Here is a 47,743-nt window from a genome sequence, read left to right on the forward strand (position 1 = left end):
AACTTTTTCAAATTCTGATTTCATCGAAAAAGTGGCCGGAATAAATCGGAATGGGTGGCCACTTTCAATCAGAATCAGTGGCCGGTTTGAATCGGAATCGATGGCCACTTTGGATCGGAATATACATAAGGATTTTGGTACAGAGTATCTCCTTACCTTCTCCTGCAAAACAAGGAGTTTTTCTCCCTCTTTCGATGCCAAACGCCTGGAAGAAATATTTATTATTTTTATAATTTTTCTTTCTTTTTTTATTTATTCTCTTTTGAAATTCATTTTTTACCATGATATAAATTCTGAGGGTGTTAAAAAGTGAAATTCAGACAAAAAATGCAGAAAATCGATGCAACCCAAAAAAGGAAATTCCTATCCCTCTTTGTGTGGATGGTCACATTCAGTCTTATCTAAAATATAACCCTTGCCGGCACCGGGTTTACATAAGCTTTCTCCGCCTTCCAAGGTGCCTTTTAGAAGCTTTCCAATTACTTCATCAATTTTTCCGCTTACTCCAACAATTGTTTGGATGTCGTATTCCTCAAAAAATGCCATTGCTCGCTGTCCCATGCCACCACAAACAATGCAATTGGCGCCTTTTTGATGTAAAAACTGGGGGATAGCACCTGGCTGATGCCCCGGGTTTGCGACCTCTGTCCTCTTGGTTACCTTGCCGTTTTCAATATCAACCAAAGTGAAAGTTGGACACCTGCCAAAATGTGCTGATACAAAATCTCCGTCTGTAGATATAGCTATACGCATAATTACTCCTTTTTAAACAATGAGCAAAGATGGGGAATAGATAAACAAACCTACTCCCCATCATTTCAGGTTACTCATTTTTCTCTTCATGAGTTTGGAGTTTTTCTAAGGCCTCTACTCGACTCTGGATATCTTCAAGCTCTTTCTTTAAAATCTCAGCCTGATTTCTTAAGATATCTGCTTCCTGCTTGGGAGTAATCTCAGCTCCGTAAGGATACAAAGCTGGGTTTAGCCAACCACCAAAAGCAGGATACCACATAGCTGCTCTCGCCCAACCAGGAAGACCAGTGGCATAATACCAATGTCTGAAGCCTCTGCCACCACCACGGCCGACAAATCCTCTTCCTCTGCCAAAATAACCTCTGCCGGGGATCGGATTCATATAGCCGGGCACAGAATAACCTGCGCAGTAACCTGCTGCTCTTCCGGTCATCGGGCCTAAGCCCATCGGACCAGTTCCGCCTCCTCTTGGCATACCAAACACCTCCTTCCCTTTGCTTACTTTATTTTTAATGTCTTTAGAATCCAATTTAATTACGCAATACCCCATACCATGACCCGTCATCGGCCCTAATCCACAAGGTCCTGTCCCATCAAAACCTGGCAAAGTCATCCCTCCTTATCGTTATTGAAAACCATTTCCACTAATTGCGAAAAAAATATAGCGGTTATTTCTTCCCGATACATCTTTCACATAAGCCGTAAAACTGGATTAAGTGATTTGTGATTTTAAAGCTGTATTTCTTTGATAAACCCCTCTCTGTCTGATTAAGAAGTTCAATTTCATCATCTATAAAATCTGTATAATCTATAACCCTGTTACAGCCAGTGCAAACCAAATGGTGGTGATGATGCGCCCCCTTAGGCCCTTCAGCAAATTCATAGCGCGCTCTTCCATCTCCAAAATCAAGCTTGTAAACCATGCCCAGGCTGGATAAAACATCTAATGTCCTATAAATAGTGGTTAAGCCGATATTGGGATGACGAGGGTGAATCTTCATATAAATATCTTCCGCGCTCAAGTGTTTTTCTGATTTTGCTAAAACTCCAAGAATTGCTTCTCGGCCTAAAGTAAGCCTATAGCCACATCCTCTAAATTTTCCGTGCCACCACGGTGGCTCAATATAATCTCTTTTCGGCATATCTAATATCTCCTAAATGGCAATGATTTCCATTAACAAATATACATCTTGCGTTTTGATGTGTCAAGATATTTTTTTCAACTCAAAACCTTCCCAAGCGCCACTTTACAGATCCAGATATCTTCCTACCCATCTTTTCTGTTAATAATCTGACTTATTACAGGTATTTTAGAGAAATTGAATATTGATATAAATAGAAAATAATCATGCACCTTGACGATAAACAGAAAAAAATAATATTAGATAAATTCAAGAAATTTGATTCAGCAAGGAATGATTAAAATGCCATCAATTGAGAAACATATTGAACTAAGCTTAAAAAGAACAGGTAAGGAATATAAAGAAATTCACGAGTGGATGGATGGAAAAAATATTAGCTATAAGGAAAGAGTTGCAAGACATAGGGTAAGTAATGTTCCAATATTTCTGCCTGTGGTTGAGAAAGAATTTGGGAAGGATGGCGTCAAGGAGTACCTAAAGCACATAGAAGATGATTACGAGAATAACCTTGTATTAAGAGTTTGGACGGCGTTAAGGAGCCTGATAAGGTGATAAGAACAAAGAGGATCTATGACAGGCCTGATAAAGGTGATGGGTTCAGGATCCTGGTGGACAGGCTATGGCCTAGAGGCCTGTCCAAGGATAAAGCTAAGGTTGATTTGTGGCTGAAAGATATAGCTCCCAGCAATGAATTAAGGAGATGGTTTTCACATGATATTAATAAGTGGACAGAGTTTCAAAAGAGATACGAACAGGAGCTAGAAAGTAAAGAAGAACTGATAAATAAAATTAGAAAGATTGAAAAAGAGAATAAAACCGTGACGTTGTTGTATTCTGCAAAAGACACTTCGTATAATAATGCTGTTGTCTTGAGAGATTATTTGAAAAGCTAATGTTTCTGCCCAAAAAGAGATATTGGCAGTAAAAGGTTTTGAACAGAAACCATTGAAAATAATTGAAATCTGCTCTGGAAAATACGCTAATCAATTCTTGAATAAAAATAGACTAATCTCTCTTTGTATGCCCTGTAAGATCAATGTGTTGGAAGAAGATGGGAAAGTCAAGATTGCTGGAATGAAACCGACTATGATTTCACAATTCTTCCCAGAAGTGACAAAAAAAGAAGCTGAAGAAGTAGAGAAAGATATTAAAGAAATTGTTGATAATGCCAAGTGATAAAATGAAATTGTTAATGCTTCATGCCAAACAATTTTGGTATAAACCACACATAGGTCTAGCAGATGCCAAGAGTGGTGATATAAGTAATGCTATTATTGCATTTATTCATGTTGAAGAAAACGATATGGACAAAGATGAGGTCATAGATAAGGCTGTTGGAAATTTGCGGTGGTTAGCTAAGAAGAATGAAATAGATAAAATAGTTCTTCATTCTTTTGCTCACTTGTCAAACAGCAAATCTGACCCAGAAACTGCAAATAGTATAATTCAAAAAATAGGAGAAGAATTAAAGAAGAATTTCACAGTCCACATTGTGCCATTTGGTCAGTTTTATGAGTTTTCAATTCATGTGCTTGGTCCATCTTTGGCAAAAGTGTTCAAAGACATATAGGGGTTTCAAATGACAATACAAAACCTAATTAACGAATTTGTAAGCGGTTATGTACAAAGCAAATATGATGAGAAATACTTAAAAGAGAAAATAACTGAGATTTTGAAATTTGTACTTCCTAATATCGCGGTCATAGTTAAAAATAAGAAAGAGAAGGATGTCGCTAGGTTATGGAACACTGTGAAAGAAGGTGAGAAAATCAAGAATTTGTTTAGGAAAACTCTTGAAACAATAGATAGACCAATTGTAATTTATGTTGCTAGCAAATTTGAAAATAATCAATATTTTGGTACAAGGATAGTTGAGGAGGCTTTAAAATGGAAATAAAAGTGTTAGATTTCACAGGAAAGTGGTGTTCGACTTGTATTGTTTTGGATAGATTATTAGAATCTGAAATAATTCCAAAATATAAAGATAAAGTGAAATTTATTAAAATTTATATCGAGGAAAATGAAAAATTGACAAACCAATATGAAATTCTTTCTGTACCTACTTTAATTCTTCTGAAAAATGACAATGAAATCTGGAGAAAAAGCGGTTCGATAACTAAAGATGAGGTAATCAAAGAACTGAATAGTGTGGTAAAATGAACGATGAATTGGAGACTATAAGAAAAAAGAAGATTGCCAAAATGTTTGAAAAAATGAATAAACCAAAAGTCAAAATTTACACTACAAACTCTTGTCCATATTGCCAGTTAGCCAAAGATTTTCTAAGAGAGAGGGGTATAAAATTCGATGAGATAAATGTTGAATTTGATCAAAAGGCTGCTAGTGAAATGATAGAAAAATCAGGACAAATGGGAGTTCCTGTTATTGACATAAACGGGACAATTATTATTGGTTTTGATAGGGAGGCAATTTTGAGGGCATTGAAATGAAAGATTATGTTATCTGTAATTCACTTCATGAGAAGATAGGAAATGTAGACAGGGTACTTGATGTAGGTTGTGGCGATGGATATCTCGTTAATTGTTTGGCCAAAAAACTTAATAGAAAGGTTACTGGCTTTGATATTTCAGATGAAGGATTTACTAAGTCGCATGAAAAATGTAAGCAATTCAATACGTGCAGTTTGATAGAATGTGTAAAAGGAAATGCACACAAAATCACAAAATTTTTTGTAAACGAAGAGTTTGATGTTGTTACATTAATATACACTCTTCATCACATAAAAAAGCCAGCCATTGCACTGAAACAAATAAGAAAAATACTAAAAAATGGTGGGAAGATTGTGATAGGTGATTATTGGTTTACTGAGAGGAAAAAGAAAAGAAATTGCTTTAGGTTTACACTAAAAGATATTCATAATTTGCTTAAAGAACAAGGATTTAGATATCTCGGTGAGGACAGGATTGGAAAAGACTTTGTTATGGTTATTGGAGAGAAATGAGATGAGAAGATGGTTATAAATGAAGGTATAAAAATCAAAGAAATTCTGCAAAAGTCTAAAACGATAGCAATAGTCGGATGTTCCAGAGACCCAGAGAAAGATGCTCATAAAGTCCCAAAATATCTGAAAGAACATGGTTATAAAATTATTCCCATAAATCCATCTGCAGATGAAATTCTAGGTGAAAGAGTTTACAAAACTCTATCCGAGATTAAAGAACCTATTGACATCGTGGATATTTTCAGGCCAAGTGAAGAGTGCTTGGGTGTTGTAAAAGAAGCCATCAAGATAAAGCCTAAAGTTATATGGATGCAATTAGGTATCAAAAACGAAGAGGCTGCTAAATTAGCAGAAAAGAAAGGAATAGAAATTGTCATGGACAAATGCATCATGATTGAACATAAACATCTGATAAAATAATTGTTATGCAAACAATCGTAGAAAAATTCGTGAGATTCTGTGAAAGTGATTTTGGGCAGAATATTCTAGAAAAAGAAGCCGAGTATATCTATAGAGAACTAAAGGGTTGCCAGAAAATTCTTGATGTTGGTTGTGGCATTGGTGCATTTGAAGAGAGAATGCCTGACTTTGATATTGCAGGTGTAGATAATGATGAAGAAATGCTTAATGTAGCAAGGAAAAGAGCCCCCATGTTGGTTTTTACAGAACCAGCGCTTCACAACTTCCCTTTCCAAATAGTTCTTATGATGCTACATTTTTTGTTACAAGTCTTGAATTTATGGAAGATTATAGGCCTGCAATTGACGAAGCAATCAGAATTTTAAAACCAAATGGAAAATTAGTTGCTATGGTTCTCAATCCAGAATCCCTGTATTTCCAAAACCATTACGCAAAAGAAGGCTCATATTTCAGAAGAATTAAACCTCAAAATCCATCAGAAATATCAGATTATGTTAGAAGATATTTTGATGTTTCAATACATTACTTCTTAGGTATTGATGGTGAGAGAATTTTTGATACATCTGATAAAAAATACGCAAGTTTGTATATTATTCTTGGAACCAAGAAAAGAGATTAATATTCTCACGAAGTGAGACAAATTGTCCGAAGGACTTAGGAAATCCCCCATAAAATTCTTTTTCGTAGAAAAAGGCTATATGTCCGTTAGGACTAAGGCGGAAACCCCCTTCTAATAAATCTACACGACGATTGAGTTTAACATATGGCATTTTACGAAGTTTCCTGAAGGCAAATTTGGGTGAGGCTCTGCAAGAGCCGAACCGTAAAACCCGTGTTAAATGCCCTGAGCACCGAAGGTGCGAAAGTGCAACGTGGTTCGACAAACGAAGTGAGGAGAAAGTCGCGGAGGGGCAAATTTTTACAAATCTTCCATCATAGGTTTATCTTTTATAAATTCAGAAGGCAACCCAAGTTTCTTAAAATATTCACACATTGCTATACAAGCAAACTTTTCTGTTGAATAATGAGTTCCACCAAGAAGATTGATGTTATTTTGTTTTGCAAATTCATGGGCCTTTTTTGAATAGTCGTTTTTTATTGTAACGCCAGTTATCAAAACATTTACTTTTTCTTTGACAATTTCTTTAAGCATTTCAATATCATTCCCTCCCCCTGCGATGAGTGCAACAATTCCACTTTTTATATCATCGTCTCCATATTTGTATAAACTTGTTTTGTGTCCTATGGCAGATTCAAATTTTTCTTTCAATTTAGATACTGTTTTAAGTTCGGTTTTTCCAAATACTCCACACAAAACACCAAAATATGGAGCAAATAGTTTTCATCTTCATTTTCTCACTACTGAGGGAGGGCGAGATAAAGATGGCAGGTTTCATAAAGTTTCACACTTTGATGATGCCATATTAGCTCAGTTCTTTTCCCGAGAGGTCTTCTTACTGCTCCTTAAAGAAGGCTTTATCAACCTGGAGCTGGTGCGAGAGATTCTTCTCTGGCGACACAGTGGTTTCAATGTTCACTCAAAAGTTCGAGCAAGAACAAAGAAAGAAGAAGAAGAAGAAGAAGAAGAAGAAGAAGAAGAAGAAGAAGAAGAAGAAGAAGAAGAGAGAGTTGGCAAGTACATGATAAGACCTTTGTTATCTTTAGAAAGATTAAGCTTTGAAGAGAAAGAAGGCAAGGTGAGCTACCAACATGGGAAAAAGAGTGCAGAGCAAGAGAAGATGGATTATCTGGTAGTGTATAAATTTGGGGGAAAAGTCAGGTAATTTAAATTAAAATGACAATCATTTCTCTTCGCTTTTCTTTGTATAATCCTCTTCACTCATCCCATGAATAGAGCTGAGTTTCTTTTTCGAAAGTTGAGAATTAAGAGAAAGAAGCTCTTTTTCAGTAATCGATTTAAATTTGATTTCTGCTTTTTTGATTTCCTCTTCAAGTACGGAAAGATATGTGAGTTGGGATTCAGTAGGTCTACCTCCGTATCCGCTTACAGAACCATAAAGATCAATTACTCTTTCCCTGAGCTTTGGTTCACCGAAAATACCCCCACTCTGAACAAGATTTCGATGAAGGCTCTCTAATTTTTTTGAAAACTCTTTGAGTTGAGAAATCAATCCTTTATCTTTGCCTTTCATTTTTTCTAATTCCTTTACTCTTTTATCAGACTGCTCTTTAATATCAGCAATAGTATCAGCTATATAGGCAAGCCTCTCCTGCATTCTATATAATTTCATGACTGTTTCATATTGAAGCTTCCGATCCTCAGGGCTGTGTTCTGTTAATGGGTCAGGAATGAGTTTAATCTCATTTGTGTAAATCTTCTCTTCTTTAGTTAACTTTACTTTGTATGTACCCTCAGGAACCATTGGACCTGTGAGAATGCGAGGAGCCAGGGCTGGTGCTGCTGCAACCTTCGGCGCTTTAAGCCGCATATTCCAATAAACTCGATTAATTCCACGACGTTTCCCTGTTGGCAGGGACTTTATCAGTTTTCCTTCAGCATCATAGATTTCAAGCTTCAAATCTCCAAAAATATGTCTTTTTTTGAGGTAATAAGTAATTACAGCTCCTCCAGGCGGATTTGAACCGAAAAATCCATCATCTCCTGGAAATTCCTGAAGATAGGCAGGAATTGAAACTATAGAAGGCCGCGATTGAAGAATCGCTACATCGCTATTGAGAATCTCCCTGGTAAGGTTTCTCAACGGTGTTATATCATCAATTATCCATATACCCAACCCATGGGTGGCAAGAATAACATCATGGTCACGGGGATGGATAGCAATGTCACGAATCGCAACTTTAGGAAATTGTTCCTTGAAATGAGCCCACTGCTTACCGCCGTCAACTGAAATAAAAAGACCGAGTTCAGTTCCTAAAAATAAAAGCTCTGGGTTAACAAGGTCTTCCCTAATAACATGACAATAACCCTCAATTTCATCAGTAACCATTGAAACCCAGGTTTTTCCAAAATCTGAAGTTTTATAAACATATGGTTTCATGTCACCAGTCTGATGGCCATCAAAAGCAACATAGGCAGTGCCAGGATTATGGGGTCCTGCTTCAACATGAGAACACCATGTGTTTGGGGGAAGATTAAGGATATTTCCAACTACATTTGTCCAGGTTTTTCCACCATCACGGGTAAGCTGGAGATTGCCATCGTCAGTCCCCACCCAAATGACGTTAGAATCAAAGGGCGATTCAGAGATTGTAAAAATAGTACAATGATTTTCAGCAGTTGTGTTATCAATAGTTAAGCCACCTGACTCAGCCTGTCTCTGTTTTTCTGGATCATTTGTGGTGAGGTCTGGAGAAATCCTCTCCCAGCTATCTCCCCTATCTCGGGATTTAAATAGAAATTGAGCACCTATGTAAATAACTTTCGGGTCATTTGGGCTTATAGTAACTGGAGTGTTCCAGTTGAAGCGATATTTAGGTTCACCTTTTTTTGGAAGGGGGCGGATATCTTTCATTTCACCAGTCTTTTTATTGTATCTCTGAAGTCTACCTCCCTGCCATTCGTTATAGACAATCTCAGGGTTGGATGGGTCTGAAAACGCATGGAATCCATCTCCTCCACCGACATTCTGCCAATCTTTATTCTGTATGCCGAATGGACTAAAATTTCGAGATGGACCACACCAGGAACCATTATCCTGAAGACCCCCATAAACATTGTATGGAATTTTCATGTCGAAACTCACATGATAGAACTGGGAAACCGGAAGGTTGCTCAGAAGTTTAAAATTTTTCGCTCGATCATAGGAAACATAAACTCCTCCATCAGTTCCTAAAAGGATGTGCTCGGGGTTATTTGGATTAATCCATAAAGCCTGATGATCAGGGTGAACGCTAAAGGATATCCCCCTCAATCCTGAGATAATGGGATTGCTAAAAGTTTTACCTCCATCTTCACTCATGAAAAGAATCATACTCATATTGTATGCCCTATTATGATCTTTGGGATCTACTTTTATCTCAGCCAAGTAGAAAGGACGGACTTTAACACCAAAACTCGAATTAATTTTAACCCAGCTCTCACCCATATCATCTGAACGATAAAGAGCTGTTTCTTTAGCTTCGAAAATTCCATATAAAGTGCCTGGCCGTGAGGGAGCTACATCAAAGGCAATTCGTCCAAGGTCACCATCAGGAAGTCCTTTCTTTATTCTCTTCCAAGTTTTTCCTCCATCAGTAGATTTATAAAATCCACTGCCTGGGCCTCCTGAGGCAAAAAAGTAGGGCTTTCTCCTAACCTGCCACATAGCTGCATAAATTACATCGGGCTCCTGAGGGTCGATTGCCAGATCACCGCAGCCAGTATTTTCATCCACATACAGAATTCTTTTCCATGTTTTCCCTCCGTCAGTTGTTTTATAAACTCCTCTTTCCTCATTTGAATTCCATAGATGCCCAAGAACGCCCACATAAACAATTTTAGAATCTTTAGGATGGACAATTACTTCACTGATTCTTTCAGAATCTTTAAATCCAACAAATTCCCAATTTTTTCCTCCATCTAATGTTTTATAAAGACCAGTGCCGACAGACACAGTGTTCCTTACGTTAATTTCTCCTGTTCCTGCCCATACTGTATCCGAGTTAGACTGGTCAATGGTAATGCATCCTATGGACATTGTGTATTTCTCGAATAAAGGTGTAAAAGTAGTTCCTCCATTTAAAGATTTCCATATGCCTCCTCCTGCAGTTCCTACATAAATTATTCTCGGGTCGCCTTGAACACAATCAATGTCAGTGATACGGCCACTCATCGCAGCAGGTCCAATACATCGAGCTTTGATGTCACCAAAAGTTGAAGAATCGATTTTTATTTTCTCTTTAGGATATAAAAACACAGCAAATATCAACATGAGAAAAAATATTATTTTTCTTTTAAGAAAGCTTGAAATATTAACCATTTCATCCTCCTGATAATTCATGTTATTCATAATACATATGATGAAAACTATATTAGCTTATTCCTGATCACAGTTCAATATTTCAATTGGAAAACAATTAAAATTTTATTTTTGGGTGTTTTTAGCTACCTTTCTTGATAAAATAATGACATGAAGATTAATATAAAAAAAGATAAAGATAAGAAAATAGATGTGCTTGGTATCGGATTGAATGCGGTGGATTTTCTTTGTGTAATTCCTTCTTTTCCTGAGTATGAAACTAAATTGAAGATGATTGATTATTCAATTCAAGGAGGAGGTCAGGTAGCCACAGCTCTTGTAGCTCTGAGCAAATGGGGGCTAAAGACTAAATACCTTGGAAAATTTGGGTCTGATTATTTCGGAAATTTTTCAAAAAAATCCCTTGAAAAAGAGGATGTTGATGTAGAGGATTCCCTGATTATAGAAGGAGCTCGAAATCAAATTGCATTTATTATGGTCGATAGAGGAACTGGCGAGAGAACAATAGTATGGTATAGAGATGAAAAATTAAATTTTTTTCCAGATGATTTTGATGTAAATTTGATTTTAAAGAGTAAAGTTTTGCTCGTAGATGGTCACAATGAAGAAGCGGCAATTTATTATTCTTCTTTTGCAAAAGAAAATAATGTTCCAGTTGTAGCTGATGTAGAAAGAGTAAAAGAAAATACAGAAAAATTAATAGAAAATGTTGACTTTTTGGTCACATCTTCAAACTTTCCCCAAGAATTTTCAGGAAAAAAGGATTTAGAAAAATCGTTAAAAGAGCTTAAAAAGTTTGGCCCTGTTCTGGTTGCAATAACCCTTGGGAAAGATGGTTCTATTGCTCACTATAAAGATGAAATTATCAGAACCCCTGGATATAAAATTGATGCAGTTGACACCACTGGAGCAGGCGATGTCTTTCATGCAGGCTTTATATATGGTCTTTTGAATGGATTTGAACTGAGAGAATTATTAAAATTTTCTAATGCAGTGGCAGCTTTAAAATGCAGAGAAATTGGTGGTCGAAAAGGAATTCCTTCCGTTCCCGAAGCTCTCTCTTTTATGAATAAAAATTAGTGAATAAACTGATTTACAAAATATTTTGGTGTTAGAGGTTCTCCAGTAATCTTTTTGATTAAATCATCCCATCTGTATTTTGCTCCAGGGAGAAAGAGTTTTTCTCTTAAGTATTTACCAGCATCTATTCTTCCCACATAAGAGACATTTCTGTCTGAATCAATTTTAAATACATTATTTACAATGTAATAATGAAGCTGTGAGGCAAAAAGTTCTCCAAGCATGTAATTATGATAATATACAGGATAAGAGCATATATGAATTTTAGTAGCCCAATCAGCCGATTTCTCCCTGTTTTCCGGTGGCTGGACAAATTGATATGCCTCGACCGTTTCCCACCATAATTCGTTAAGATTCTGGTCAGGGTTGTTGTATAATTCTCTTTCAAACCTGAACATTACCTGAGCCCATCTTGCAAATACCAGCTGGGTTAACCTCAGAATCTTCTTCACTGTGGAAGCTATCTTTTCCTTTTCTTCATCAGTAATTATTCCCATATCTTTCATCCAGTTCGGGTTCCTTGCCAGTCGTCCGAAAAACATAGCTGTTGCTTCAGTAGTGAAAGTATGAGCAGATGTTCTCAGGATGAAGGGAAGGTCTCTATCGATATATTTACTGTAAACACTATGGCCAAGCTCATGAAGGAGAGTTTCCATCCAGTTTACATCATTTTTTAAATTAACCATTATTCGAACGTCCCCTTTTCTATCTATATCATTGCTATAAGCATGGGGATATTTTTTTTCTCTTTCGAATAGATCGCTTCTTGCAAGAATGTCCTCCACAGGGAGTTCAAGGCCTCCATAGAACCTCTTGGCAAGTTCAGGAATGTTTTGTTTTGAATAATATTTGTCAAGATCAACTTTGTATATGTTGGGGGGATCCTGGAAAAAAGGGTCCTGATAATGCCATGGCATTACCCTTTCGATTTTTATTTCATATCTTTTCGATAACACTCCATCTATTTCATTCTTTAGTTCTCTAAATGGCTCATCTGTTAGGTGCTTTAATTCGTCAAAGATTTTCAACAAATCCTCTTCATTCTGTTCAGCCAGAGTCAGAGACATTATGTAATAGTTTTTGAACCCTAAATCTTTTGCAGCTTTATCTCTGAGTTTTACAAGATATTTGAGATCTGATTCAACTACTGATCCAACCTGTTTTGAAGCTTCCCATGCTTTTTTTCTTATCTCTGAATTCAGTTCTGTTTTGAGTATGTCTTTAATTTGGTTCATTGTGAGCTCTTTTCCATCCATTTTACCTCTGAAAACATTGAATTGATTTTCAACTTTGGTGGACAACTCAACTATTTGTTTTAGAAGAGCTGGTTCAATTTGATTTTCTAAATATGAGTTGTAAAGGATTTCCAGCTGGCGCAGAAGTATAGGGTCTTTGATATTATTTGAGGCTTTAAGTTCTTTAAGTATGGAAAATTCTTCTCGATCGCTGTAAATCTGTCTTAATTTTAACTGGAGCTCTCCATATCTGTCGTAGTCCTCTTTTTTACCAAAGGCACTCGCATCCCAGTAAGCTAAGTTTATATCTTTATACAAGGGTTCAATCTTAGCTGTATGATTTTTAATAAATTCAGAAAAACTTTTTTCATCTGGTTTCATATTTTCTCCTGATATCAAAAATAGAATTATAATTGCAATTATAACAATTAAAAAGCTTATTTTTTTCATCTCTTTACTCCTCTCACAGTTTTTTAGACAAATCTCGATATTAATTCTGTTGTGTCTGTTGTTTTTGCGATGGAGGTCGATGAGGAACTATAAGCCATGCAATAATATAAACAATTAATCCACCAATGATCCCTGTAAGAAAAGTGATAAGTATGTAGATTAATCTTATTAAACTTGAGTCAATGTTAAAGTAATCGGCTAAGCCTCCACAAAATCCAGCTATTTGTCTATCTGTTCTTGATAAATAAAGTTTTTTCCTCTCTTCCATTTACCCTCCTGTTAAACATTAAATATTTAATAGATGCTATATTTTACAGAAAAAATTTATAATTGGAAAATATTTTCCAAATCTATTTTTTTTCGGGCATCTTAAAAAATTCATCCTCAATTTCTGGGTTCAGTTCAATAGATTCTATTGTGATTTGACTTTGGGGATTGTTATTTACCCGTGCTTCAATCGAATGGGGAATCAATATCCCATTAACCTCCTTGTAATCCCCAAAAAATCTCTCAACATGTAAGGGAGTTCCCTGATAATCTACTGTTTCTGATTGCTTCAATTCGATGCAGGATTCTGTATCAAGAAAGAAGAATTTTTCTTTGCCATCCTTATATGTAATTCTTAACTTGTAAACTTCTGTTCCAGCCATATCTTCCTTGCCTAAGAGTTCAACTTTATGTCCCTTTTCTCTATAGTTCACCAGTGGACCATCAAAGTCAGCTTGCTCTTTTATTGAATCAGCCTGCATCCCTGTCATTTCCTGAGGGTCTTCAGAGCCGAGGAATGGCATAATCCACCAAGCTTTTTCTCCATCAAAGGCCTGGACAATTTTCTTGTCTTGAAATGTGCTTTCAATCCGCAACATGTTCGGTCTCTTTGCCCACATAACCATAGGCATTTCCACTGCCTGGGAAATAACTTTTCCTGTCATTTTTATACTCTGGATTGCCTTAAGCTTTTCAATACCACCTTTTTTCTCCAGATTTTTAGCGATAATTTCATCAGCTGTCTGAGAAAAAGCAAATGAAACAGCTAAAATTCCTGAAACCAGAAAAACAAGAATAGAAGTTTTTTTCATAATCTCCTCCTCAAAATTAATTCTGAGATTTTGATAAAACTCATTTTATTATTTATACGATAGTATATACAAAAAGTTTTTGATTATCATTTAAAGTCATTATAATATATCATTTTTTCCAAAGAACAAAATGACCTTTTCTAAAATTACAATATTTTATTTATTTCCCTAATAATGGAAATGAGTGTCTAAAAGATGAATTTGAAATCAAAATCCCTTCCCTTACAATTTCAATTTCTTCATCAAACTCTCCTTCTAACATTTTTTTTATCTCAATCAATTTCTTCATAATATTTCCAGATTTAGCAGGCGAATATTTTTCAGTTATGAATAATTTTGAAAATTGTGTATCAGGAACAATAAAAATTTCATCACTGCGAAGCTTGTATATCTCTCTAAAAACAACTTCAGATGCCGTTGGACGAAAATTAACTGAATAGATAATTCCTGAAATTTCTTTCGAAAGCTTCCCTTTCTCATCCATCATTTGATAGAGTTCATTAAATTCTATTCCTTCGGGAAAATTTCCTTTAACTGCTTCTTTAAATTCTTCAGAAGTAATCAGATATGATGATTTAAATTCTAAAACCTCATTTCTACATTCGATGCCGAGGGGAGGGGGTGGTGGAAATGAGAAAAGCATATGAGGATGATGGCCTTTTGAAAAAACAATTGAGATCCTTGATTTTCTGAATCCTCTTTCAAAAATTCTTATCAAGTCTAAATGGGATAGATATTTAGCCTTATCTTTTTTTGAGTAGGTGGCCAGATACCTTATCTCCTTCTCTGTTTTTTCCCCTACATAGTTTAGATTTAATTCTGGCTGCTCCAATGTCTTCTCTTTATAATATTTTTTCATTATTCTCCATAAATCACATTCGAAACATTCATTGCATCTTCTATCAAGACAATTGAAGGTCGCTTCTTCATTAAAAGCTTTCTTGAGTTCAGACTGAAGAGTTTCTTTCTTTATTCCTGTATCTATGTGATCCCAGGGAAGAGGAGAATCAAGAGGAACTGGTGATAAATATTTAGCTTTTTCCACATGGGAGTCATGTATCGCATTCTCCCATATGTCAGGTCTGAAAAAATCGCTCCATGCATCCAGTTTCGCACCGTATTGCCAGGCTCTTTCAATAAGATTTCCAATATATCTGTCACCTCTTGAAATCAATGCTTCTATTACACTCATCTTCACAGAATGGTTCTTAAAATTTACACTCTTATACTTTTTCAAACTATCTTTAATAAAGTGCAATTTCTGAATCAGGGCTTTTTCTTCCTCCATTCCAAGCCATTGAAAGGGAGTATGAGGTTTTGGAATAAAAGAGGAGACACTCAAATTTATTTTTACATCTTTTCCGGTTATCCTTCTTCCTATCCTCAATATATTCTTAACAATATCAGTAATCCCTTTAAGGTCTTCTTCTCTTTCTGTAGGAAGACCCACCATAAAATAAAGCTTCAACAATCTCCACCCGAATTTGAAACAGTTCTCCGCTGCTCTTACTATCTCATCATCATTTAATTCTTTATTGATGACTTTTCTCAATCTATCTGTTCCTGCCTCAGGAACTATCGTAAAACCTGTTTTTCTGACCTTGACAATTTCTTTTGAAACCTCTTCTTTTAGCCCTGAAGGTCTTAAAGATGAGACAGAAATTGAAATTCTTTCTTCAGAGAATATCTTCATCAATATCTTTAATAATTCGCTTAGATATGGATAGTCAGCTGTGTTCAAAGAACTAAGGGAAACCTCTTCATATCCTGTTGATTCCGTTAATCTCAGTAATCCTTCAACAATACTTTGAGGTTTTCTAATTCGATAGGGGCTGTAAATGGAAGTAGCCTGACAGAATCTGCAGCGCTGAGCACACCCTCTTGAAATTTCATATGAAATTCTATCAAATACAATCTTTCCTGATGGAACGACAATTTTTTCAGGGAAAGGATAATCATCCAGGTTTTTCAACACCCTTTTTCTTATTCTATTGTTATTCTCTGACATTGGAATTATAAAACCTGTTTTTTTATCGGATATCTCCTTCCATTGAGAAGGAACGTATACGCCATCAATCTTTGCCAGTTCTTTCAGAATTTGAGATTTATCATTCTTCAATGTTTTTTTTAATTCAAAGAAATTATCAATTATTTCAAATACTCCTTCCTCTCCATCACCTATGAGAAATAGATCAATGAAAGGGGAAATAGGCTCCGGATTAAAACAAGAAGGTCCTCCTGCGATTATCAAAGGCATATCCATATCTCTATCTTTTGACCGCAATGGAATTTTTGCGAGGTTCAGAATATTGAGCATATTTGCAAAATTAAGCTCATAAAGGAGAGAAACCCCGATTATGTCAAAATCTCTCAACGGAATCTTATTTTCAAGGGAGAACAATGGAGTTTCTCTACTCCTCAATTCTCTTTCGAAATCAACCCCAGGAGAAAAAACTCTTTCAGCAAGAATGTCTTCCCTCCCGTTCAGAAGGAAATAAAGGATTTTTATTCCAAGAGAAGACATGCCAATTTCGTAAAGGTCAGGAAATGAAAGGGCAATCTTTATCCTTGCTTTAGCAGGATTCTTCTTGATAGAGTTTAATTCATTGCCAAGATATCTGTGGGGCTTTTCTACATCATTCAATATATCTTCGATTCTAAAGGACATTTATTATAAATCAGAAAATCTGATATTTCCTCATTCTTATATTTATGATTAAAGCGATTATTATGAAAGTCGAAAGAAGAGATGACCCTCCATAACTCAGAAGAGGAAGGGGGATTCCAACAATAGGAAATAATCCTATCAGCATTGAACAATTTATAAAAAATTGAAAAATAATTATCGATGAAAGGGAAAAAGATAATAAAATTCCAGCTTTAGCCTTTGGTTCAAGGGATATCTTAAGAAACCTTAAAATAAACCAAAGATAAAGAGAAAATATAATTAATATTCCAAAAAATCCGAATTCTTCTGCAAGGACTGAAAGAATAAAATCTGTATGTTGAGCTGGAAGAAATTTAGATTGAGTCTGTGTTCCTTTTAAATACCCTTTCCCAAAAAATCCACTGGAGCCAATGGCTATTTTGGATTGGAGCAGATGATATCCCTCAGCCTTTGGATTGCTCTGGGGATAAATAAATGTTTTTATTCTTGCTTTTTGATAATCTTTTAAAACAAATTCCCACATAAACACTCCCGAAAGAAGAATGATTATTATTAACAAAAACACAAGTTTTGCCTTTATTCCTTTAAGAAAAAATAAAGATATGAATCCTGGAAAAAATGTGAGAGCTGTTCCAAAATCTGGCTGCAACACTACAAATGAAACTGGTACTCCAATGATAATCCCAGCATAAAATAACTCTTTCAACCCAATCTTTTCTCCTACCTTATCCACAAAATATTTTGTCAATAAAATCACCGCAGCAATTTTTGCAAATTCTGCTGGTTGAACCTGAAATTGACCAAAATCGATCCAGCTTTTTGCTCCTGCAATTTTTTTCCCTTTTATTAATAGATACATCAGAGGGATAATTGAAAATACATAAACAGGAAATGACCATTCAATTATCTTTTTGTAGTTTATCATGATTAAGACCAAAAAAATCACTAAACCCCCTAAAAACCATAGCATCTGCTTTATCAAGAATATTCTGGAAGTCTGATATGTACAGCTATAAATCATAGCCATACCTATCAGGCTTAAAACAATGGCAATGGAAAGTGTGAAATAATCAATATTCTTTATTAATTCTTTGGTGTGCTGTCCCATAAATATCTCCATAAATAATCGTTTTCTTTAGTGTGCATTTCTTTTTGCCCCATTAAAATAAAAATTCAGAATCTTTCCTGCAATCGGAGCTGCATTTTCTCCTCCCTTCCCAGCATGCTCTATTATTATTGCAATTGCAACTTCAGGATTATCTTTCGAAGCAAATCCTGTAAACCAGGAATGGGGAGTAATTCCTGTAGTAAATTCATTTTTATCCTTGATTATTTTTGAAACCACCTGGGTTGTTCCTGTCTTTCCACAAACATCAAATCCAGAAAGCCTTGCTCTTGCTCCTGTACCAGAATCGTTTACTGAACCCCACATCCCATCTATTATGTATTCAAAATATTCTTTATCTATATCTATCTCCTTTGGGTTCTGTTCAAAATAAAACTTTTGAAATTTATTATTCTCATAATATCCTCTTGCAACATGAGGAACTATTTTTTTCCCCCTGTTCGCTATTGCTGATACAAAATTTACTATTTGGATCGGCGTCGTAAGAATATATCCCTGACCGATGGAAATAGAAATTGTCTCTCCTGAATACCAGGGTTCTTCAAGATACTTCATTTTCCAGGAAGGGTCTGGAACCAATCCTGCCCTTTCGCCGGAAATATCAATTCCTGTGTATTCTCCAAGTCCAAATTTTTTTGCATATTTCTTGATTTTCTCAATACCCAATCTTTTTCCAGTTTTATAAAAATAAACATTACAGGAATGCTTTATTGCTTCATAGAGATTTAAACTCCCATGTCCCAATTCCTTCCAGCAGCGAAAAACTTTGTTTCCAGATTGATAAGAGCCAGAACAGGATATCCTCTCATCAGGATTTATTACTTTTTCTTGAAGTCCTGCCAGAGCTATAAGCAACTTAAAGATTGAACCAGGAGAATATTGTCCCTGAATTACTCTATTATAAAAAGGATAGTTCTCATCGGAGATGAAATTTCTCCAATCGGCCTCTGAAAATTCTGAAACAAATAAATTAGGATTAAAACCAGGAGAAGAAGCCATTGCAAGGATTTCCCCATTTTTAGGATTAATTAAAACTATCCCGCCCTTTCTATTCTCTAAATACTTTTCCACTTCATTCTGTAGGTCTATGTCAATCGTAAGAACCAGATCATTCCCTTTTTCAGGCTCCTTTCTTTCCAGTTCTTCAATAATTTTTCCTTTTATATCAACAGCATAATCAACCCATCCATCTTTACCTCTTAAAATCTTATCATACTGTTTTTCTAACCCCATTTTTCCTGTAAATGAGCCTGCTTTAATGTCTTTTGTTTTTGATATTTCCTCCGGGAATGCCTCTCCAATATATCCAAAGATATGAAAAGCAAGGGAGTTAAAAGGATAATTTCGAACCGGTTCTATTTGAAATTCTAATGGAAAAAATTCATCTTTTCTTGCTTCCAAAAAGCTCACCTTTTCAATTGGAATGTCTTTCTTTAAAACAAGCGGTAAATAATAAGGAGTCTTTCTTGAATTTAATATTCTATCAATAAAACTTTTTTTCCTGACTTCAAGAATGTTGGAAAGATTATCAATGTAATTGAATAATTCTGACATTCTATCTCTATCGATTGTTAAATTAAAAGAGGGTCTATTATCCACGATAACTCTTCCATTCCTATCATAAATAAAGCCTCTTGAAGCCAGGATATCCACCCTTCTTATTCTATTTATCTCCGCCAATTTCAGATAATTTTTATGGTCTACAATCTGAATCTTCCAGTAAAATATCAAAACAAACAATAAGGCAATGGAAACTATGTATTTTACAATGTTTATTCTCTTGAGCAAAGATGTCAAGTCTTCAGAATAATTTATTTTTTCCATTTCCCGATCAAATAAAAAACGAATCCCCCCAGAACTGCTGTTATAAAGGGTTGAAGCAACAATATCTTTCTTTCGGTCACACTGATTTTCAAATTTATCAAATGCAAAACGGACAGATAAATAAGAAGTTCTGTTAAGACTCCAGTTAAAATTATTAAAAAATAGCTTAAATAATTCCTTGTAATTATCCTGGATGAAATTTTAGAGATTAGATAACCCATAACTCCTTTTGAAAGCCCACTTACTCCTATTATTCCCGTTGAAAAGGAATCCTGAACTAATCCAGCTATTGTGCCAAGAGAAGTGCTTAGTATAGAATTTATATTCATTGACCAGTGAACAACAAAAATAGAGAGGAAATTGACCAGAAAAAACAGGTTATAATTTAGTTTAGAGACAGAAGTTTGAAACACAGATGCCAAAAGTAATGTTAAACCTATATATATTATCCGTTTCATTTAAAAATCACTAAAACTTCTTCGAGTTCTTCATAAACGAAATATGGCTTTACAGAAATTTTTTTAAACAATGAATTAGTGTTCTCAACCTTCACGACTCTTCCGATTTTTATTCCTTTTGGAAATATCATGTCATATCCAGAGGTTTCCACTTCTTCATTTTTTCCCATGGAATGGATATTCCTGATATAATTAAGAGAGCATTCATACGAACCAGTTCCTCCAAGAATTCCGATTATGTTTTTATCTTTTATCTTTGCTCCTACCGCTGAATTTTTGCTCGTGGCAAGCTGAACCTTTGAATAATTCTTTCCAATAGGCTCAATTGTTTTTCCAACCAGGTTTCCATTATAATCAATAACACATTGATTTTTTTTTATTTTATCGTTTAAGCCTTTATTTATATAGATATTCTCAAAAGGATTTGAAGGATCTATCCCTATTGTCCTTGCTCTAACATATCCAGAGAAAATATTCTCTCCAGATAGATTGACGGCCTTTTCTGTCTTTATCTGTCTTATTTTTTCCTCAAGATCAAGATTTCTAAATTTTAATTTTAAATTTTCCTCCCTTAATCTCTTGTTTTCTTCATGAATTTTCTTTAACAGGAGATATTCATTCACAATTCCTCGGGTTTCAGAAATAAGCTCGTGAAATAGATTATTAACTGGAGTAAAAATGGCAAAAATACTCTTCTCAAAAAAAGAAGCTCCGTTTCCTTTAGGAACCTGAATCGATATTAAAACTATATTTATCAATACAATCAGTAAAAGAAAATAGCCATCTTTTACTCTTTTTTTAAAAAAAAGTTTCATTTTTAACTAATCAGGGATTGGTGTGCTGTCCATAAATATCTTGGTAAATAAAGAATTTCTCCTAAAGCACACTGAAGGGGTATGGGGAAGAGGCTTCCCCATGTCTGGGGGGTGCTCAGCGAAGCGTCTAAGGAGATCTTTCTCCCATAGGGAAAGTGTCATGTCACAATAATATAACGAAAGGTATTTAAGTGACATGACACTAGTGTGCTGTCCCATAAATATCTTCGTAAATAGAGAATTTTTCTTACAGCACACTGAATTAATCTAGTGCTATTCTCTTTAAAAATTCAATGTTCTCAAGCATTTTACCGCTTCCGATAACAACAGAAGCTAAAGGGTTATCTGCTATGAAAACTGGAAGGTGGGTCTCTTCCATTAATCTCTTATCAAGTCCTTTTAGAAGGGAGCCTCCTCCTGTGAGTATTATACCTCTATCTACAATATCAGCTGATAATTCAGGAGGTGTTTTTTCCAGTGCTATCTTAACAGCTTCAATTATTGCTTCCAGTGTGTCTTCCAGAGCCTCCCTAACCTCTTTATCATTAATTACAACTGTCTTTGGAATTCCATCCCTGAGATCTCTTCCCTTTATTTCCATACTCATTTCTTCTTCTAATGGGTAGGCAGAGCCGATTTTAATCTTTATCTGCTCAGCTGTCTTTTCTCCTATTAATAAATTGTATTTCTTTTTAACAAACTGAACTATTGCTTCATCCATTTCGTTGCCGGCAATTCTTATGGCTTTTGAAAATACAATTCCCCCTAAAGATATTACTGCTATATCAGTGGTGCCTCCTCCAATATCAACAATCATGCTTCCTACTGGTTCTGTTATTGGAAGGTCTGAGCCAATTGCAGCAGCCATAGCCTGATCAACGAGATATACTTCTGAGGCCTTTGCCTTAATAGCCGCATCCTTAACTGCTCTTCTTTCGACTTGAGTTATTTCCGAAGGTATTCCAATAACTATTCTCGGTCTTATCCATTGATTTTTATTTCTTGCTTTCCTGATAAAATAATCCAGCATCCTTTCTGTAATCTCAAAATCAGCTATAACCCCATCTTTTAAAGGCTTTATAGCTAAAATATTTGCAGGGGTTTTCCCCACCATCTCCTTTGCTTCATTTCCGACTGCCTCGATTTTTCCGTTATTTTTATTAATCGCTACAATCGATGGTTCATTGACGACGATGCCTTTTCCTTTTAAATATATGAGAGTATTGGCGGTTCCAAGATCAACAGCTAAATCACATGTTAATTTACTTATTAACCACTCAATGATTCCCATTCATTTTCTCTTATAATAAAAATATAACTTTTTATTTCTAATCATAAAAGATACAAAATGAATATACATAAAAAAAAATTAATTTTCAAATTTTTTAGAAATTAAACAGGAAGAGAGGAAGAAAATTGATTTATTTTAAACAAGAGGTCAATTATCTCCTGAGCGAAGGAGATGGCTAACCCTTACTAAGAAATTATTATGTTTAAAAGGTCTTCTTCGATAGTTTTTTCTGGAGTTTCAATTATTCTACCTTTTTCTTTTCCATCGATGTAAACAATGAAAGTTGGAACTTTTAAGATGTTTTTATCTTTTATTAAATACTCTGGTTCTGTTTTTCCTCTTGATATTCCAAAATATTTAACTTTAATCTTTTTATTGCTAACAAGATCAATTACTTTTATAAAGGAACATACATGTGTTTCACTATCAGGGCACCATGTGCCTAAAATGACCTCAATAAGTATTTCTTTTTTTACATCCTTAAGTTGATTTACTATCTCTTGTTTTGGAACATATATCTCTGAAATTTCTTTCCAGAGTGGAAATAGATCAAAAATTTCTTCTTTTGAAGTTTCTCCGATTATATCTTCCTGCGGAATTAAAAGGGAGAATAATATTAAAAAAATACCTATTTTAAAAAGGCAATATCTCATTCCTGAAAAATTTCAGGAACAATTCCAAGTACTTCTATTCCAGCACCTTTTGCTATGTCTATTATCTTTATCACTTCTTTGTATGGAAGCCTTGAATCAGCTCTTATAAATATGGTTTTATCAGCTCTTGTGGCATATAACTCTTTCAAATACTGAGCTAAAGCTGCTCTTTGAATAGGTCTCTGGTTTACATCAATATTCAGATCCTTTTTTAAGGTAAGAACAATCGTTGATGCTGGAACTGCTGTATCAGAACCTCCTGTTTCTGGAAGTTTAACATCGATTCCTTTCTGGACAAGAGGAGTTATAACCATAAAAATAATCAGAAGTACTAAGAGAATATCACAGAGAGGAACAACATTGGGTTCAGATTTAACTTTACTTGTAGAACCTACCTCCATTGCCATAAATAATTCCTCCTTTCAAATTGTCATTTTTTCAAAGTCTATCTATTTTGTCAATTATTTTTTCTAATCTTTTCCAGATGAGAAATTGCCTCTGATGCAGACTGAAACCTATCTTCTTTCCTTTTCTCCAAACATTTAAGAATGAAAAAATCAATTTCCTCCGGTACATCACTCCTTATCGAACTCGGTTTATCAGGCGGGTCAAAAATGTGTTTGTATAAAACATTATCTCCTGAAAACAATGGTTTTCCTGTGATCAGATGAAATAAAGTGGCACCTGATGAATAAATGTCCACTCTCCTATCAATTCCCTCTCCTCTTATCTGTTCTGGAGCCATGTAAAGAGGAGTTCCTGTTATCATCCCTGTCTCGCCTTTTTTATATTCTGATAGAATTATTGCAAGACCAAAATCCATTACTTTGACCTGATTTTCTTTGGAAACCATAATATTCTGAGGTTTTATATCTCTATGGATTACATTTTTATTGTGAGCATAATTAAGGGCATGGAATAAATTCAAAGATACGAAGAAAAACTCATCGAATGAGATGAAATTTTTTTCTTTCAATAATTCCTGCATGGTTTTCCCTTCAATATATTCCATCGAGATAAAGTAATTTTCTTTAAACTTTCCTACATCGAATATTGTGACAATGTTTGGATGATTCAAAGCCGCCGCAGCTCTTGCCTCCAAATAAAATCTCTCGATTGATCTTGAATCCTCAAGATTTTCTCTCTTGAGAATCTTGAGAGCTACAACTCTTTTCAACAGTAAATCCTCAGCCTTATATACTGTTCCCATCCCACCTTTTCCTATCCTTTGGATTATTCTATATCTTTCCTCTGTCTCTGGAGTCTCTATCAGTTCTTTAACTTCTATTGTTAAATTCATAAGATTTTCTAATCTCTCCCTTACATCTTTAAAATTATAATCTTTATTAAGAATTTTCCGGTATAGCTCAATTGCAGTGTTATACTCTGACAATTTTTCACTGCAGATACCAAAGTGGTAAAAACTCTCTAAATTTTTTTCTGAAATTTCACTATTCTCTAAAATTTGTGTAAACCTTTCAAATGCTAATTTATATTCTTCTCTTTTAAAGAATATCTCAGCAATTAATCTCTGAGCTTCATCATAATTTTCATCGGTTGATTTAACCCGCTGAAAAAATTCAAGAGCTTTTTCTTCATCTCCTGTATTTAACGTTAACTTTCCTGCCTCGAAATAATTTCCAGCTTTTCCATACATCTCTTCAGCCTTTGCAAAATCTCTTAGCTCAGCATAAATTTTACCAGCGCTCTCAAATTCCTCGGCAAGTTCAAACATCTTGGCTGCCTTATGTTTTTCCCCGGCCTTAAAAAAATTCTCAGCTGCTTTTACATAATTTCCCAACAACTTATACAATTCTCCTGATTTATGAAAATCGTTTGTAACTTCATAATCTTCAGCAGCCCTTACAAGATCTCCAGCCTCTTCAAAATGTTTAGCTGATTCTGAATAATTACCTTCCTCATAAAAATGCCTTGCTCTCATTAAATGGGACCTTTTTAATTCATCGGCTTTTTCATAACACTCAGCAGCTTTCAAAAACTTCTCTTTCTTTTCCCATAGTTCAGCTGCTTCCTTCCACATGTTTTTCCTTTCCAAAAGCTCTGCAAGCTCCTCATTTAATCTCTCTTTTTCTAAAAGAGAAATCGCTTTCTTTACATTTCCAAGTTTTTCCCACGTTTTCGCTGCTTTTATCAGATGGACTTTCTCTGATTCATCCAAAATCTCTCCTAATTTTTGATTTTTTATATGATAAAAATTTCTCTCATAATTCTCAGCGGCTTTTTCAAGCATCTGAGCTTTTTCATAATAAATTGCAGCATCTTCATAATTTTTAAGACTCTCAAATATCTCTGCCACCTTTCTGAAATTCTTAATTTTAAGGAGCAAATCTAATGCCTCTTTATAAAACCTTCCTCTAATGTAAATCTCAGCTGATTCTTCAAAATCAAGGGAAGTTTTTTCAGGTTTCAAAAGAACCATTGAAGCTGCCTTTGAATAATTCTCTGCCTTTAAATACATCTTTTTTGCTTCATAGTATTTTCCGAGTTTTTCATGCATCTTGGCACATGCATTAAAATTTTTTGCCTTTAAATAACATTCTGAGGCTTTCTCGTATCTTCCGATTTCCTCATATATCATCCCTGCTCCATAGAAATTTCCCAATTTTTCTAATCTTTTAGCTTCAGTTATTTTAGATGATGTATCAGTAGAAAAAATTCTAAAAAATATTCTCAAGAAAAGGGAAATAAATCTGATTAAAATTATAAGGAGAATGGCATAAATTGCATATTTTATGTAAATATTTTGTGAAATAAAATTAAATAACTTAGAAATATACTCCATTTTTGATTTTCATTTATGATCTCTAAGAAATTATCACTCTCTATCTTCTTCGTTTGGCTTCTTTAAAAATGCAAAAAACAGTGCCTGACCCCATTTTTTGCCATTTTTTTGCATCTTCGGTTTAATTATCATCATTCTTTTTTTCTTTTTTCCACCAATCAGGTGGATAGCACCACCAGAAATGTCTCCTTCTAAACAAAATCGAAAGACCGAGAGCGATTAAAATAAGAGGCCATATTATCTTCCATGCACTTCCTGAAATATAACCTAAATTTTGTAACAAAAATACAGCTCCAATAATTACTAAAAATATACCGGCCAGCATTTTCTCTCCTTCCTCGATAATTTTAATGCAAAATTCGGAAATATACAAAAAAATACTAAATTCATAAAAAAAATTTTTCACTCTAATACAAACGAATTAAATAAATTGACATGTAGGGCATGGCTTTAGCCTTGCATTAAGCAACCCCCGAATCAACCCATGAAACAAGTTCAGGGCAAGGTTTGGGGCAGGCTCTGAAGGGTTGCCCCAAATTATTTATTGCATTTGTATTAATTAATACATCAACCTATATTTAATTAATTTTAATTTTAGAAAAAAATTAATAAAGGAAATTTATAATTATCAAATTTATTCAATTTTCTACCTTTATTACCAGCTTTTTTAAAGCACGTAGATTTTTTAAATTTGACACTAAAAAAATTTATATGATATTTGCAAATTCACGATGAGAGAATATCTAAAGTTAAGCATGAATAATCTGATTACTGCTCTTTCAAATGCTCTGGATCTTTACAAGTCAGAACTTCTTATATCAAGCCATCATAAAAGAGTCACAATAATTGCTCTCAAAATAGCGGAGTATTTTAGATTGAGCGATGGTCAAAGGAATGATTTATTCTTTTCAGCAATCCTCCATGATTTAGGAATTTCAACTCATAAGGAAAAAATTTCAATGTATCAATTTGAATTTAAAATCCCAGAACCTCATTGTATTAGAGGCTATGAATTAATAAATTCCACGAGAATTTTAAAGCCTTATTCTAAATTTATCCTTTATCATCATGACAGATGGGATGGCAAAAATAAATCAGGATTAAAAGGAAATAAAATTCCATTGGAGAGCCAGATAATACATCTTTCAGATAGAATAGAGATTTTAATAAATTATGATTCCTATGTTTTAGAACAAAAAAATTCAATCAGAAAAAAGATTAAAAATTATTCAGAAAAATTATTCAATCCAGAATTGGTTGATTCTTTCATAAAAATTAGTGAACAAGATAGTTTCTGGTTTGACCTCGCTTCTCCTTACCTGGATGATATTCTCTCTCAATTAAGCAGCGAATCGAAGATAATAATCGGATTAAAAGATTTAAAAGAAATAGCTTTGACTTTTGCTAAAATTGTGGATGACAAGAGTGAATTCACAAAGAGACATTCAGAAAAAATTGGAAAAACAGCAAGAATAATAGCATCTAAATTGGGTTCATCCCAATTAGAGTGTGAGCTGATAGAAATAGCAGGGCTTTTGCACGATCTTGGCAAACTTTCAATCCCCGATGAAATTCTTGATAAACCATCCGGATTAACTGAACAGGAATTTAACATAATGAAAAAACATAGTTACTATACTTACCATATTCTGGGAAAAATCGAAGGCTTTGAACAGATGAAAGAGTGGGCTGCATTCCATCATGAAAAATTGAACGGTGCCGGATATCCCTTTAAAAAAGATAAAACAAATTTATCTTTATTTTCAAAGATTATGGCTGTAAGTGATATATTTAATGCTCTCACCGAAGAAAGACCATATCGAAAAGCATTGGACAAAAATGATGTATTCAAAATTATGGATGAAAAGGTAAAAAAAGAAGAAATCGATGGGAATATAGTTAATGTCCTCAAGAATAATTACGAGGAAATAATCTCTAAAATTAAGAGAAGCTAATACAAAGCAATAAATAATTTGTAGGGCAACCCTTCAGGGTTGCTTGATGCAAGGCTAAAGCCTTGCCCTACATGTAAAAATATTTTGTGCGTTTGTATTAGTGTGCTGTCTCATAAATATCTTTATAAATAAACAATTTCTCATAAAGCACACTGAAGGGTTATAGGGAAGGCTTCTTCCCTGAACATAGGAGGGTGGTCGGAATACATATTCCGCACCCTCCTACATGCACCATTCTGGTGCATGCAAATAGATGATTTAAATTTAAATAAAAACCTTTTACACACTGCCTTAAGAGAAGTGATAGTACCTTAGTTGCATAAATTAGCGTTTCATATTTGTCATTCCTGCGCCCATTTTCATGAGGGTAAACCCCGGCAGGAATCCAGTAAAATCAATAGATTCCCGCTTAAGGCCTGCGGGAATGACAGAACCATAAAACTTATGCAACTTAGTACTTGGAGCCTTTCGGATAAAAGAGAAGTGATTAATTCTCCTGATATTTCAGTTCTCCGAAAGGCTCCCATGTGCTGCTCAGCGAAGCGTCTAAGGAGATCTTTCTCCCATAGGGAAAGGGTTGTGTCACAGAAGAGCAACAAAAGGTAATTAAGTGACACAACACTGGCATAGATTTTTATGCGAGGAGATCTGAGCGAAGAGGATAGTTGACCTATTAATTTATATTGAATAATGAATAATGAAGATCTGACCCCTAATTGGAAAAAGAAAAAGCGTCTCCTATTTTCCAAGATTTAAGGTTATTTTTCAGTTGAATCATTTGAAAAATTGCATCTTTCTCTTTTATTCTTATTTTACAGTAGTGGTATGTAAATCCTTTTTCTCTGAAAATATCATTTTTATCCCGTTTTACCAGATAAGGAGGAGCTCCTCCGCCAGCTGAAACTACATAATTAATTCTGTTATTTACATACCTTTCATAATTATGCTTGTGAGCTGCAAAAACAATATCTACTTTTTTAAAGTCCTCCTGAGCGTAACTTTCGAACAGTTGCGCCAATTTCTTTTCAGCTTTCCTCGCTCCACCATGGGTAGTCTTTGTATAAGGTGGATGATGCATGGCCACAAACAAAAAATCTGAGTCTTTCTTTTTTAGTTCTTCTTTCAGCCATCTGGCCTGGGCACTTTCAGGAGAATGGTCAGTCATTGTATCAAGGATTATAAATTTGCAATTCCCATATACAAAAGAATACCATCTTCTCTCCTCAAGAAATGGAAATCTTTTAAAATAACTCCTGAGTAATTTTGAAGGTTCTCCTCTCTCCTGAAACATCACTCTGTATTCGTGATTCCCAAGGACAGGGTAAAAAGGAATTCCATTCTTAATAATCTCACCATCAAAAGCATCAAATATTTCCCATTGATGCTCATCACTGTATGTAACCATGTCACCTAAATGGATGACAAAAGATGGCCTCTCCTCAATAATCTTTTTGACAACTAAAGTCTTTTGAATTCCTGCAAACTCTCTTGAATCACCATAAACAATGAAAGTAAAGGGATGGGTGACCTCTTTCTTTTCAAATATTTCCGAGGATTTCTGTTCATAAGCCGGATAGAAAAACTCTGGATAAAAAACATTTAGAAATTTATCAACATAGGAAAAAACTGGAAATTTATACTTATAAGCAATTCCACCAGCTATAAACGATAAGATTATTACAGTTATTAAAAGGAGATTCTGTTTTATTTTTTGTTTCATGGCACTATAGCTTAATCCTCAGAAAAACAAGATGTCAAGGTTGCATTAAAATCCCAATATTTGTAATATGAAAAGAATGATTGGTGATGAAAAATATCGAATAGGTATTGATGCAGGTTCTCTTTATTTAAAAATAGTGGTCATCGATGAAAAGGGAAACGTCTTAGAAAGTTTATTTTCACAACACAAGGGAAACCTGATAGAAACTTTAATCTGGTTGCTTAACGAACTAAACTTAAACAAAAATTCATTGATCGGAATGACAGGAGAATTCCCGGAACATCTTCTGGAGAAAGCCCGGATTAATCCAATAAATCCATTAAAAGCTGATGTTACTGCAGTAAGGAAGTTATTTCCCTATGTAAGAAATATAATCAATGTGGGAGGATGTTCTATCAAATTTATTCAGTTCAATGAAAAAGGTGAGTTTTTAAACTTTGGAATCAACTCATTATGTGCATCAGGAACCGGCTCTTTTCTTGATCAACAGGCAGAGAGACTGGGAATAAAATATGAGTATTTAAAAAATTTCCCTTCTTTCCCGGATCCGCCTACTATATCCACAAGGTGTTCAGTCTTTGCAAAGACTGACCTTATCTCAAGGCAACAGGAGGGATTTTCCAGAGAAGAGATGTGGTCGGGCTTATGCAGGGGAATGGCCTATAACCTTTTGAATACATTACTAAAAGGAAAAAAACTTAATAGGCAAACAGTTATCATAGGCGGAGTCTCTCTAAATTCAGAAATTTTAAGATGGTTGAAGAGTCAGTACAGCGATCTTATCTTTACCTGGAAAAATGGTCATTTGGCAGGAGCTATAGGATCAGCTTTATTGGCTGATAAGGATTTTTCTGATTTTTTGTCTCTTCTAAAAAATGATGGAAAAGAAAAAAGAATTTTTTTAAAATCAATACGCCCTGCTTTGTTACTTATCAAATCTAAATATCCCTACTTTGAAGAAGAAAATCTTTTAATTGATGATCTTTCCAATGAAATAAGAATAAATAAATGGCCTGAGAAAAATACAATCGAAGTTTATATGGGAATTGATGTAGGCTCCACATCCACCAAAGCTGTATTAATTGATAAAGCGGGCAATATCCTGATGGATATCTATAGAAAAACAGAGGGAGACCCTGTTCAGGCTGTGAGAAATCTCTTTATTGCTATTGAGAAAATCTCAAAGGAGAAAAAAACTTCCCTAGAATTTTTGGGTGCCGGAACCACTGGATCGGGAAGAAAGATGATTGGTTTAATAACAGGAGCTGACTTTATTATAAATGAAATTACTTCTCACTTAAGGGGAGCATCATACATTGATCCAGAAGTTGAAACAATCTTTGAGATAGGAGGACAGGATTCCAAATACACAAGGGTAAAAGATCAGCTTATCCATGATTCCAATATGAACTATGTTTGTGCAGCAGGGACTGGTTCTTTTATTGAAGAACAGGCAAAAAAGCTTGGTTATGAAGTTTCTCAAATAGGCGATCTGACATTGGGAACTGCTCCTCCATATACCTCTGACAGATGCACAGTTTTTATGGAACAGGATATTTTTAAGCTTTTAAAGGAAGGGTATACAAAAAAAGAAGTAATGGCTGCAGTCATGTATTCAGTTGCACAGAATTATTTGAGAAATGTGGTTGGAAATAGACACATTTCAAAAAAGATATTCTTTCAGGGAGCAACAGCCAGGAACAAAGCATTGGTAGCAGCCTTTGAAAATATTTTAAACAGGGAGATTTCAGTACCATCTCATTGTCATGTAATGGGAGCGTATGGTGTTGCCCTTATAGCTAAAGAGAGTAGGGAGAGAAAAGAATTTAAATCAAAATTTAAAGGTCTGGATTTAGCAAAAAGAAAGCTTAGCTTTTCAAATAAAAATTGTGGTTTATGTTCCAATAACTGTCGAATAACTTACGCCCATATCGAAGGAGAAAAAGAGACTCCATCCTGGGGATATATGTGTGGAAGAGAACCATGGGATACAAGGAAGAAATTGCCTGAGAATTTTTATTTATTCCAGCAAAGGAATAAATTTTTCTTTAAAGAACGAAATCATAACAGAAAATTAAAAAATACTCACACTATAGGAATACCAAGGAGCTTGAGCACCTATCTCTATTATCCATTTTTTAAAGAATTCCTTCTCGCTCTGGGATTCAATGTTCGACTTTCGCCAGTAACAAATCCTGATATAGTAAAGAGGGGTTGTGAACTCTCTGGAGCTGAAACCTGTTTTCCTGTAAAAATTTCCATTGGCTCGAGCTTTGAATTTTTTAAGGACAGGAATGTCAATTTTGTCTTTATCCCTCATATGATAAGTGCTGAGCCCAATCCGAAGACAACAAATAGTCTTTTCTGTCCCTATCTGGAGGCTGCACCTTCTCTTATACAGAGCAGCATTCATCTCCAGGGTCTAAATTCGGATAAGATATTGAGTCCGGTTTTTGATTTTAGACTTAATATTAAAGAGAGTGCTGAAAAAATTTATAAAACAATCGGAGAAAAATTAGAGGTAAAAAAGGAAGATGTATTTAAAGGTCTGATAAGAGCAAAAAAAACTCAGGAAGATTTTGAAAAAAAGATCAGAGAAAAAGGAACTGAATTATTAAAGGATCTTGAGGAAAAGGATGAAATAGGAATTGTAATACTGGGAAGACCGTATAATATATTTGACCAGGGAATTAATTTAGATCTTCCCTATAAGATATCCCAGTACGGGTATAAAGTAATTCCTCTTGACTGCCTTCCTGTGAGCAGAGAAGAGATCGATGATTATTTCTCCAATATGTACTGGGCATGGGGTCAGAAAATTCTTGCTGCAAGTAAATTTATAAAAAATCATAAAAACCTTTTTGCCGTATATTTAACGAATTTTAACTGCGGTCCAGATTCTTTTCTGCTGAGCTACTTTGAAACGATTTTAGAAGGAAAACCCTTTTTAATCCTTGAGATCGATGAGCACGGTGCTGATACAGGATACATAACCCGAATAGAAGCCTTTCTTGATGTGTTAAGAAATTATAAAAGAGGAAAAGAATCTTTGGAATTTTCTTATAAAGAGCTTCATAATAAATCAATAAAAGAAAGGAAGCTCTGGATTCCCGCCATGCATCCCATTGGATCCCAGCTGTTTGCTTCAGCTTTCAGGAGATATGGTTATATGGCTGAGGCACTTTCACCTGAGAATAAAGAAGCTTTTAATTTGGGGAGATCTCTTTCAAGGGGAAGTGAGTGTCTTCCCATGGCTGTGACTTTAGGAAGCCTTGTTTTTAAATTGAAAGAAACAGGCTCGGATGGAAAATATGATGCTTTCTTAATGCCTAAGGCTGATGGACCCTGCAGATTCGGTCAATATGCTACTCTTCATAGAATCATTCTCGATAAAATAGGTTATAAAAATCTATATATTGTGTCTCCCTGCGCATCCAATGTCTATATGGGGTTTAACCAGAGTTTAAGAAAATTATTGTGGAGAGCATTCCTTATCTCAGATATTCTCTATAAGTTAGCGTGTATGATAAGACCATATGAAGTTTATAAAGGAGAGACCGATAGAATACTGGATGAGGAAAAGAAAAGATTTGAATTTGCCTTTGAGAAAGACGGGAATTTAAAAGAAGAGCTCAAAAAATCAATCAGAGCTTTTAAAAATATAAAAGTAGATAAATTTAGAAAAAAACCTCTTGTTGGCATAGTAGGTGAAATATTTGTAAGATGCAATATTTTTTCCAATGACAATCTAATAAGATACATAGAAAAATATGGAAGTGAAGCATGGCTCACCTCCTCTGCTGAATGGATTCTCTATACTTATTACATGCAGAAATGGAGAGCTAAGGAAAAGAGATTAAAATTTATGGAAAAGCTTAAAACTTATCTAAAGAATAAGTTCATAGTCAAAGATGAAATGGTATGGTATGAATTAGGAGGAGATTTAGTAAGAGAAAGACATGAACCATCGATCGAGAAGATTCTTGAAGAAGGAATGAAATACGTTCCTTTAAATTTTGAAGGAGAAGCTATATTAACTGTAGGAAGGGCAGTTCACTTTGCCAAACAAGGTGTTAATTTAATTGTGAATGTATCACCTTTTGGTTGTATGCCGGGGTCAATAACCTCATCAATTTTTCAAAGAATCCAGAATGAAACAGGAATTCCAATAGTGAACATATTCTATGATGGTGAAGAAGGCCAGAATAAACAGTTAGAAATATATCTATCCCAGCTATAAAAACAACTACTTCATTTGCATTTTTTAGGTTCTTAATTTAAAATAAAAAAGAGGAAATTTGGCGCGATAAAGATGGCGATTAATTTTGGAGTTGGCTTAAGTAAGCTGAGGGATTCTTTTCAAGCAGGAAAGCAAGCAGCGGAGAAAGCATTGTCTCAAATGGGTGAAGAAACTCCCAACCTTACAGTAGTTTTTTCTTCTATTCAGTTTGATCTTCCAAAACTATTGAAAGGAGTTAAATCAATTATTAGTAAGGCTCCCTTGATCGGATGCTCAACCGGGGGTGAAATAGATTTTTCAGGAGGCCACAAAGGTTCTGTAGTAGTAGCTACTTTAAAATCTGATAAAATAAAAATTATCACTTCTAAATCTGAAAGAATCAGTCAAAATTCTCGTAAGGCTGGAGAAGAGTTAGCTAAATCTTTTATTTCATCAATACCCGAACGAGAAAGAGGAACACTTATTGTTTTCCCAGATGGATTAACTGGGAACGGAACTGAGATTATTCGAGGAATTTACGATATCTTAGGCGCAAATAGAAATATTATTGGCGGAGGAGCTTGTGATGAATGGAAACTTAAAAGAACATATCAATTTTTCAATGATCAACTACTTTCTGACTCTATCGTTGGCGCTTATTTAGATTCTAATATAAAAATTGGATATGGTGTTAAACACGGTTTTAAACCTTCTGGTGAACCAATTTTAGTTACCAAGGCCAAGGGTAATATATTACAAGAATTAAGCAATAAACCAGCAGTCAATGCTTATTTAGAATATTTCAATTTAACCCTGAATAAAGTCGGGCTTGAAAAATTGGGAAGAATGAAAGAAGCTAATTTTTATCCATTGGGAGTTCCAGAAATGAGAGATGAATATCGTATTATTCATGTAATAGACAGAAATCCTGATGGATCAATAACCTGCGCTTCAGAAATTCCAGAAGGTTCTATTATCAATATAATGGAAACCACAAAAGAAGAGCTTTTAGATGCCGCTCGGGAAGCAGCCATGCAAGCAGTCTCTATGGTGAAAAAAAGAAAAATTAAAGCCGGGCTAATCTTTGATTGCATTTCTCGACCCTTGATCTTGAAAAAAGACAACCAAAAAGAGATAGAAAGTGTTAAAGAAATCATAGGAGAGGATGTTCCGTTAGCAGGCTTTTATACATATGGTGAAATAGGAAGATGCCCTGAGACTGCTGGTCGTCCCATTTTTCACACAATGACTGTCGTGGTATGTGTTTTAGCAGAATAACTTTATAGATTATAGTTTATATACGTTAGGAAAGAAGAAAATGAAGGAATTAGCAACTGAAAAAATAAAAGAGTTGGAAAGGAAACTCACCCAATTATCCATTCTCTACTCAATTGCTTCTTCTATAGGTGTTTCTACTGATGAGGAGGAAGTTTTAAATTTAGTTATCGAGAAGGCTATGGACAATTTAAGTCCAGAAATAGGAGTTATCTTTCTGGTTGATCCCGATAAAAAAGAATTGTCAGCAGCTGTTTCCCGGGGAATAAACATAGAGAATATAAAGAAAAATAATATTAAACTGGGTGAAGGAATTGCTGGCACTGTAGCCTTAAAAGGAAAGCCAATTGAAATAGAAGATATCAGTAAATCAAGGGCAATCGATTCGTTTCTTCGACCCTTTCCTGTAAAATCTATTTTTTGCTATCCAATTAAAACCAACAAAAAAGTATTGGGTGTAATTCATCTCAGCAAATTCAAAAAATTTTCCCTTACCCAAGAAGAAAGATGGATATTAACCATCATTGCTAACCGTGCAGGAATAGCTATTGAAAGTGCTAATTTATATAGAAAACTTCAGGATTGGAGTAGAACTTTAGAAGAAAAAGTTGAACAAAGGACTAAAGAAATACAATTCCAGCTTGAACGAACAAAAGCACTGGAAAAGGTCGCCTTTCAAATAAGCGCTGAAATGGATCTTTCCAGATCTTTACCTCTGATTGGAAAAGAAAGTGCAAAGATCCTGAATGCAGACAGATGGGCTATTGTTTTTGTGGATGAGGTAACTAAAAAGCCTAAGTTTGTATATTCCGAAGGATTGTCCAGAGAATATATGATAGCTGCCATCAAACATTATAAAGAAATACCTGGAGGGAAAGTTATCGAGACTCAAAAACCAATGTTTATTCCTGATGCTTTCCGAATCCCTCCATTAAAAGAATTAGCTACCCAGGAAGGATATAAATCCGTAAATATCATTCCTTCTAACTACCATGGAGAGATTGTAGGAGGGATAATTTATTATTACGATAAAATAAAAGAATATTCTGAGCTTGAAAAAGAGTTAGCCATAGCTTTTGGTGAGCTGATAGCTGTTGCTATTGCTAATTCAAAACTTTTTGAAAAGCAAAGAGAAACCATCAAACAGCTAAAAGCAATAAATAAAATGGGGAGAACTATTATAACTTCTATCGAAACCAGAAATTTATTTCAGCAGGCTGTTAATTTAGTTGAAAATATTGCTCACTATCCTTTTGTTTTTCTTTTGTTAGTCGATGGAGAATCAAATGAATTAGTTCAAATAGCCAGAGCAGGAAGACTCCAGAGAAAGGTTCCCTCTGAATACAGACAAAAGATAACCGAAGGGATGATTGGTCAGGCTGTTACTACTGGGAAGATTCAGGTTTCAGGAGATACCAACTCCTACCCTTATTACTTAAGATATTTCCCTGAAGTAAATTCTGAAATTTCTGTTCCAATTAAAACTAAAGATGGAAAAGTAATTGGAGTTTTAGATGTCCAGAGTGAAAAATTCAATGCTTTTGGAGAAGACGAAATAGCAACTATCCAGACTATTGTTGATCAAATCTCGGTTGCTTTAGAAAACTTGAAACTTTATAAAGATTTAGAAAAACGAGTAAAAGAATTATCCACTCTTTATCAAACAGGTAAGAGCATTACCAGTTTATTAGATTTAGATAATGTTCTCAATCAAATTCTCGCCATCCTCAAACAAATTGTTCCTTTTTATGCTGGTGGAATCCTTCTTTTTAACCCTTCTCTAAATGCATTAGAAATAAAAGCTTCCCTTGGGCCAAAGATAAGGAGTTTAAAAAGATTGGTCATAAAACCAGGTGAGGGAATCACTGGCACAGTCTTTCAAACAAAGAAAAGTATTATTGTTTCAGATGTAGAGAAAGATTCAAGATACATCCCTGGCCACCCCCATATCCGAAGTGAGATGGCTTCACCTCTTATATATCAGGATAAGGTCATGGGCGTTATAAATGTGGAAAGCAAAGAGATTAATGCTTTTAACGAAGATCATCTTAGAATTCTTAACTATTTTGCTACTCAAGCAGCGATTGCCATCGGAAATGCTCTGCTTTATGAAGAGATAAACCGAAAAGCAGAGGAGATGAAAGTCTTGTATGAGATTGGAGCTACTTGCTTATCAACATTGGAGTTAAACAAATTGTTGAAATTAATCTCCAAAAAAGTAATGAGAGTAATGAATGTTAATACCTTTTATTTATCTTTATATGATGAAAAGAAAGATGAGATTTTCTTTCTAGTTCTCATAGATAAGGGAAAAGAATTAGAGCCATTTTCTGTAAGAGTTTCAGAAAAAAGTGGCCTGACAGGCTGGATTATCCGTAACAAAAAACCCATTATATTCACAGACTATGAAAAAGAGAAGGATCAATTACCAGCAGAAGTAAGAATTATTGGTATGCCTTCCCAATCCTATTTGGGAATTCCTCTTATAGTTAGAGATAAAATAATTGGGGTAATATCTATTCAGAGCTATAAAAAAGGCATATTTGATCAGGGTCATAAAGAACTTCTCACTTCCATTGCTAATCAGGTTGCATTAACCATTGAAAATGCTGAGCTATTTAAAAATTTGGAAAAAACTTATAAAGACTTGAAAGAAAGCCAGAAACAATTGCTTTTAACGGAAAAATTACGGGCTTTAGGAGTAGTTTCTGCAGGCGTAGCCCATGATTTCAATAATATCTTGGGAGCAATTTTAGGTCGAGCTCAACTTTTAAGTCAACAGACTAAAGATAAAGAAGTGCTTAGAGGACTTAAAATAATTGAAAAAGCAGCTTTAGGCGGAGCAGAAATTGTAAAAAGAATTCAGGAATTTGCTAAAGTTAAGCCTGAGGAAATTTTTGAGCCAGTAAATATAAATCAAGTTGTAGATGATAGTTTAGCTTTAACTAAAGTCAAATGGAAGGATGAATCAGAAGCTAAAGGAATAAAGATAGACATAAATAAAAAATTAGAAGAAGGACTTATGGTAGATGGCAACCTTTCAGAGCTAAGAGAAGCTATAACTAATATTATTTTAAACTCAATAGATGCTTTGCCGGGAGGAGGACAAATTTCAATTGAAGCAAAATCTGATGGAGATAAAGTATTATTAGAAATAGCAGATAATGGTATAGGAATGTCCCATGATGTGAAAGAGAAAGCATTTGATCCATTTTTCACGACTAAGGGAGTAGAAGGAACGGGTCTGGGTTTGAGTATTGTATATGGAATAATTCGCAGGCACAAAGGAGAATTAAAAATTGAAAGTGAAGAGGGAAAAGGAACAACTATTTTTATTTCTTTACCTAAGTCAAAAAAAATAAAAAAAATAGAAATAAAAGAATTTCCTAAAAAAGAAATCCCTCCTTTAAATATATTAATTATCGATGATGAACCCTACATCAGAGAATTGTTATCCGATATTCTTACTCCCCATGGCCATAAAACAACCCTGGCTGAATCTGGCAAAGAGGGAATTGAAAACTTTCAAAAGGAAAAGTTTGATTTGGTTTTAACAGACATTGGAATGCCAGAAATGTCTGGCTGGGAGGTAGCTAAAAAAATAAAATCGATAAACCCAGAAATAGTAATAGGATTTATTACTGGCTGGGACATGCAATTTACCCCAGAAGAACTAAAGAAAAGGGGTGCTGATCTTGTCATATTTAAACCGTTCAAAATAGAACAGATCTTAGAGACTATTTCCAAATCGATAGAATTACGCACCAGTCATTCTTAAAAGGGCCTTCTTGCCCCCTGGTAAAGACTTTTCCAATATGGATCAGAAAGCCTCGATATCTGAACCACTGGTTTTTCATGGGTTGTTGAATGAATGAATTCCTTTCTACTTATCATAATTCCCACATGGGTTATCTTATCAATTGATTTTCCAAAGAATACAAGATCTCCCTTTCTTTCCTTTCCCTTAGGAACTTCCATAAGACCACTCCTTTCAAACTGGATATTGGCATCTCTCAAAACCTCAATCCCGCTCAACCTACAGATAAGCTGGGTAAATCCTGAACAATCAAGACCAATAGGTGTCGTTCCACCCCATAGATAGGGAATACCGAGGAATCTTTTTGCAAGATTTATCATTTCATCCGATGTTATCCGCCTTTTTTTCTGAGAGGCATCTTTTATAATTCCATCCCCTTTCTGAATCCATCCTTTCTCTCCGGAAGGAAGATTTATCTCACACCATCTTTCTCCCCAATTTCCAGCCTCTAAGATTGAACCAATGGGAGCGAATGTAAGGGGCTTATGTGTTGTGACGTTCTCATCCCTGTATATGTAAGCAATGAGACTCTTTACTTCAAAAACTTTCCCTTCTCTTGCATATAATCTTTCTTCCTTTTCGAAAACTCTTATAGAGGAAGCTTTCATCCATCCCTGGTATGTATCAGGCGTTTCTATCAGAAACCATTCTTCCCCTTTTTCATTATTTTCTGATTTTATAATCTTCACATTTGTTCCAATTACTGCCTGACTCACCACATCTGCCATTTCATCAGGTCTACTGTGCATATTCTCCACACTCTTTATCACAACCCCCATCTTTTCCGTTTCTTCACCCGAAAAAAGATATAAGAAAGGAATAAATATTAAATAGAGTATTTTAATTTTTTTCATCAAAGCCTCCGATTGCTAATTATAACATTAACGAAAATTTGTAAATATGATTCTCATTCTTCTCTTTTAGATTCCCCCAATGGGAGATAATGTGTTGAATGTTTACAAACTCCGTGCTATATAAAAGGGACTCTGATGCCGGTGTTCCTCTTCAGCAAGATGTTTCTTATCGTTCTGGAAACAGTTCTCAACAGCAAGCCGATCGAACCAAAAACTTTCAGCTTACCGGCGCTTCTGAAAACCCTGTTTCCCCTCGGCCAGATCCGGGCGTTTGGTCATGATAAAAACTTCATTTTGAGTTATAATTTATCGTTATTTTAGGAGGTAATTATGAAAAGGAAGAAATTTCTTGAGGCTACTGGCTTTATTTTGGCAAGTGTACTCATTCCTTATAAGCCTATTTTGAAGAATATAATGGAAATTGAGAAATCAACTGGTAAATTTAGTGTTAAAGCTAAGATTTATGAGCTTAAATTGAAGCATGCATGGGGACTTGCAAGGGGCACATGGACTACCCGGAGGAATGTTTTCGTAAGGATTGAAAGAGATGGAATCTCAGGGATAGGAGAAGCTGCTCCTATCGCAAGATACAATGAGAGTGCAGAAAGTAACCTTAACTTCATAGAGAGGGCTAATCCTATCCTGGAAAGAAGCCTCTGGGAGTACTACGAAAGATGGAATGAAATCGATGCTATTACTGAAGGTGAGCATGCTGCAAAAGCTGCTCTGGATATGGCAATCTTAGACTGGATAGGAAAAAAACTCAACATCCCTCTTTATCGTTTCCTTGGTCTTGACAAGGGAAAAACTCCAATTACAACATTCTCAATTGGAATAGATGAAATAAAGGTAATGCAGGAAAAGGTTAAGGAGGCAGAGGAATTCCCTGTTTTAAAGATTAAAGTTGGAACAAAGGATGATAAAAAGATAATAGAGGGGATAAGAGAAGTGACGAATAAGCCTCTGAGGGTGGATGCCAATGAAGGATGGAAATCAAAGGAAGAAGCTCTTGAGATGATAAACTGGATGGCTAAGAAAGGAGTTGAATTCATTGAGCAGCCTCTCCCATCGAACATGATCAACGAGCAAACATGGCTTAAGGAAAGAACTAAGATTCCGATATTTGCCGATGAAAGTCTCATGAAGGCTTCGGATATACCGAGGATTGCCCATGCTTTCCATGGAATAAACATAAAGCTAATGAAATGCGGAGGGATGCATGAGGCATTGAGGATGGTTTCGATGGCAAGATCCCTTGGTTTAAAAACTATGTTAGGATGCATGATTGAAAGCTCTTTAGCCATTACAGCTGGAGCTACAATCTCACTTCTTTTTGATTATGCAGACCTCGATGGAAATCTTCTTATTACTAATGACCCGTTTAAGGGCGTTCGAACAGTAAAAGGAAAGCTTTTTCTTTCAGATAAACCAGGCCTCGGTGTTGAAGGTGATGTATGGGGATAGTCGGCTTCCGCTATTCGTGTCTATTGTGTGAGAGATTACCTAAAACAGAAGCAATTAATGAAATAAACTCAATTAGTGCTGAGGGAGCAACCTTCCATATTCACTGTAGCTCTGGATTCTTAAGAAGTGTTCAAAGGCAATTCTTGAGATGGATGTAATTGCCTCTTCCCCCTCTTTGCCATTTCTTAGATACGTTGTCATTACACATATTATGTAAGGTCTTTCCTTAAGATAAACAATTCCTGAATCACATCTAACTGCTTCGAGCTCTCCAGGCTTATTGGCAATGGATACATCCTCAGGAATCCCACTCCTTAAAGGACTTTCCTTAAATATGGATAGAATTTTAAGAAGCTCAAATCTAAATGGATCTTTTATCGCATTTTCCCTTCCAATCCTCTCTAAAAGCTCCATTATCTCCAATGGAGTTGAGATATTCTCCATCCCTTCCCGGGCAGTCTCGAGATCCATCATCTTCCTTTTTAATTTAGTATTTTTAAAACCAAAGGAATCCATCCTTCTGTTAACAGAATCCATTCCTATTCTATCAATAAGAATATTTGTTGCAGTGTTGTCAGAAAGCACTATCATCAAAACACACAAATCTTTAATAGAGAGGGAAAGAGTTGGGTATCCGAGATTAATTAATATGCCGCTACCTCTAACTTTTTGACTCTCCTTTAATTCAATAAACTCATCGAGTTTTAGCTTTCCCTCCTCTGCCTGTTTAAAAACTTCAAGAAGTATAGTTATCTTTATGGAGCTTGCCTGGGGAAATATCTCTTTTTCATTCAGAAAGAATGACTTTCCAGTCTTTAAATCTTTTATAGCAACACCCATTACCCCATCCAGTTTCTCTTCTATCTCTTTTATCCCTATCTGGAATTTTTCATCCAATAAAGAAAGTTTATCTCCATTCATCAATGAAGATGAAAAAATAATTAAACAAATTCCAACCATAGAATTAAAAATTCTTTTCATATTGCCTCCCATCATTCTTTACTAAAAAAATATCCTTAAATTCAACTATTTATGTAAATATGTAAGGCTTCAGCGATATATAAAGGAGCATCTTAATACTAAAGAGAGAATAGATTCTAAACATACAGGAGTGAGCAGGAAGGGTGGTGGAGAACCCGAAGGTTCCTGAAAACCGTCACGAATGCTGAGCGGGACTGGGGAAAATGCAGCGGGTTTTCGAAGTCACCCTTTCTGATCACTCTGAAACTTCTGAGCGAAGGGGATGGTTAATCTCTGTAAATATCCTTCATAAAAGTATTTCATCAACCCTTACTCCTGATGCAACATCCACTACAAAAGCTTTTTTTCCCTCAGAAACGATAATGTTTGCCACATCCATAAAAGATTCTGGTGCATAAGCAAACATACATCCTCCTCCGCCTGAGCCACTTATCTTTCCGCCGTGCGCTCCTTTTTGTTTCGCAAGATTAAGCATCCTGTTGATTACAGGGGTTGAGGTTTTAAACATATCCCTTAACAACTGATGTTGCATGTCCAAAAATTGACCAAATATTTTTGGGTCAACCTCTTTTTTTGACAGAATTTTTAGCCCCTCATTCACATAATCTCTATTTTTGATGGTCCCTTTTAGTAATAATCCCTCTTCTGGCGAAAGTTTATTACTAAATCTCTTCACATCCTGTTCTTTAAAGAATCTTAGTTTTTCAAGGTTTAAATCTGGCTCTAACTTTTTAATAACGTCAAGTCGGCCATATCTTAATTTTTTAAGGAGAGTAAGCGTATCTTTGGGTTGCAATGAATCTCCTATCACAAATTTTCCCAACCTTGATGGCAACCTCTTAATTATTGAAGGATTAACACCACAATCAATGTAGTTAACCCCACCCAGGGCAATAGCAAAGTGGTCCATCCATCCACCAGGCTCGCCAAATTCTAAAACCTCTGCCTCATATGAAAATAAAGCAATCTGCTCCAGGTCATTAAATCTCGGGTCATTAAAGGCTGTTAAAAGAAATTTTGTCCATGCTACAACCAATGCTGAAGAACTCGAACACCCTCCTCGCATCGGTATCTCACTATGCACCTCACAATCAAACCCATGGGTAATCTTGATTGCCTTATTTTGAAGCACGTTAACCACACTCCTCCAATAATCTCTCTCCTTCTGATAAGGAACCTTTCCTTCTACCTCAAAGACTTCATAATCATTAATATCCGGTAAATTGATGTTAAATCTTTTGTCATTTCGAGGAGTGCCAGATATTCGAATCCTTAGGTTTATTGCAGAAGCAATAACTGGCAGTTTCATATAATCTGAATGTTCTCCAAAAAGGCATATCCTTCCTGGTGCAGAAACGCTCAGAAATTTCATGGGAGCTGTTTTAACATTTCTTCGCATGTTAGAAACTCCTCCAAAGTATTTATACCCAAAATGAATCTTGGGTCAACTACAGAATATGTTTCAACCTTTTTTCCGTGCTTTGTTAGAATTTCAACAATATCGGTAAGGTAATACTCCTTTTTTACATTATCATTTTTTATTTCTGATAGGAGCGGCAAAACCACCTCTGCCTTAAAGCAATAATGAGAAGAGTTAACCTCTTCTATCATCTTTATTTCAGGGGAGGCATCAAATTCCTCCACAATCTTTATCACCTTGTTATTTTTATCTCTAACTACTCTTCCGTAAGGAGGAGGATTATCAAAATATGTGGTAATAAGTGTTGCATCCGCATCAGTTTCTTGATGATGCTGAATCAAGCCTTTAATAATCTTAAAATTGATTAAAGGCGCATCACCAACAAGCACTACCAAATCTCCGATGAAATTTTTGAGTAACTCTCTTGTCTGCATAAGGGCATGTCCTGTTCCAAGTTGCTTTTTTTGTAGCACATACTCAAAATCATATCCAAGGGATTTTATAACATTTTTAGCTTTATATCCAACCACAACAATAATTCTTTTTATACCAGCCCCAATGCATGCGTCAACAACATATTTTACAATGGGCTTCCCTGATATCTGCATTGTAACTTTAACTGTGTCTGATTTCATTCTGGTTCCTTTGCCAGCTGCCAGTATGATTCCGACTCTCTCCCTCATCTGCTCATTCTCTCCTTCATTAATTTAATAAATTCTTTTACAGGAAAAATAACCCAAAAAATAAAAACAATGAAGCCGATAAACCAGATTATCCAGGTAAACCAATCAAAATTCATGGAACACCCTAATCAAAGTAAAGTCTAAACAATCCACCCGCAAAGTACACAATCATAGAGCCAATGGAAAGCCATGCTGCAAATTTACCAAACCCTATTCCTCCCAGGATTATGCTAATTAGAAATGAGATAAGCCCAGAAACGAATATGCCAAGCATCAATCTTCCCCCTCTGGATACAGGGATTATGTAATATCCAGAACCTCTCTCTGTTTCTTTATGTCCTGGTTTTGTAGCCATGCGGATAGTTTTTGCCTTATCCATCTGAGCATTGTTTCTAAACAATGGGCTAAAAATTGGTGTGAAGATAAGAGCAGCTCCTGCACTGCAAAAAGTTGCATACGTGCTCGCATTGGGCGAACCAGCAAAAAAGAGGAAAACACAAAATGCGCCTGTGATAGCACCTGAAAGGTAACCTACAAAGGCACCAACCCAGTTGGCTCCTTTCCAGAATATTCCATAAACTATGGCAATAACAAACAAAGGCATGTCTGTTATCCCGATTAATGTGAGATATGCATTCACAGCTCCTAATTTCTTAGCAAGGAGGGAAAAACTCACCATGAATATGCCCACAAACAGAGTAACTATTCTCGCAACGCTGATGACCAGCTTTGATGATGCCCTCTTTTTCAGCACCCTCTGGAAGATATCGCTGGTGAAAAGCGTTGAAGTCGAATTGATATTTGAGCTTATCGTTGACATCTGGGCTGATAGAAGTCCACATATAACAATTCCAAATACACCAGCTGGAAGAAAACGTGAGAGCATGAATGGAATTACAGTGTCTCCAACCTTGATTCCTGAATCTATAACACGCGCTGCAAGACCAGGCATATACCACAGCAAAGCAAATGGCGTTGTTTGAATTCCAGAGAGTACCAGTCCTTTTGCCACCGTTTTAACATCCTTTCCTGAAAATGCTCTCTGAAGCATTCCTTGGTCTGTACATGCCCATTGAATTCCAAGGAAAAATATGGCGAGGATAAAAGCCCAATTAAGCTGCCCTGTTTGAGGAACAAGCTCAAAATGAGATTCAGGAACACTCCTGACTATTCCAGAAAATCCTCCTGCTTGCATCATTATCATTGGGAAAAAAATAAGAGCTCCCAATAACATAAGAGTAAACTGAAGAACATCAGTAAATGCTACCGACCACATTCCCCCTGCAGTTGTATAAATGATGGTTACAACAGAAAAGATGAGTGCCCACATCAGGTATGAACTTTCTCCGGTCCCAGTAATCACAATAGCTGCGGTGGTACCAGTATATAGAACAATTCCAAGCCAGAATGAAAGTCGAAATATCCATAAAACCGCAATGAGCACTCGCATCCCCAAGCCATACCTGATTTCCAGAAATTCTGGAATTGTTCTTATCTCAAGACGACGAAGGATAGGGAGGATAAATAGCCCTGCAAGGACAAGAGCCATATTTCCTGTCCATGTGTGCCAGATGATTGAAATTCCTTGTTCATATGCCTTTCCAGCCTGACCCACAAAGCTATACAAATTAACATTTGTGGCAGTAAGAGTTGCAGCAAGTATGAATGGAGGAAGCATCCTTCCAGCAACATAGTAATCATCAGGGCTCTTTATCCATCTAAAAAAGATTGACCCGAAAAAAAAGAGAAAACCCAGAAAAACTGCTACAATGACTATATCTACAGGTGTCACTTTTCCAGTTTCTGAAGCCTTTCTTTTGCCTGTTGATGCTCTGGGTTCAGTTCCAATGCTTTTTTATATGCCTTGATTGCCTTTTCTATTTGGCCTTTTTCTTCATAGGCTAAGCCCCGTAAAAAGTAAAGATTTGCAAACCATGGATTAGCTTCCTCTTCTGGATGCATCTTTATGTTAGCACCTGCCATAGATATCACTTCATCGAGTAAAATCTCGCTCAATTTTTTTAAGATTTTCGCCTGATAGAGCCTGTTCATTTCTAAAGCTCCATGGGCTTCATTCGCTGCTTGATTCCAGCATTTGAATGCCTCAGGAAGGTTATTCATCTTGCTGTATGCCAGTCCCTTATACCAAAGTATCTCTGCAAAATTGTGTAATGGTTCTTTAGTAATCCGAATGTTTTCCGGATATTCCATCGCCCTATCAAATTCTGATGTAGCCTCAAGATACTTTCCATCGTCAAAAAGCTTTTTACCTTTTGTCAAATAAATTGTCCTGTGCCAGGACTGAAATTCAAAGCGATGCCAGTGATCTGCTGGATACTTTGAGATAATCTCTTCCATAAGTTTAAAATTTCCTTTTTCAGAATATAATGGCAATAATTCTCTTACAATTTCGGATGGTTTAGATACTTTGTCAAGTCCAGATTCAAGAATTGCGATCGCTTTTTCTTTTTGTTTTATTTCTCCGTATAAATCAGAAAGTTCTTTGTAGCACTGGAAGTGCCATCCTCCATATGATAAAGCTTTCTCATACCATGAAACTGCCTCTTCAGGTTTTTTTTGAATTTTCCAGATAATAAGCCCGATATTCCTGTAAAGAACAGTCAGTAAATCTGAGTAGCTCATTTTTTCTTCATTTTTAAGATTTTCTATCTTCTGTGCCGATTTATTCCATTGTTCTAAAGCTTCTGAAAATCGATAACGGGATGCAAGGAAATTACCCATGGCATAACGGGTAATAAAGTTATCCTCAGAATTTTCTATTGCATCTTTTAATATAGCAAATTCCTCAAGACGATTGGGAAATAAATGTTGATAATTTTTGGTTTTCAGAGCATTCCCATAAAATTCTTTGCCTTTCTCTCTTTTGCCAATTTTGTTATAAAGATAGCCAAGATAGAACAAAGACATTGGCGATTTCTCTCCATCAATCATTTCCATAAGGGTAATCGCATCCTGGTAAAGTCCACTGTTAATATAAAGACATGCGAGTTCAAGATAGGATTGTTCTTCATCTCCCCTCACCCCTCCCTCTCCCCTGAGGGGAGAGGATTGAAGCCTGCCCCGTACTTGATGCGGGGGTGAGGGGGAAAACGGGTAAGATGTAACAAATATTAGTGCGTTTGTATTAATAAGATGCTGCTCGAAAGCTGCAAAGTAGTTTGTAGGTTCATCTTCAAACACACTTTTTATCATTTTCTCTGCGTCTATATATTTATGCATTTTTCTGTAAGCGGCTGATAGAAGCACTCTTGTTTCACTGGAGCGTGGATTTCTCTCGAGTGCCTTCTTGAAATGTTTAACTGCCTGATGATAATTACCTCTTGCGAGGGAAATTTGACCCAGACAGTGATAAGCTGTTGCAAATGTTTGGGAAAATTTAGTTGCTTTTAGAAGATAATCTTCTGCTGTCTGGAGGTTTCCAATTATTTTGTTCAACAATCCAAGGTAATAATAAGCATCTCCAAGTGTCGTGTCACTTAAATTACTTTCATTATTCTTTTGTGACACAACACTTTCCCTATGGGAGAAAGATCTCCTTAGACGCTTCGCTGAGCAGCTCATAGGAGCCTTTCGGAGAACTGAAATGTCAGGAGAATTAATCACCTCTCTTTTATCCGAAAGGCTCCTAGCACTGC

42 protein-coding genes and 1 pseudogene are annotated in these 47,743 nt (G+C 35.4%); 18 read left to right on the forward strand and 25 right to left on the reverse strand.

Features of this window, described 5'->3' with window-relative positions:
• Nucleotides 1–313: hypothetical protein (locus AB1410_06075; protein MEW6456262.1), on the forward strand; the 313-nt coding region annotated here is incomplete at its 5' end.
• 50 nt (nucleotides 314–363) lie between these two features.
• Here the strand turns inward: AB1410_06075 and AB1410_06080 are convergent.
• The 3 genes from AB1410_06080 to AB1410_06090 all read right to left on the reverse strand — a co-directional run bounded on the left by AB1410_06080 (nucleotide 364) and on the right by AB1410_06090 (nucleotide 1,895).
• Entirely contained in the window at nucleotides 364–753 is a 390-nt protein-coding gene (locus AB1410_06080; protein ID MEW6456263.1) for a NifB/NifX family molybdenum-iron cluster-binding protein, read from the reverse strand.
• Between the two features lie 70 nt (nucleotides 754–823).
• Nucleotides 824–1,366, reverse strand: a complete 543-nt coding sequence (locus AB1410_06085) for a DUF5320 domain-containing protein (protein MEW6456264.1) — start codon at nucleotides 1,364–1,366, stop codon at nucleotides 824–826.
• A gap of 55 nt (nucleotides 1,367–1,421) precedes the next feature.
• Nucleotides 1,422–1,895 carry a Fur family transcriptional regulator gene (locus AB1410_06090; GenBank protein MEW6456265.1) on the reverse strand — a complete coding sequence of 158 codons (474 nt, stop codon included), beginning with the start codon at nucleotides 1,893–1,895 and terminating at the stop codon, nucleotides 1,422–1,424.
• A gap of 282 nt (nucleotides 1,896–2,177) precedes the next feature.
• Here AB1410_06090 and AB1410_06095 point away from each other — a divergent pair, with 282 nt between their 5' ends.
• The 10 genes and pseudogenes from AB1410_06095 (at nucleotide 2,178) to AB1410_06140 (ending at nucleotide 5,893) form a co-directional block, all read left to right on the forward strand.
• The gene (locus tag AB1410_06095; GenBank protein ID MEW6456266.1) at nucleotides 2,178–2,447 is read left to right on the forward strand and encodes a hypothetical protein; all 270 of its coding nucleotides are present in this window, start codon (nucleotides 2,178–2,180) and stop codon (nucleotides 2,445–2,447) included.
• Nucleotides 2,444–2,788 carry a DUF488 domain-containing protein gene (locus AB1410_06100; protein MEW6456267.1) on the forward strand — a complete coding sequence of 115 codons (345 nt, stop codon included), beginning with the start codon at nucleotides 2,444–2,446 and terminating at the stop codon, nucleotides 2,786–2,788. The genes AB1410_06095 and AB1410_06100 overlap by 4 nt, the downstream gene beginning before the upstream one ends.
• Nucleotides 2,789–2,810: 22 nt before the next feature.
• Nucleotides 2,811–3,071, forward strand: a complete 261-nt coding sequence (locus tag AB1410_06105) for a DUF302 domain-containing protein (protein MEW6456268.1) — start codon at nucleotides 2,811–2,813, stop codon at nucleotides 3,069–3,071.
• A complete protein-coding gene (locus tag AB1410_06110; protein MEW6456269.1) occupies nucleotides 3,061–3,465 on the forward strand; it encodes a threonyl-tRNA synthetase editing domain-containing protein in 405 nt (134 codons plus the stop codon). Before AB1410_06105 ends, AB1410_06110 begins: the two co-directional genes overlap by 11 nt.
• Nucleotides 3,466–3,474: 9 nt before the next feature.
• Nucleotides 3,475–3,792: a hypothetical protein gene (locus tag AB1410_06115; GenBank protein ID MEW6456270.1), complete on the forward strand. Its 318-nt coding sequence runs from the start codon at nucleotides 3,475–3,477 to the stop codon at nucleotides 3,790–3,792.
• Nucleotides 3,783–4,055 (forward strand): thioredoxin family protein, encoded by a 273-nt coding sequence (locus AB1410_06120; protein MEW6456271.1) that lies wholly within the window; start codon nucleotides 3,783–3,785, stop codon nucleotides 4,053–4,055. The genes AB1410_06115 and AB1410_06120 overlap by 10 nt, the downstream gene beginning before the upstream one ends.
• Before the next feature lie 53 nt (nucleotides 4,056–4,108).
• Nucleotides 4,109–4,345: a Uxx-star family glutaredoxin-like (seleno)protein gene (locus AB1410_06125; protein ID MEW6456272.1), complete on the forward strand. Its 237-nt coding sequence runs from the start codon at nucleotides 4,109–4,111 to the stop codon at nucleotides 4,343–4,345.
• Nucleotides 4,342–4,857, forward strand: coding sequence for a class I SAM-dependent methyltransferase (locus AB1410_06130; GenBank protein MEW6456273.1), 516 nt, complete (start codon nucleotides 4,342–4,344; stop codon nucleotides 4,855–4,857). Before AB1410_06125 ends, AB1410_06130 begins: the two co-directional genes overlap by 4 nt.
• 9 nt (nucleotides 4,858–4,866) lie before the next feature.
• Entirely contained in the window at nucleotides 4,867–5,277 is a 411-nt protein-coding gene (locus tag AB1410_06135) for a CoA-binding protein (protein ID MEW6456274.1), read from the forward strand.
• A 130-nt stretch (nucleotides 5,278–5,407) separates the two neighbouring features.
• Nucleotides 5,408–5,893, forward strand: a pseudogene (locus tag AB1410_06140) (hypothetical protein).
• 303 nt (nucleotides 5,894–6,196) lie between these two features.
• Here AB1410_06140 and AB1410_06145 read toward each other — a convergent pair.
• Nucleotides 6,197–6,547, reverse strand: coding sequence for a Nif3-like dinuclear metal center hexameric protein (locus AB1410_06145; GenBank protein ID MEW6456275.1), 351 nt, complete (start codon nucleotides 6,545–6,547; stop codon nucleotides 6,197–6,199).
• Between AB1410_06145 and AB1410_06150 the strand changes: the two genes are divergently transcribed.
• Nucleotides 6,522–7,061 (forward strand): transposase, encoded by a 540-nt coding sequence (locus AB1410_06150; GenBank protein MEW6456276.1) that lies wholly within the window; start codon nucleotides 6,522–6,524, stop codon nucleotides 7,059–7,061. The two genes, AB1410_06145 and AB1410_06150, sit on opposite strands and share 26 nt — an antisense overlap.
• 18 nt (nucleotides 7,062–7,079) lie before the next feature.
• Here AB1410_06150 and AB1410_06155 read toward each other — a convergent pair whose 3' ends face one another.
• On the reverse strand, nucleotides 7,080–10,217 hold the full coding sequence (locus tag AB1410_06155; GenBank protein MEW6456277.1) for a glycosyl hydrolase: 3,138 nt from the start codon (nucleotides 10,215–10,217) through the stop codon (nucleotides 7,080–7,082).
• Nucleotides 10,218–10,367: 150 nt separating this feature from the next.
• Here AB1410_06155 and AB1410_06160 point away from each other — a divergent pair, with 150 nt between their 5' ends.
• Nucleotides 10,368–11,297: a PfkB family carbohydrate kinase gene (locus AB1410_06160; protein MEW6456278.1), complete on the forward strand. Its 930-nt coding sequence runs from the start codon at nucleotides 10,368–10,370 to the stop codon at nucleotides 11,295–11,297.
• On the opposite strand, the gene AB1410_06165 is transcribed toward AB1410_06160, so the two are convergent.
• From AB1410_06165 to AB1410_06225, 13 genes are all read right to left on the reverse strand, one after another.
• Nucleotides 11,294–12,982 (reverse strand): M2 family metallopeptidase, encoded by a 1,689-nt coding sequence (locus AB1410_06165; protein ID MEW6456279.1) that lies wholly within the window; start codon nucleotides 12,980–12,982, stop codon nucleotides 11,294–11,296. The genes AB1410_06160 and AB1410_06165 overlap by 4 nt on opposite strands.
• 40 nt (nucleotides 12,983–13,022) lie before the next feature.
• On the reverse strand, nucleotides 13,023–13,250 hold the full coding sequence (locus AB1410_06170) for a PspC domain-containing protein (protein MEW6456280.1): 228 nt from the start codon (nucleotides 13,248–13,250) through the stop codon (nucleotides 13,023–13,025).
• An 82-nt stretch (nucleotides 13,251–13,332) separates the two neighbouring features.
• Entirely contained in the window at nucleotides 13,333–14,061 is a 729-nt protein-coding gene (locus AB1410_06175; protein MEW6456281.1) for an outer membrane lipoprotein-sorting protein, read from the reverse strand.
• Nucleotides 14,062–14,221: 160 nt separating this feature from the next.
• Entirely contained in the window at nucleotides 14,222–16,729 is a 2,508-nt protein-coding gene (locus tag AB1410_06180; protein MEW6456282.1) for a TIGR03960 family B12-binding radical SAM protein, read from the reverse strand.
• 10 nt (nucleotides 16,730–16,739) lie between these two features.
• Nucleotides 16,740–17,837: a rod shape-determining protein RodA gene (gene rodA / locus AB1410_06185; protein ID MEW6456283.1), complete on the reverse strand. Its 1,098-nt coding sequence runs from the start codon at nucleotides 17,835–17,837 to the stop codon at nucleotides 16,740–16,742.
• A 27-nt stretch (nucleotides 17,838–17,864) separates the two neighbouring features.
• Nucleotides 17,865–19,679 (reverse strand): penicillin-binding protein 2, encoded by a 1,815-nt coding sequence (gene mrdA, locus AB1410_06190; GenBank protein ID MEW6456284.1) that lies wholly within the window; start codon nucleotides 19,677–19,679, stop codon nucleotides 17,865–17,867.
• The gene (mreD, locus tag AB1410_06195) at nucleotides 19,667–20,137 is read right to left on the reverse strand and encodes a rod shape-determining protein MreD (protein ID MEW6456285.1); all 471 of its coding nucleotides are present in this window, start codon (nucleotides 20,135–20,137) and stop codon (nucleotides 19,667–19,669) included. Before mreD ends, mrdA begins: the two co-directional genes overlap by 13 nt.
• Nucleotides 20,134–20,952: a rod shape-determining protein MreC gene (gene mreC / locus AB1410_06200; GenBank protein ID MEW6456286.1), complete on the reverse strand. Its 819-nt coding sequence runs from the start codon at nucleotides 20,950–20,952 to the stop codon at nucleotides 20,134–20,136. Before mreC ends, mreD begins: the two co-directional genes overlap by 4 nt.
• 262 nt (nucleotides 20,953–21,214) lie before the next feature.
• On the reverse strand, nucleotides 21,215–22,243 hold the full coding sequence (locus AB1410_06205) for a rod shape-determining protein (GenBank protein ID MEW6456287.1): 1,029 nt from the start codon (nucleotides 22,241–22,243) through the stop codon (nucleotides 21,215–21,217).
• Between the two features lie 185 nt (nucleotides 22,244–22,428).
• Nucleotides 22,429–22,896: a thioredoxin family protein gene (locus AB1410_06210; GenBank protein MEW6456288.1), complete on the reverse strand. Its 468-nt coding sequence runs from the start codon at nucleotides 22,894–22,896 to the stop codon at nucleotides 22,429–22,431.
• A complete protein-coding gene (locus tag AB1410_06215) occupies nucleotides 22,893–23,303 on the reverse strand; it encodes a biopolymer transporter ExbD (protein MEW6456289.1) in 411 nt (136 codons plus the stop codon). Before AB1410_06215 ends, AB1410_06210 begins: the two co-directional genes overlap by 4 nt.
• Before the next feature lie 50 nt (nucleotides 23,304–23,353).
• The gene (locus AB1410_06220; GenBank protein ID MEW6456290.1) at nucleotides 23,354–25,699 is read right to left on the reverse strand and encodes a protein kinase; all 2,346 of its coding nucleotides are present in this window, start codon (nucleotides 25,697–25,699) and stop codon (nucleotides 23,354–23,356) included.
• Nucleotides 25,700–25,820: 121 nt separating this feature from the next.
• Entirely contained in the window at nucleotides 25,821–26,024 is a 204-nt protein-coding gene (locus AB1410_06225; GenBank protein ID MEW6456291.1) for a DUF5668 domain-containing protein, read from the reverse strand.
• A 406-nt stretch (nucleotides 26,025–26,430) separates the two neighbouring features.
• Here AB1410_06225 and AB1410_06230 point away from each other — a divergent pair, with 406 nt between their 5' ends.
• Complete coding sequence (locus AB1410_06230) at nucleotides 26,431–27,654, forward strand: HD domain-containing phosphohydrolase (protein MEW6456292.1); 1,224 nt, start codon at nucleotides 26,431–26,433, stop codon at nucleotides 27,652–27,654.
• Between the two features lie 712 nt (nucleotides 27,655–28,366).
• Here the strand turns inward: AB1410_06230 and AB1410_06235 are convergent.
• The gene (locus AB1410_06235; GenBank protein ID MEW6456293.1) at nucleotides 28,367–29,374 is read right to left on the reverse strand and encodes a metallophosphoesterase; all 1,008 of its coding nucleotides are present in this window, start codon (nucleotides 29,372–29,374) and stop codon (nucleotides 28,367–28,369) included.
• A gap of 76 nt (nucleotides 29,375–29,450) precedes the next feature.
• On the opposite strand from AB1410_06235, the gene AB1410_06240 reads away from it, so the two are divergent.
• The 3 genes from AB1410_06240 (at nucleotide 29,451) to AB1410_06250 (ending at nucleotide 38,646) form a co-directional block, all read left to right on the forward strand.
• Nucleotides 29,451–33,614 carry an acyl-CoA dehydratase activase gene (locus AB1410_06240; GenBank protein ID MEW6456294.1) on the forward strand — a complete coding sequence of 1,388 codons (4,164 nt, stop codon included), beginning with the start codon at nucleotides 29,451–29,453 and terminating at the stop codon, nucleotides 33,612–33,614.
• 72 nt (nucleotides 33,615–33,686) lie between these two features.
• Nucleotides 33,687–34,871: an FIST N-terminal domain-containing protein gene (locus AB1410_06245; GenBank protein ID MEW6456295.1), complete on the forward strand. Its 1,185-nt coding sequence runs from the start codon at nucleotides 33,687–33,689 to the stop codon at nucleotides 34,869–34,871.
• A 40-nt stretch (nucleotides 34,872–34,911) separates the two neighbouring features.
• Nucleotides 34,912–38,646, forward strand: a complete 3,735-nt coding sequence (locus AB1410_06250; protein ID MEW6456296.1) for a GAF domain-containing protein — start codon at nucleotides 34,912–34,914, stop codon at nucleotides 38,644–38,646.
• Here AB1410_06250 and AB1410_06255 read toward each other — a convergent pair.
• A complete protein-coding gene (locus AB1410_06255; GenBank protein ID MEW6456297.1) occupies nucleotides 38,643–39,539 on the reverse strand; it encodes an SH3 domain-containing C40 family peptidase in 897 nt (298 codons plus the stop codon). The genes AB1410_06250 and AB1410_06255 overlap by 4 nt on opposite strands.
• Before the next feature lie 330 nt (nucleotides 39,540–39,869).
• Between AB1410_06255 and AB1410_06260 the strand changes: the two genes are divergently transcribed.
• Entirely contained in the window at nucleotides 39,870–41,003 is a 1,134-nt protein-coding gene (locus tag AB1410_06260) for a dipeptide epimerase (protein ID MEW6456298.1), read from the forward strand.
• 72 nt (nucleotides 41,004–41,075) lie between these two features.
• On the opposite strand, the gene AB1410_06265 is transcribed toward AB1410_06260, so the two are convergent.
• The 5 genes from AB1410_06265 to AB1410_06285 all read right to left on the reverse strand — a co-directional run.
• Nucleotides 41,076–41,984: a serine hydrolase gene (locus AB1410_06265; protein MEW6456299.1), complete on the reverse strand. Its 909-nt coding sequence runs from the start codon at nucleotides 41,982–41,984 to the stop codon at nucleotides 41,076–41,078.
• 286 nt (nucleotides 41,985–42,270) lie between these two features.
• Nucleotides 42,271–43,383: a galactokinase family protein gene (locus tag AB1410_06270; GenBank protein ID MEW6456300.1), complete on the reverse strand. Its 1,113-nt coding sequence runs from the start codon at nucleotides 43,381–43,383 to the stop codon at nucleotides 42,271–42,273.
• Complete coding sequence (locus tag AB1410_06275; protein ID MEW6456301.1) at nucleotides 43,353–44,087, reverse strand: sugar phosphate nucleotidyltransferase; 735 nt, start codon at nucleotides 44,085–44,087, stop codon at nucleotides 43,353–43,355. Before AB1410_06275 ends, AB1410_06270 begins: the two co-directional genes overlap by 31 nt.
• 124 nt (nucleotides 44,088–44,211) lie before the next feature.
• Complete coding sequence (locus tag AB1410_06280) at nucleotides 44,212–45,879, reverse strand: sodium:solute symporter family protein (GenBank protein MEW6456302.1); 1,668 nt, start codon at nucleotides 45,877–45,879, stop codon at nucleotides 44,212–44,214.
• Nucleotides 45,876–47,743, reverse strand: a 1,868-nt coding sequence (locus AB1410_06285) for a tetratricopeptide repeat protein (protein MEW6456303.1), incomplete at its 5' end; no start/stop codon positions are given. The genes AB1410_06280 and AB1410_06285, both read right to left, overlap by 4 nt.

This window comes from Acidobacteriota bacterium, from assembly GCA_040756905.1.
Classification (GTDB): Bacteria; Acidobacteriota; Aminicenantia; order JBFLYD01; family JBFLYD01; genus JBFLYD01.

Bases quoted from the DNA above. Each gene is read 5' to 3' on its own strand.
- AB1410_06080 (MEW6456263.1), bottom strand. From the start codon at position 753: ATGCGTATAGCTATATCTACAGACGGAGATTTTGTATCAGCACATTTT.
- AB1410_06085 (MEW6456264.1), bottom strand. From the start codon at position 1,366: ATGACTTTGCCAGGTTTTGATGGGACAGGACCTTGTGGATTAGGGCCG.
- AB1410_06090 (MEW6456265.1), bottom strand. From the start codon at position 1,895: ATGCCGAAAAGAGATTATATTGAGCCACCGTGGTGGCACGGAAAATTT.
- AB1410_06095 (MEW6456266.1), top strand. From the start codon at position 2,178: ATGCCATCAATTGAGAAACATATTGAACTAAGCTTAAAAAGAACAGGT.
- AB1410_06110 (MEW6456269.1), top strand. From the start codon at position 3,061: ATGCCAAGTGATAAAATGAAATTGTTAATGCTTCATGCCAAACAATTT.
- AB1410_06115 (MEW6456270.1), top strand. From the start codon at position 3,475: ATGACAATACAAAACCTAATTAACGAATTTGTAAGCGGTTATGTACAA.
- AB1410_06120 (MEW6456271.1), top strand. From the start codon at position 3,783: ATGGAAATAAAAGTGTTAGATTTCACAGGAAAGTGGTGTTCGACTTGT.
- AB1410_06125 (MEW6456272.1), top strand. From the start codon at position 4,109: ATGAATAAACCAAAAGTCAAAATTTACACTACAAACTCTTGTCCATAT.
- AB1410_06130 (MEW6456273.1), top strand. From the start codon at position 4,342: ATGAAAGATTATGTTATCTGTAATTCACTTCATGAGAAGATAGGAAAT.
- AB1410_06135 (MEW6456274.1), top strand. From the start codon at position 4,867: ATGGTTATAAATGAAGGTATAAAAATCAAAGAAATTCTGCAAAAGTCT.
- AB1410_06150 (MEW6456276.1), top strand. From the start codon at position 6,522: ATGGCAGATTCAAATTTTTCTTTCAATTTAGATACTGTTTTAAGTTCG.
- AB1410_06155 (MEW6456277.1), bottom strand. From the start codon at position 10,217: ATGGTTAATATTTCAAGCTTTCTTAAAAGAAAAATAATATTTTTTCTC.
- AB1410_06160 (MEW6456278.1), top strand. From the start codon at position 10,368: ATGAAGATTAATATAAAAAAAGATAAAGATAAGAAAATAGATGTGCTT.
- AB1410_06165 (MEW6456279.1), bottom strand. From the start codon at position 12,982: ATGAAAAAAATAAGCTTTTTAATTGTTATAATTGCAATTATAATTCTA.
- AB1410_06170 (MEW6456280.1), bottom strand. From the start codon at position 13,250: ATGGAAGAGAGGAAAAAACTTTATTTATCAAGAACAGATAGACAAATA.
- AB1410_06175 (MEW6456281.1), bottom strand. From the start codon at position 14,061: ATGAAAAAAACTTCTATTCTTGTTTTTCTGGTTTCAGGAATTTTAGCT.
- AB1410_06180 (MEW6456282.1), bottom strand. From the start codon at position 16,729: ATGTCCTTTAGAATCGAAGATATATTGAATGATGTAGAAAAGCCCCAC.
- rodA (MEW6456283.1), bottom strand. From the start codon at position 17,837: ATGGGACAGCACACCAAAGAATTAATAAAGAATATTGATTATTTCACA.
- mrdA (MEW6456284.1), bottom strand. From the start codon at position 19,679: ATGGAAAAAATAAATTATTCTGAAGACTTGACATCTTTGCTCAAGAGA.
- mreD (MEW6456285.1), bottom strand. From the start codon at position 20,137: ATGAAACGGATAATATATATAGGTTTAACATTACTTTTGGCATCTGTG.
- mreC (MEW6456286.1), bottom strand. From the start codon at position 20,952: ATGAAACTTTTTTTTAAAAAAAGAGTAAAAGATGGCTATTTTCTTTTA.
- AB1410_06205 (MEW6456287.1), bottom strand. From the start codon at position 22,243: ATGGGAATCATTGAGTGGTTAATAAGTAAATTAACATGTGATTTAGCT.
- AB1410_06210 (MEW6456288.1), bottom strand. From the start codon at position 22,896: ATGAGATATTGCCTTTTTAAAATAGGTATTTTTTTAATATTATTCTCC.
- AB1410_06215 (MEW6456289.1), bottom strand. From the start codon at position 23,303: ATGGCAATGGAGGTAGGTTCTACAAGTAAAGTTAAATCTGAACCCAAT.
- AB1410_06220 (MEW6456290.1), bottom strand. From the start codon at position 25,699: ATGGAGTATATTTCTAAGTTATTTAATTTTATTTCACAAAATATTTAC.
- AB1410_06225 (MEW6456291.1), bottom strand. From the start codon at position 26,024: ATGCTGGCCGGTATATTTTTAGTAATTATTGGAGCTGTATTTTTGTTA.
- AB1410_06230 (MEW6456292.1), top strand. From the start codon at position 26,431: ATGAGAGAATATCTAAAGTTAAGCATGAATAATCTGATTACTGCTCTT.
- AB1410_06235 (MEW6456293.1), bottom strand. From the start codon at position 29,374: ATGAAACAAAAAATAAAACAGAATCTCCTTTTAATAACTGTAATAATC.
- AB1410_06240 (MEW6456294.1), top strand. From the start codon at position 29,451: ATGATTGGTGATGAAAAATATCGAATAGGTATTGATGCAGGTTCTCTT.
- AB1410_06245 (MEW6456295.1), top strand. From the start codon at position 33,687: ATGGCGATTAATTTTGGAGTTGGCTTAAGTAAGCTGAGGGATTCTTTT.
- AB1410_06250 (MEW6456296.1), top strand. From the start codon at position 34,912: ATGAAGGAATTAGCAACTGAAAAAATAAAAGAGTTGGAAAGGAAACTC.
- AB1410_06255 (MEW6456297.1), bottom strand. From the start codon at position 39,539: ATGAAAAAAATTAAAATACTCTATTTAATATTTATTCCTTTCTTATAT.
- AB1410_06260 (MEW6456298.1), top strand. From the start codon at position 39,870: ATGAAAAGGAAGAAATTTCTTGAGGCTACTGGCTTTATTTTGGCAAGT.
- AB1410_06265 (MEW6456299.1), bottom strand. From the start codon at position 41,984: ATGAAAAGAATTTTTAATTCTATGGTTGGAATTTGTTTAATTATTTTT.
- AB1410_06270 (MEW6456300.1), bottom strand. From the start codon at position 43,383: ATGCGAAGAAATGTTAAAACAGCTCCCATGAAATTTCTGAGCGTTTCT.
- AB1410_06275 (MEW6456301.1), bottom strand. From the start codon at position 44,087: ATGAGGGAGAGAGTCGGAATCATACTGGCAGCTGGCAAAGGAACCAGA.